The 57,671-nt window shown below is 71.3% G+C and carries 52 protein-coding genes and 1 tRNA gene (1 of these 53 running past the window's edge); 19 read left to right on the forward strand and 34 right to left on the reverse strand.

Annotation, left to right across the window (positions count from 1 at the left end; genetic code table 11):
- Positions 1-467 precede the first annotated feature (467 nt).
- The 5 genes from DEI98_RS08190 to DEI98_RS08210 form a co-directional block, all read right to left on the reverse strand.
- Positions 468-1,439: a YafY family protein gene (locus DEI98_RS08190; protein WP_071244904.1), complete on the reverse strand. Its 972-nt coding sequence runs from the start codon at positions 1,437-1,439 to the stop codon at positions 468-470.
- On the reverse strand, positions 1,432-2,484 hold the full coding sequence (locus tag DEI98_RS08195; RefSeq protein ID WP_071403785.1) for a YafY family protein: 1,053 nt from the start codon (positions 2,482-2,484) through the stop codon (positions 1,432-1,434). Before DEI98_RS08195 ends, DEI98_RS08190 begins: the two co-directional genes overlap by 8 nt.
- Positions 2,485-2,555: 71 nt before the next feature.
- Positions 2,556-3,476, reverse strand: a complete 921-nt coding sequence (locus tag DEI98_RS08200; protein WP_111100475.1) for a peptidylprolyl isomerase — start codon at positions 3,474-3,476, stop codon at positions 2,556-2,558.
- Positions 3,477-3,518: 42 nt separating this feature from the next.
- Entirely contained in the window at positions 3,519-4,715 is a 1,197-nt protein-coding gene (locus DEI98_RS08205) for a tRNA (adenine-N1)-methyltransferase (RefSeq protein WP_111100476.1), read from the reverse strand.
- A complete protein-coding gene (locus DEI98_RS08210) occupies positions 4,712-5,530 on the reverse strand; it encodes an HAD family phosphatase (protein ID WP_258370779.1) in 819 nt (272 codons plus the stop codon). The genes DEI98_RS08205 and DEI98_RS08210 overlap by 4 nt, the downstream gene beginning before the upstream one ends.
- A 146-nt stretch (positions 5,531-5,676) precedes the next feature.
- On the opposite strand from DEI98_RS08210, the gene DEI98_RS08215 reads away from it, so the two are divergent.
- Positions 5,677-6,600, forward strand: coding sequence for a proteasome assembly chaperone family protein (locus DEI98_RS08215; RefSeq protein WP_111100478.1), 924 nt, complete (start codon positions 5,677-5,679; stop codon positions 6,598-6,600).
- Between the two features lie 636 nt (positions 6,601-7,236).
- On the opposite strand, the gene mshC is transcribed toward DEI98_RS08215, so the two are convergent.
- The 3 genes from mshC to DEI98_RS08230 form a co-directional block, all read right to left on the reverse strand.
- Positions 7,237-8,481 (reverse strand): cysteine--1-D-myo-inosityl 2-amino-2-deoxy-alpha-D-glucopyranoside ligase, encoded by a 1,245-nt coding sequence (gene mshC, locus DEI98_RS08220; protein WP_111100479.1) that lies wholly within the window; start codon positions 8,479-8,481, stop codon positions 7,237-7,239.
- The gene (locus tag DEI98_RS08225) at positions 8,478-9,308 is read right to left on the reverse strand and encodes an undecaprenyl-diphosphate phosphatase (RefSeq protein WP_027465647.1); all 831 of its coding nucleotides are present in this window, start codon (positions 9,306-9,308) and stop codon (positions 8,478-8,480) included. The genes mshC and DEI98_RS08225 overlap by 4 nt, the downstream gene beginning before the upstream one ends.
- Before the next feature lie 62 nt (positions 9,309-9,370).
- Positions 9,371-10,699 carry a M20/M25/M40 family metallo-hydrolase gene (locus DEI98_RS08230; RefSeq protein ID WP_110864516.1) on the reverse strand — a complete coding sequence of 443 codons (1,329 nt, stop codon included), beginning with the start codon at positions 10,697-10,699 and terminating at the stop codon, positions 9,371-9,373.
- A gap of 161 nt (positions 10,700-10,860) precedes the next feature.
- On the opposite strand from DEI98_RS08230, the gene DEI98_RS08235 reads away from it, so the two are divergent.
- A tRNA-Leu gene (locus tag DEI98_RS08235) sits at positions 10,861-10,946 on the forward strand.
- Positions 10,947-11,317: 371 nt separating this feature from the next.
- Here DEI98_RS08235 and DEI98_RS08240 read toward each other — a convergent pair.
- The 8 genes from DEI98_RS08240 to DEI98_RS08275 form a co-directional block, all read right to left on the reverse strand.
- Complete coding sequence (locus tag DEI98_RS08240; RefSeq protein WP_111100480.1) at positions 11,318-11,902, reverse strand: hypothetical protein; 585 nt, start codon at positions 11,900-11,902, stop codon at positions 11,318-11,320.
- An 11-nt stretch (positions 11,903-11,913) separates the two neighbouring features.
- Positions 11,914-13,053: a zinc-dependent alcohol dehydrogenase gene (locus DEI98_RS08245; protein WP_111100481.1), complete on the reverse strand. Its 1,140-nt coding sequence runs from the start codon at positions 13,051-13,053 to the stop codon at positions 11,914-11,916.
- A 142-nt stretch (positions 13,054-13,195) separates the two neighbouring features.
- On the reverse strand, positions 13,196-14,539 hold the full coding sequence (locus tag DEI98_RS08250) for an HD domain-containing protein (protein WP_146243474.1): 1,344 nt from the start codon (positions 14,537-14,539) through the stop codon (positions 13,196-13,198).
- A 285-nt stretch (positions 14,540-14,824) separates the two neighbouring features.
- A complete protein-coding gene (locus tag DEI98_RS08255; RefSeq protein WP_027465651.1) occupies positions 14,825-16,153 on the reverse strand; it encodes an NAD(P)/FAD-dependent oxidoreductase in 1,329 nt (442 codons plus the stop codon).
- Positions 16,154-16,185: 32 nt separating this feature from the next.
- A complete protein-coding gene (locus DEI98_RS08260) occupies positions 16,186-16,395 on the reverse strand; it encodes a hypothetical protein (protein ID WP_017887301.1) in 210 nt (69 codons plus the stop codon).
- A 7-nt stretch (positions 16,396-16,402) separates the two neighbouring features.
- On the reverse strand, positions 16,403-18,193 hold the full coding sequence (locus DEI98_RS08265) for a DEAD/DEAH box helicase (RefSeq protein ID WP_071403990.1): 1,791 nt from the start codon (positions 18,191-18,193) through the stop codon (positions 16,403-16,405).
- Between the two features lie 191 nt (positions 18,194-18,384).
- Positions 18,385-19,629, reverse strand: a complete 1,245-nt coding sequence (dinB, locus tag DEI98_RS08270) for a DNA polymerase IV (protein ID WP_111096011.1) — start codon at positions 19,627-19,629, stop codon at positions 18,385-18,387.
- 301 nt (positions 19,630-19,930) lie between these two features.
- Entirely contained in the window at positions 19,931-21,094 is a 1,164-nt protein-coding gene (locus DEI98_RS08275; RefSeq protein WP_111100483.1) for an acyl-CoA dehydrogenase family protein, read from the reverse strand.
- A gap of 23 nt (positions 21,095-21,117) precedes the next feature.
- On the opposite strand from DEI98_RS08275, the gene DEI98_RS08280 reads away from it, so the two are divergent.
- Positions 21,118-21,912: an SGNH/GDSL hydrolase family protein gene (locus DEI98_RS08280; protein ID WP_071244716.1), complete on the forward strand. Its 795-nt coding sequence runs from the start codon at positions 21,118-21,120 to the stop codon at positions 21,910-21,912.
- 151 nt (positions 21,913-22,063) lie between these two features.
- Here the strand turns inward: DEI98_RS08280 and DEI98_RS08285 are convergent, their stop codons facing one another.
- Genes DEI98_RS08285 through DEI98_RS08300 form a run of 4 tightly spaced genes read right to left on the reverse strand, consistent with a single transcriptional unit; the run spans position 22,064 to position 26,685 of the window.
- Positions 22,064-23,437: a serine hydrolase gene (locus DEI98_RS08285; protein ID WP_181437991.1), complete on the reverse strand. Its 1,374-nt coding sequence runs from the start codon at positions 23,435-23,437 to the stop codon at positions 22,064-22,066.
- Positions 23,438-23,479: 42 nt separating this feature from the next.
- Positions 23,480-24,712: a D-alanyl-D-alanine carboxypeptidase family protein gene (locus DEI98_RS08290; protein WP_146243475.1), complete on the reverse strand. Its 1,233-nt coding sequence runs from the start codon at positions 24,710-24,712 to the stop codon at positions 23,480-23,482.
- Between the two features lie 25 nt (positions 24,713-24,737).
- Complete coding sequence (locus tag DEI98_RS08295) at positions 24,738-25,373, reverse strand: DUF1097 domain-containing protein (protein ID WP_111100485.1); 636 nt, start codon at positions 25,371-25,373, stop codon at positions 24,738-24,740.
- A complete protein-coding gene (locus DEI98_RS08300) occupies positions 25,366-26,685 on the reverse strand; it encodes an amidohydrolase family protein (protein WP_111100486.1) in 1,320 nt (439 codons plus the stop codon). The genes DEI98_RS08295 and DEI98_RS08300 overlap by 8 nt, the downstream gene beginning before the upstream one ends.
- Before the next feature lie 147 nt (positions 26,686-26,832).
- Between DEI98_RS08300 and DEI98_RS08305 the strand changes: the two genes are divergently transcribed.
- From DEI98_RS08305 to DEI98_RS08315, 3 genes are read left to right on the forward strand one after another with little or no spacing between them, the layout of a single operon-like run.
- A complete protein-coding gene (locus DEI98_RS08305; RefSeq protein ID WP_071403772.1) occupies positions 26,833-27,510 on the forward strand; it encodes a FadR/GntR family transcriptional regulator in 678 nt (225 codons plus the stop codon).
- A complete protein-coding gene (locus DEI98_RS08310; RefSeq protein ID WP_111100487.1) occupies positions 27,507-28,616 on the forward strand; it encodes an acetamidase/formamidase family protein in 1,110 nt (369 codons plus the stop codon). Before DEI98_RS08305 ends, DEI98_RS08310 begins: the two co-directional genes overlap by 4 nt.
- Positions 28,616-30,253, forward strand: coding sequence for an AtzH-like domain-containing protein (locus tag DEI98_RS08315; protein WP_111100488.1), 1,638 nt, complete (start codon positions 28,616-28,618; stop codon positions 30,251-30,253). Before DEI98_RS08310 ends, DEI98_RS08315 begins: the two co-directional genes overlap by 1 nt.
- On the opposite strand, the gene DEI98_RS08320 is transcribed toward DEI98_RS08315, so the two are convergent.
- Complete coding sequence (locus DEI98_RS08320) at positions 30,250-31,068, reverse strand: RNA methyltransferase (RefSeq protein ID WP_110864530.1); 819 nt, start codon at positions 31,066-31,068, stop codon at positions 30,250-30,252. The genes DEI98_RS08315 and DEI98_RS08320 overlap by 4 nt on opposite strands.
- A 203-nt stretch (positions 31,069-31,271) precedes the next feature.
- Between DEI98_RS08320 and DEI98_RS08325 the strand changes: the two genes are divergently transcribed.
- The 3 genes from DEI98_RS08325 to DEI98_RS08335 all read left to right on the forward strand — a co-directional run bounded on the left by DEI98_RS08325 (position 31,272) and on the right by DEI98_RS08335 (position 33,632).
- Entirely contained in the window at positions 31,272-32,105 is an 834-nt protein-coding gene (locus DEI98_RS08325; RefSeq protein WP_071403987.1) for a Sir2 family NAD-dependent protein deacetylase, read from the forward strand.
- A gap of 107 nt (positions 32,106-32,212) precedes the next feature.
- The gene (locus DEI98_RS08330; RefSeq protein ID WP_111100489.1) at positions 32,213-32,851 is read left to right on the forward strand and encodes a histidine phosphatase family protein; all 639 of its coding nucleotides are present in this window, start codon (positions 32,213-32,215) and stop codon (positions 32,849-32,851) included.
- 49 nt (positions 32,852-32,900) lie between these two features.
- Positions 32,901-33,632, forward strand: a complete 732-nt coding sequence (locus DEI98_RS08335) for a hypothetical protein (RefSeq protein ID WP_111100490.1) — start codon at positions 32,901-32,903, stop codon at positions 33,630-33,632.
- 141 nt (positions 33,633-33,773) lie between these two features.
- Here the strand turns inward: DEI98_RS08335 and DEI98_RS08340 are convergent, their stop codons facing one another.
- Together DEI98_RS08340 and DEI98_RS08345 are read right to left on the reverse strand one after the other, a co-directional pair.
- The gene (locus tag DEI98_RS08340; RefSeq protein WP_111100534.1) at positions 33,774-34,844 is read right to left on the reverse strand and encodes a glycosyltransferase family 1 protein; all 1,071 of its coding nucleotides are present in this window, start codon (positions 34,842-34,844) and stop codon (positions 33,774-33,776) included.
- A gap of 5 nt (positions 34,845-34,849) precedes the next feature.
- Positions 34,850-35,842, reverse strand: coding sequence for an alpha/beta fold hydrolase (locus DEI98_RS08345; RefSeq protein ID WP_258370781.1), 993 nt, complete (start codon positions 35,840-35,842; stop codon positions 34,850-34,852).
- 113 nt (positions 35,843-35,955) lie between these two features.
- Here DEI98_RS08345 and treS point away from each other — a divergent pair, with 113 nt between their 5' ends.
- A complete protein-coding gene (treS, locus tag DEI98_RS08350; RefSeq protein ID WP_071403984.1) occupies positions 35,956-37,665 on the forward strand; it encodes a maltose alpha-D-glucosyltransferase in 1,710 nt (569 codons plus the stop codon).
- Positions 37,666-37,700: 35 nt separating this feature from the next.
- A complete protein-coding gene (locus tag DEI98_RS08355) occupies positions 37,701-38,447 on the forward strand; it encodes a 3'-5' exonuclease (protein WP_111223637.1) in 747 nt (248 codons plus the stop codon).
- 178 nt (positions 38,448-38,625) lie between these two features.
- On the opposite strand, the gene DEI98_RS08360 is transcribed toward DEI98_RS08355, so the two are convergent.
- From DEI98_RS08360 to glgA, 3 genes are all read right to left on the reverse strand, one after another.
- Positions 38,626-38,874, reverse strand: a complete 249-nt coding sequence (locus DEI98_RS08360; RefSeq protein ID WP_017887280.1) for a type B 50S ribosomal protein L31 — start codon at positions 38,872-38,874, stop codon at positions 38,626-38,628.
- 102 nt (positions 38,875-38,976) lie between these two features.
- Positions 38,977-39,759, reverse strand: coding sequence for an ABC transporter ATP-binding protein (locus tag DEI98_RS08365; RefSeq protein ID WP_111100491.1), 783 nt, complete (start codon positions 39,757-39,759; stop codon positions 38,977-38,979).
- A 9-nt stretch (positions 39,760-39,768) separates the two neighbouring features.
- Positions 39,769-40,968, reverse strand: a complete 1,200-nt coding sequence (glgA, locus tag DEI98_RS08370) for a glycogen synthase (RefSeq protein WP_071403766.1) — start codon at positions 40,966-40,968, stop codon at positions 39,769-39,771.
- Between the two features lie 47 nt (positions 40,969-41,015).
- Between glgA and DEI98_RS08375 the strand changes: the two genes are divergently transcribed.
- Together DEI98_RS08375 and serB are read left to right on the forward strand one after the other, a co-directional pair.
- The gene (locus DEI98_RS08375) at positions 41,016-42,257 is read left to right on the forward strand and encodes a glucose-1-phosphate adenylyltransferase (RefSeq protein WP_111046381.1); all 1,242 of its coding nucleotides are present in this window, start codon (positions 41,016-41,018) and stop codon (positions 42,255-42,257) included.
- 173 nt (positions 42,258-42,430) lie between these two features.
- Positions 42,431-43,069, forward strand: coding sequence for a phosphoserine phosphatase SerB (serB, locus tag DEI98_RS08380; RefSeq protein WP_111039106.1), 639 nt, complete (start codon positions 42,431-42,433; stop codon positions 43,067-43,069).
- A gap of 12 nt (positions 43,070-43,081) precedes the next feature.
- Here the strand turns inward: serB and fabG are convergent, their stop codons facing one another.
- Positions 43,082-43,795 carry a 3-oxoacyl-ACP reductase FabG gene (fabG, locus tag DEI98_RS08385; RefSeq protein WP_027465673.1) on the reverse strand — a complete coding sequence of 238 codons (714 nt, stop codon included), beginning with the start codon at positions 43,793-43,795 and terminating at the stop codon, positions 43,082-43,084.
- 165 nt (positions 43,796-43,960) lie between these two features.
- Here fabG and DEI98_RS08390 point away from each other — a divergent pair, with 165 nt between their 5' ends.
- Genes DEI98_RS08390 through DEI98_RS08400 form a run of 3 tightly spaced genes read left to right on the forward strand, consistent with a single transcriptional unit; the run spans position 43,961 to position 45,671 of the window.
- Positions 43,961-44,383, forward strand: coding sequence for a DUF3099 domain-containing protein (locus DEI98_RS08390; protein ID WP_051596733.1), 423 nt, complete (start codon positions 43,961-43,963; stop codon positions 44,381-44,383).
- Complete coding sequence (locus DEI98_RS08395) at positions 44,383-44,691, forward strand: hypothetical protein (RefSeq protein WP_371830589.1); 309 nt, start codon at positions 44,383-44,385, stop codon at positions 44,689-44,691. Before DEI98_RS08390 ends, DEI98_RS08395 begins: the two co-directional genes overlap by 1 nt.
- Positions 44,688-45,671: an SURF1 family protein gene (locus tag DEI98_RS08400; RefSeq protein WP_111100492.1), complete on the forward strand. Its 984-nt coding sequence runs from the start codon at positions 44,688-44,690 to the stop codon at positions 45,669-45,671. Before DEI98_RS08395 ends, DEI98_RS08400 begins: the two co-directional genes overlap by 4 nt.
- Positions 45,672-46,310: 639 nt before the next feature.
- Here DEI98_RS08400 and DEI98_RS08405 read toward each other — a convergent pair.
- Entirely contained in the window at positions 46,311-47,909 is a 1,599-nt protein-coding gene (locus tag DEI98_RS08405) for an ABC-F family ATP-binding cassette domain-containing protein (RefSeq protein ID WP_071403762.1), read from the reverse strand.
- Positions 47,910-48,024: 115 nt separating this feature from the next.
- On the opposite strand from DEI98_RS08405, the gene DEI98_RS08410 reads away from it, so the two are divergent.
- On the forward strand, positions 48,025-48,624 hold the full coding sequence (locus tag DEI98_RS08410) for a biotin transporter BioY (RefSeq protein ID WP_071403761.1): 600 nt from the start codon (positions 48,025-48,027) through the stop codon (positions 48,622-48,624).
- A 304-nt stretch (positions 48,625-48,928) separates the two neighbouring features.
- Here DEI98_RS08410 and DEI98_RS08415 read toward each other — a convergent pair whose 3' ends face one another.
- From DEI98_RS08415 to sufB, 5 genes are read right to left on the reverse strand one after another with little or no spacing between them, the layout of a single operon-like run.
- Positions 48,929-49,258 carry a metal-sulfur cluster assembly factor gene (locus DEI98_RS08415; protein ID WP_017887270.1) on the reverse strand — a complete coding sequence of 110 codons (330 nt, stop codon included), beginning with the start codon at positions 49,256-49,258 and terminating at the stop codon, positions 48,929-48,931.
- Complete coding sequence (sufC, locus tag DEI98_RS08420) at positions 49,258-50,031, reverse strand: Fe-S cluster assembly ATPase SufC (protein ID WP_071403760.1); 774 nt, start codon at positions 50,029-50,031, stop codon at positions 49,258-49,260. Before sufC ends, DEI98_RS08415 begins: the two co-directional genes overlap by 1 nt.
- Before the next feature lie 57 nt (positions 50,032-50,088).
- A complete protein-coding gene (locus tag DEI98_RS08425; protein ID WP_371830590.1) occupies positions 50,089-50,415 on the reverse strand; it encodes a non-heme iron oxygenase ferredoxin subunit in 327 nt (108 codons plus the stop codon).
- The gene (gene sufD, locus DEI98_RS08430; protein ID WP_111100493.1) at positions 50,415-51,740 is read right to left on the reverse strand and encodes a Fe-S cluster assembly protein SufD; all 1,326 of its coding nucleotides are present in this window, start codon (positions 51,738-51,740) and stop codon (positions 50,415-50,417) included. The genes DEI98_RS08425 and sufD overlap by 1 nt, the downstream gene beginning before the upstream one ends.
- On the reverse strand, positions 51,741-53,159 hold the full coding sequence (sufB, locus tag DEI98_RS08435; protein ID WP_071403757.1) for a Fe-S cluster assembly protein SufB: 1,419 nt from the start codon (positions 53,157-53,159) through the stop codon (positions 51,741-51,743).
- A gap of 251 nt (positions 53,160-53,410) precedes the next feature.
- Here sufB and DEI98_RS08440 point away from each other — a divergent pair, with 251 nt between their 5' ends.
- The gene (locus tag DEI98_RS08440; protein WP_071403756.1) at positions 53,411-54,385 is read left to right on the forward strand and encodes a heme A synthase; all 975 of its coding nucleotides are present in this window, start codon (positions 53,411-53,413) and stop codon (positions 54,383-54,385) included.
- A 496-nt stretch (positions 54,386-54,881) separates the two neighbouring features.
- Here DEI98_RS08440 and DEI98_RS08445 read toward each other — a convergent pair whose 3' ends face one another.
- Positions 54,882-55,808 (reverse strand): heme o synthase, encoded by a 927-nt coding sequence (locus DEI98_RS08445; protein WP_071403755.1) that lies wholly within the window; start codon positions 55,806-55,808, stop codon positions 54,882-54,884.
- Positions 55,809-56,232: 424 nt separating this feature from the next.
- Between DEI98_RS08445 and tkt the strand changes: the two genes are divergently transcribed.
- A protein-coding gene (gene tkt / locus DEI98_RS08450; RefSeq protein ID WP_111029283.1) for a transketolase crosses the window boundary here: on the forward strand, positions 56,233-57,671 show its 5' portion. The gene runs 655 nt beyond the window's last position; the window shows 1,439 of its 2,094 coding nt (coding positions 1-1,439); it begins with the start codon at positions 56,233-56,235; its stop codon lies off the right edge, out of view.

The raw sequence follows: 57,671 nt of genomic DNA on the forward strand, positions 1-57,671 counted from the left end.
GCGTCAGATGTGTATAAGAGACAGGGTGTACCTGGCGAGATCGGGCGTACCGGGTCGGAAGATCGCAGCAGGTACGCCCGGAACGACCAGGTACCCGAGGTCCGCCGTGCGAGATCGGGCGTACCTGCGAGTTCGGGCGCACCGTGCGCCATCGGGCGTACCTGGCGAGATCGGGCATACCTGGTCGGATCAACACGCCAGGAACGCCCGGAACCACCAGCTACCCGAGCTTCACCGTGCGGGATCGGGCGTGCCGTGCGACATCGGGCTTACCTGGCGAGTTCGGGCGTACCTGGCGGGAACGGGCATACCGGGTCGGAAGATCACACCAGGTACGCCCGGAACAACCAGGTACCCGAGGTCCACCGTGCGAGATCGGGCGTACCTGGCGAGATCAGGCATACCCGGCGGGATCAGGCGTACCCGGTCGGAACGTGCAGCGCTCGAACGGGCCGCAGCGGCAGACGTCAGCCGGCGGCGAGGGCCGCGGCCGCGAAGTCGCGCACGGCGTCACGAGCGGCGGGCGGGTCGAGCACCACGGCACGACCAGGCAACCCGGCGACGAGCCGGACCACCCCATCGAACCCGTGCGACGCCGCGAGCCGGATGCGCACACGACCGTCACCGTCGGGCGCGTCGGCGGTGTCGGACAGGAAGTCGGCGACCAGGGGCAGCGACGTCGAGTCGAGTTCCACCGTGACGATGACATCGTCGGCGGCCTGCTGGAACAGCGTGTCCGGGATGACGACCTGGTCGATCGTCTTCTCGGCCGGGCGGTCGTCGACCCGCGCCTCGGACATCCGGTCGAGCCGGAACGTCCGGAGTGCCTGCCGGTCGAGGTCCCACGCGCGCAGGTACCAGTCGGTGTCGATGGACTCGACCCGGAGCGGGTCGACCCGTCGGGTGCCGCCCTGGGTGCGCGGTCCGGCGTACTCGAAGACCAGGCCGCGGCCGTCGGACATCGCCCGCCGGATGGTGGCGAGGGCGACGTCGTGCAGGTCCTGCCCGACGGCGACGGTCGACGCCGCTCCCCCGGCACCGCGGGACAGCTTGGCCATCAGCGCGCGGATGGCGTCACGGTCGGCGGCTTCGGGCAGCGCGGACAGGTACTGCAGGCCCGCGATGAGTGCCGAGGCCTCACGAGCGGACAGCCGCGGTGAGTCGTCGATCGCCACGAGGTTGGTCAGCACGATCATGTCGTTCTGGTCGAAGTCGTCCCAGGCGATGTCGAACAGGTCGCCGTGCTGGTACTGCATCGTCTCGCCGGGAACCCCGGACACCGCGATGAGTTCGACGGCACGCCGGATGCGGGCCTCGGGCACACCAAAGTGCCGAGCGGCCTCGGCCACCGAGACTCGCTCGCGGTCGATCAGGTACGGCACCAGGGCGAGCAGGAACGCGAGCTTGTCCTGCGCCTGCAGGGGTTGGGCGTCAGCCACGAACGGGGTCCTCTCCGGGGGCTGCTGCAGGGTCGTCGTCGGTGTGGTCGCGCACGAGTGCTCGGAGGCGCTCGTCGACCCGCGACCGCAGGTCGTCGGGCTCGAGCACCCGGACCTCGGGCCCGAAGGCGGCGAGTTCCTCGGCGAGGATCTGCGGGTCGACGTGGTGCAGCACGAGCGCGCCGTCGGCGTCGGTCTCGGTGTCGCGGCGACGGGTGAGTCGGCGTTCGGCGTCGGAACCCGGCGTCACGGCGATGCGCGCGGTGCGCTCGGCCCAGATCCGCTCGAGCTCGGCGAGGGTGCGCTCCCCCGCGCCCACGGGAGCGGTGTGCTGCCCGACCTCGTACTGGGTGACGGGTCCGACGATGCGGGCCAGCAGGTAGTTCTTGTCCGAGTCCGTCGCGAACTCGTGGGCGGCGAGCATCCACCGGCCGCCGTGCTGCACCAGGGCGAGTGGAGCCACTTCGCGCCGACGGGCGTCGTGCTGCCCCGGCGTGATGTAGTCGAAGCGAACCGCGGCGCCGCGGTCGAGCGCGGAACGGAGCGGCTCGAAGGACGCATCCCGGGCGCGGAGCCGCGGAGCGTAGGCGTCGACCCCGAGCTGCAGGGCACCGTCGTCGTCCTCGGCGCCAGCCGAGCGGACCTTCAGCAGGCCACGGCGGGAGTCGGCGGACAGTGCGCCTTCGCGCCAGGCCATCGCGGCCAGGGACAGCAGCGCGGATTCGTCCGGGGTGAAGCGGACGTCGACGGGCAGATCGTACTCACCCTTCGGGATCCGGTACCGGAGCGTCTGGTTGTTGCCCGCGGCACCCGGGGTCTCGATGGTCTCGAGGGGGATGCCGAGCTCGCGGACGTCGTCCTTGTCGCGTTCGAACTGGCGCTCGAGCGAGGCGTTGTCGCCACCGGTCGAGAACCGCTGCCGGTACCCCTGCACGTTGGCCAGGATCTCGGCCTTGGTCAGCCCGGACTCCGTCGAGAGCAGCGCGAGCACGAGGCTGAACAGCCGCTCCTCGGCGGGCACACGGGGCACACGGGTCGCTGGCACGAGCCGATCCTACGGCAGCGCGGGTACACCGGAGTGCACCCGCGCCGCGGTCCGTGGACGGTCGGACCGGGTCAGTTCGAGATCGCCCCGAGGACGTCGATCACGTACGCGTACGCGGTCCCCTGCTGGTTGACGATGGCCAGGACCTGGTCGCCGACGTGGTGCCCGACGATGGCGGTCCGGACGCCCTCGTCGACCTGGCCCTTGGTGAGCGGGATGGCCTGCGCGCCGGAACCGTCGGTCCAGCTGGAGCCGGCGACGGACGGGTCGGCACCCCAGGTGACGGCGGTGTACTTGATGACCGCGGTCTCCTTCGCGGTGAGCTCGCGACCGTCGCCCTTGCGGAGCAGGTGCGTCTCGTTCGACTTCGGCGCGCTCCACGACGGGATCGTGATGCCGGGGGCGCCGGAGGGTGCGAGCACCACGGCCGGCATCTTGTCGCCGGCGAGCTGCGGGGTGCCGGTGGCACGGGCGTCGAACGCGCGCTTGACGTCGATGACGGCGATGACGGCGTCCTCGGTCTTCTTCGACGACGAGCTGCCAGCGGTGCCGCCGGTGCTGCTCAGGGCGCTCTTCGGCAGGGCCACCGCCAGGCGGTCGCCGACGCGGGCGCACTGCAGCGAGGCGCCGAGGGCCCCGTAGTTGCTCGCACCGGCGGTGATCGGTGCCGTCTGGCCCGAGTAGCCGCTCGTCTGGGCGACCTGCCCCGTGGAGCCGTCGACCAGGGTGTACTCGACCAGGACGGGGGTGCCGTCGTCGATCGTGCGACCGGAACCCTGCTGCAGCACGGACACCTGGGTGCCCTTGGTGGTCAGGCCCTTCGGCACGTTGACCTTCGGCTCCGAGCCGAACTTGCCGGTGGCGGTCACCGCTTCGGACGCGGCGCCGGGAGCGGCACAGCTCGAGGGCGTGGTGCCGGCACCGTTCGAGGCGCAGGCGGTGAGGGACACCGCGAGACCGATGGTGACCAGGAGTGCGGGGATGGTGCGCACGGACCCTCTTTCCGTTCGATGCAGGACGGGCACGCCGTCAGCCTACCGTTCGTCCTCGACGGCCCCGGACGGAGCCGCAGCGGCATCCGACGGAGCCGCAGTAGCATCCGACGAAGCCACAGCGCCCTCGGACGGCGCCGCAGCACCATCCGCCGACGACGCCTCGGCCGCCGCGACCTTGCGCGCCTGCGCCGCCGACTGCCGGGCGACCTTGCGGAGCTTCTTGTCGCTCGTCGCCCGCTCGCCCACGGCGCCGGGGGTCCAGGCCTCGATGTCCTCGTCCGAGAACTCCGCCTTGCCCGCGCGGCGCTTCAGGTTCGGCAGCACGGTGCCGTCGGCCAGGCGTCGTGCCGTGATGAGGAACCCGGTGTGCCCGACCATGCGGTGGTCCGGGCGGACGGCGAGGCCCTCGACGTGCCAGGTGCGCACCAGGGTCTCGCTCGGCATCGGGTCGGTGAAGCGCCCGGTGTCGCGCAGGGCCTCGGCCGTGCGGGACAGCTGCGTGACGGTCGCGACGTAGCAGACGATGAGTCCGCCGGGCACGAGGGCGTCGGCCGCGGCGTCCACGCACTCCCACGGCGCGAGCATGTCGAGCACGACCCGGTCGATGCTCTGCGGCTCGGTCGCGTCGGGCAGCGACTCGACCAGGTCACCGACGGTGACGGACCAGTTGTCCGGGACTGCGCCGAGGAAGGTGCCGACGTTGCCCTTCGCGATCGCCGCGAACTCCTCGCGGCGCTCGAACGACTGCAGCTGCCCGGTCGGGCCGATCGCGCGGAGCAGGAACAGCGACAGCGCGCCCGAGCCGACGCCGGCCTCGACCACGCGGGCCCCGGGGAAGACGTCCGCGAAGGCCACGATCTGCGCCGCGTCCTTCGGGTAGACGATCGCGGCGCCACGCGGCATCGACATCACGTAGTCGTTGAGCAGCGGACGGAGCGCGAGGTACTCGTCACCGGTGCTCGCCCGGATGACGGAGCCGTCGGGCTGGCCGATGACGTCGTCGTGCCGCAGCACCCCGCGGTGCGTGTGGTACTCACCCGCGGTCTCGAGCGACAGCGTCGTGAGCTTGCCCTTCGGACCGGTCAGCTGGACGCGGTCGCCGGCCCGGAACGGGCCGCGCGGCGGCGTGTGCGGTGCGCCGCCCGCGGTGTGCGGGAGGGCTGCGGTCGGGTCCGCGGTCGGACTGGAGGCGCTGCTCGCGTCCGCCTCGTCGCGTGCGTCGTCGGTGTGGCTCATCGGGTGACCCCTTCGGTGTCCGCAGCGTGCGCCGGGTCCGGCACCGCGCCTCTCCCCACCGGCACGGCCGGCCCGCCGCTGGCGCGTCGGTCCGGAACCGGCGGCGTGGGCCCTGAGTGCGCAGCCCGTGCGGCCAGTGCCGGCGTCGTCAACTCGACCAGACGGTCGACGTCGACCCCAGCCAGGGTGGTCAGGTGCACGTCGCCGCCGGCGATCTCGGACAGCGGGACGATGTGCTCGACGGCCACCGTGACGGCGCCGGAGGCGACGGCAGACGCGACGCCGGTGGCGGAGTCCTCGATCGCGACGCACGCGGTGGGCTCGACGCCGAGCTGCGCCGCGGCGGACAGGTACGCGTCCGGGAACGGCTTCGGACGGTCGACGTCGTCGCCGGCGACGACGACGCGGAAGCCACGCTCGCCCAGGGCCTCGGCGGCGACGAGCGCCATCTTGCGACGGGACATCGTGACCAGGGCGGTCGGGATGCCGCGGGCGTGGAGCTCCTCGACGAGCTCGCGGGCACCCGGACGCCAGGGCAGTTCACCGGTGCGCAGGTGCTCCATGACGTAGTCGGTCATCCACTGGATGATCTCCTCGACCTCCATGTCGACGCCCTTGGCGCGCAGGAGCTCACCGGAGCGCTCGAGGCCGGACCCGACCAGGGACAGGCCGTCCTCGTGGGTCCACTCGGCGCCGTAGCGGTTCGTCAGGTCGACCTGGGACCGCTGCCAGATCGGCTCGGTGTCGATGATCGTGCCGTCCATGTCCCACAGCACGGCTGCGGGCGGGACGAGGGCAGGAGGATGCGCGGTCACGGGCGACGAGTCTACCGGGGCCGTTCCGCTGGGCGCGGACGCGCGCGTGCGCCGACACCCCCTGGGCCTACAGTGGATGCCTGAATCGTGTCCGGCCGGGGCATCGCTCCCGCCCCGCTCCGCTCCACCACCAGGAGGTCCGCTCCGTGCCACAGCACTCCCCCTTCAGCGACGGTCGCTTGCTCGTCGTCGCCTTCGAGGGCTGGAACGACGCCGGCGAGGCCGCGAGCGGTCTGGCGCGTCGCATCGTCGAGTCGCTCGGGCTCGACGAGCTGCGCGAACTCGACGGTGAGCGGTACATCGACTACCAGTTCAACCGGCCCACCGTCGGCACCGACGACAACGGCGACCGCGGCGTGCTGTGGCCCCGGATCGTGCTGCACGGCCCCGGTGCCGAGGGGCGTCCGGTCATCGGTGCCACCGGCTCCCCCACCGACCGTGACGTCTTCGTCCTCGTCGGACCGGAACCCTCGCGCACCTGGCGGGGCTTCTGCTCGGAGATCATCGACCTGGCGGACGTCTACTCGATCGACGCCGTCGTCTTCGTCGGCGCCATGCTCGCCGACGTCCCGCACACCCGGCCGATCTCGGTGTTCGTGTCGAGCGAGAACGCCGGTGTCCGCGCCGCGTTCGACGTCGACAAGTCCTCGTACGAGGGCCCGACGGGCATCCTCGGGGTCCTCGCCGACGCGATGGACAAGGCCGGCCTGACCACGCTGTCCCTGTGGGCCTCGGTGCCGCACTACGTGCACAACTCGCCCTCGCCCAAGGCCACGCTCTCGCTGCTCGACAAGATCGAGGAGCTCACGGACGTCACGGTGCCCCGTGGCTCGCTGCTCGACGACGCCACCGAGTGGGAAGAGGGCATCGACGCCCTCGCTGCCGACGACGAGGACATGGCGTCCTACATCGGGCAGCTCGAGCAGGCGCGCGACACGGTCGACTCCCCAGAGGCCTCGGGAGACGCCATCGCGCAGGAGTTCGAGCAGTACCTCCGTCGCCGTGAGCGCAAGGACGGCAAGGACGGCGGCACCGCCGGTGGCGAGGGGCCGTGGCGGCCCCAGCAGTAGCCGTCACCCGCTGACGGACAGGAGGCACGGTGCCTGCTGGCACCGTGCCTCCTGTCCGTGGTGGGCGTCCGGCGTGCGGCGAGTGGTCACGAACTGTCGGCTGCGGCGCGCCCCGGCGACAGTTCCTGACCCCTCGGCGGCGCACACGCGACGTGTCGCGACCACACGGCGGACGGGAGGCACGGGTCGGCCCCGCCACGGGCCTCCCGTCCGGCGGCCGCGAACGGTCACGACACCCCGCTCACGTCCGGCGAGTGGTCACGAACTGTCGGTTGCGGCCCGCCCGGGCGACAGTTCCTGACCCCTCGGCAGCGCGCACCCGACGTGTCGCGACCACTCACCGCGCGGTCACGACACTCCTGCTCACGTCCGGCGAGTGGTCGCGAACTGTCGGCTGCGGCCCGCCCGGGCGACAGTTCCTGACCCCTCGGCGGCGCGCACGCGACCTGTCGCGACCACACAGCGGACGGGAGGCGCGGGGCAGGGCCGCCACGGGCCTCCCGTCCGGCGGCCGCGAACGGCCACGACACCCCGCTCACGTCCGGCGAGTGGTCACGAACTGTCGGCTGCCGACCGCCCAGGCGACAGTTTCTGACCCCTCGTCGCCGGGCATACGGCGTGTCGCGTCAGCGCAGGTCAGGCCAGGCGGATGCCGAGCAGCGCGTCGATCAGGTCGAGGAGCTCCGGCGTGCACGCCGTGCCGCCCGCGATCGCGGTGTCGACCGCGGCGACGGCACCGGGGGTGTCGAGGTCGTCGGAGACCCGCGCGCGGATGCGTGCCGCGACGTCCGCTGCGTCGTCGGCGTGCCCGGCGGAGGCTCCCGAGGCCCAGGCGTCCCAGCCGGCGAGCCGCATCTGGGCGCTCGTCAGCTCGGTGTCGAACCACTCCCAGTCGTCGGAGTACTTGTGCGACAGCAGTGCGAGCCGGATGGCACGGGGGTCGGCGCCGTCGTCGAGCAGCCCGCGCACGGTGATGAGGTTGCCGAGCGACTTCGAGATCTTCGTGCCCTGGTAGGCGATCATCCCGGTGTGCACGAACGCGTTCGCGAGGGGCTGGTGCGCGAGGGCAGCAGCGTGCCCGGCGCTCATCTCGTGGTGCGGGAAGACGAGGTCGCTCCCGCCGCCCTGCACGCTGATCGGCAGCCCGAGGCGGTCACCGGCGATGACGCTGCACTCGATGTGCCAGCCGGGGCGACCGGGGCCGATCTCGGTGTCCCAGGCCGGCTCGCCGTCACGCGCGGCGCGCCACAGCAGCGGGTCGAGCGGGTCGCGCTTGCCCGGACGATCCGGGTCGCCGCCGCGTTCGGCTGCGAGGGCGAGCATCGTCTCGCGGTCCAGGCCGCTCTCGTCACCGAGGGTCCACGCGTCGGTGGGGCGGTTCACGTCGAAGTACAGGTCGTCGCCCTCGGCGCCGTCGGTCGGGACCTCGTACGCGTAGCCGGACTCCTGCAGGAACGAGACCGCCTCGGCGACGCGCTCGACCTCGTCGGTGACGGCCACGAAGTCGTCCGGCGGCAGGATCCGCAGCGACTCCATGTCGCGACGGAACAGTTCGACCTGTTCAGCCGCCAGGGCACGCCAGTCGACGCCGTCGCGGGCGGCACGCTCGAGCAGCGGGTCGTCAACGTCGGTGACGTTCTGCGCGTACTCGACGTCGAGCCCGGCATCACGCCAGGCGCGGCCGAGCGTGTCGAACGCCAGGTAGGTCGCCGCATGGCCGAGGTGCGTGGCGTCGTACGGCGTGATGCCACAGACGTACAGCGCGGCACGGTCCTCGTCGCGGGCGGGGTCCACCGGCTTGCCCGTTGCGGTGTCGTGGACGACCGGTCGGGGCGCGGCGCCGGGGACGTCGGGGACGGATGGGGCCTGCCAGGCCCTCACGGCTGGATCACTCCGAGCGACAACAACACGATGAGCACGATACCGAGTGCGATCCGGTAAACGACGAAGGGCATGAAGCTGCGCTTGCTGATGTAGTTCATGAACGCCGCGATCACGACGAACCCGACCACGAACGCGACGACGGTGGCGATGAGCGTGTCGGCGAGTCCGAACGGCGAGCCGTGGTCGCCGAGGCTCGTCGCGGCCTCGTAGAACCCGGACAGGAACACCGCCGGGATCGCCAGCAGGAACGCGAACCGGGCTGCCGCCGGGCGGGTGTACCCGAGGGCGAGACCCATCGACACGGTCGCACCGGAGCGAGAGACACCGGGCACCAGGGCGAGCATCTGCGCCAGGCCGATGAGCAGACCACCGCGGAACGTCATCTGCTCGATCCGGCGCTCCTTGCGGCCGACACGGTCGAGCACCCCGAGCACGACACCGAACACGATGAGGACGATCGCGACGATCCAGAGCGACCGGAACGTGGTCTCGATCGAGTCCTTGAGCAGGAGCCCGGCGACCCCGATCGGGATCGTGCCGAGGATCACCAGCCAGCCGAGCCGGACGTCGGGGTCGCCCTTCGGCACGTCACGCTTGACCACCGACCGGAACCACCGCCCGATGATGCGGGTGATGTCCTTCCAGAAGTAGATGAGCACCGCGGTCTCGGTGCCGAGCTGCGTCACGGCGGTGAAGGCCGCACCGGGGTCCTTCGCGTCGGGCAGGAAGAGCCCCACGATGCGCAGGTGCGCGCTGGAGGACACCGGCAGGAACTCGGTGAGCCCCTGGACGAAGCCGAGGAAGATCGCCTCGAGGATGTGCATCGCACGGGCCTTTCAGGGGGAGGTCGGTCAGGGCACCGCCACGACGGCGACCATGAACAATATCAGTACGTGGCGAGCAGGTCGCCCAGCACCCGCCGACCGAACGCCAGCGAGTCGAGCGGCACCCGCTCGTCCACGCCGTGGAACATCGCGGGGAAGTCGACACCGGCCGGCAGCTGCAGCGGCACGAACCCGTACCCCGCGATGCCGAGCGTCGAGAGCGCCTTGTTGTCGGTGCCGCCGGACAGCAGGTACGGCAGGACCGGTGCGCCCGGGTCGTGCCGGCCGAGGACGTCGCGGACGGCATCGACCAGCGGGCCGCCGAAGTCCTGCTCGAGGCCGATGTCGCGGAACGACATGACCACCTCGACGTCGGGTCCGGCGAGCTCCCGCACCCGCTCGAGCACGGACTCCTCGTCACCCGGCAGGCAGCGGATGTCCACCAGGGCCTCGGCGGTGTCCGGGATCACGTTGTGCTTGTAGCCGGCGGTCAGCACCGTCGGGTTCGACGTGGTGTGCAGCGCGGCGTGGATGAACCGCGACGCCGAGCCGGTGGCCAGGGCGACCTCGTCCGGGCCCGTGACCGTCGGGTCGACCCCGAGGAACCGCGCCACCTCGGCCACCATCGCGTCCGTCGTGGCCGAGAGCCGGACGGGCCACTCCTCGCTGCCGATCCGGGCGACCGCCGCCGCGAGCTTCGTGACGGCGTTGTCGCGGATCACGTGCGAGCCGTGGGCAGCGGTGCCGCGCGCGATCAGCTTCACCCACATGAGCGCCTTCTCGCCGGTCTGCAGCAGGTAGGCGCGACGGTCACCGAGCGTGATCGAGTACCCGCCGACCTCGCTGATCGCCGCCGACGCCCCCGCGAAGACCTCCGGGTGCTGGTCGACCACGTGATGGGACCCCAGGACTCCCCCGGCCTCTTCGTCGGCGAAGTACGCGATCACCAGGTCACGCTCCGGCGCACCGTGCTGTTCGATGACGTCCGCCAGCGACGTGAGCATCATCGCGTCCATGTTCTTCATGTCGACGGCGCCCCGCCCCCACAGCGAACCGTCCTTGACCACACCGCCGAACGGGTCGACCGACCAGTTCGCCGGATCCGCCGGCACCACGTCGAGGTGCCCGTGGACCACGAGCGCCGGCTTGTCACGGTTCCGACCCGGCACCCGCGCCACGACGCTCACCCGGTCCGGCTCCGACTCGAACAACTGCGGCTCGAGGCCCAGCGCGCGGAGCTTGTCCTCGACGTAGTGGGCCGCCTCGGTCTCCCCGCGGGACTTCCCCTCGCCCCAGTTCGTCGTGTCGATGCGGATGAGGTCGCGGGCGATCGCCGCGGTGGCCTCGAGCTCGGGCACGGACTGCGGCTCGGAGGGCTCCGGGTTCGTCATGGCTCCACGGTATCGGTCGGCACCGACCCCGTCGCCGGGACAGCGCGCGCAGGACTCGCCCGGGATGCGCGACCGTGTTCATCGCGCGTTCAGACCCGTGCTATTGTCTTCTCTCGGCAGGAACGCCGGGTTCAACCCGGGAAACAGACACCAGACACCCTGTCCGGGTGGCGGAATTGGTAGACGCGCTAGCTTGAGGTGCTAGTGCCCGTATTAGGGCGTAGGGGTTCAAGTCCCCTCTCGGACACAGGAAATGCGTGCCCCCTGACCTTTCGGTCGGGGGGCATTTTCTGTTGTGTCTTCCCGGCGAGTGCCGCCATCGCTGCGCTCAGGGCGTCACCGCTTCTGGGGCGCCACCTCGCTGCGCTCAGGGCGACCACGTGCCACCTCGCTGCGCTCAGGGCGATCCCCGCCCGCGCCGCCTCGCTGCGCTCAGGGCGTTCTCCGTGCAGCGTCCGTACACGCGGCTGACGCGGGACGTGCGGACTGGAGGCGCGGGGCGGGGCCGCAGCGCGCCTCCAGTCCAGGGTGTGCGCGCGTCGCGGGCCGGTGCGACGTTGCGCACTCCGTGTGACGGAACAAGGTCGCACCGAGTGGGCAACGCCGCACCGCGCGCGGTCAGCGCGAGCGGCGCACCCGCCGCACCACCAGCACCACGGCTCCGAGCGCCGCCAGCCAGCCCCAGTTCGCGACCATCGGATCGAGCACCTGGTGCCGCCAGTCCGACCGACTCGACCCCAGCCGCGACGCAACAGGGTGGTTCCCACGCTCCGCCGCGACACCGGTCTCGCTGATCACCCGGTCCGGCCGACCCCGGAGCGCATCGGTCACCCGGTGCGTCGCGACGTCCAGGCGGTCCCCCACGACGAGCAGCATCCAGTGCGCCAGGCGCCCCTCGCTGAACCGCCGGTAGGCGTACCGCCGGACGATCCCGGCGACGCCGTGCAGGGGCTGCGCGGTGCCGAACACCGGCGTCACGTGGGCGTGCTCGATCGAGCGCTCCCGGCCGTGCGCACCGTCCTGCTGCGGCGGGAGGTCCCAGTGGGCTCCGGTGGCCGAACCGGCTTCGCGCGAGAGCTTCGGCACGGACGGCCGGTCCGCCGGGTCGAGGTCGCTCCCCCACCCCGGGATGCGGGCACGGAGTTCCTCGGCCGACGGCACCCGACGGGGCGGATCGGCGATGTACGGGGTGTGGTCGGACATGTCGGGCCTCCTCACGGCACGACGACGGTCTTGATGCAACCGTCGAGCTTGGACGAGAACAGGTGGTAGCCCTCGGCGATGTGCTCGAGGGGGATGCGGTGCGTGATGATGTCGCTCGGCTTGAAGTGACCGGCCTGGATGTGCTCGAGCAACCGCGGCCACTGGCGCTTCACGTGCGCCTGGTTCGTGTGGATCGTGACGCCCTTGTTCATCGCGTCCCCGAACTTCACCGCGCTCGGGATCGGCCCGTACGCGCCGATCGCCGAGACCGTGCCGCCCTTGCGGACACCGTCGATCGCCCAGTTGAGCGCCGTCGGGGACCCGCCCTGCAGCTTCAGCTTCGAGGCGGTGACCTGCTGGGTGGAGTTGCCGTCCGCCTCGGCTCCGACGGCGTCGATCACGCTGTCCGCACCCAGGAAGTCGGTCTGCTTCTTCATCTCGAGCACGACGTCGTCGACCTCGGCGAAGTTGATCGTCTCGGCGTGCGCGAAGCTCCGGGCCTTCTCGAGCCGGTACTCGAGCTGGTCGACGACGATCACCCGACCGGCTCCCATGAACCACGCCGACGCCGCGGAGAACAGTCCGACCGGCCCGGCACCGAGCACCACGACGGTGTCGCCCTCGCGGATCGACGCGAGCTGCGCCCCGAAGTAGCCGGTGCTCAGTGCGTCCGTCATGAGGAGGGCGTCGTCGTCGTCGAGCCAGTCCGGGATCACCTGCGGTCCGACGTCGGCGAACGGCACCCGCACGCGCTCCGCCTGCCCGCCGTCGTACCCGCCGGTGGTGTGCGAGTACCCGTAGATCCCACCGACCGCGGTCGCGTTCGGGTTCACGTTGTGGCAGTTCGCGAAGAGTCCGCGGGCGCAGAACCAGCACGTGCCGCAGAAGATGTTGAACGGGACCATCACGCGGTCGCCGACCGACAGGGTCTCGACGGACGAGCCGATCTGCTCGACCACCCCGATGAACTCGTGGCCGAACGTGTGCCCGACCCGGGTGTCGGGCATCATGCCGTGGTACAGGTGCAGGTCCGACCCGCAGATCGCGGCCCGTTCCACCCGGACGATCGCGTCGTTCGGGTGCTCGATCCGGGGATCCGGTTTCTCTTCGACGCGGATCCGGTAGGGGCCGCGGTACGTCATGGCGCGCATGGACGCTCCTCTCGTTCGTCGCGTCCACGCTGGCGCGCGCCACGTTGGAACGGACCCAGGACCGCAGATGGCGGACAAGCGGTGGGCGTCCGCACCGACGGACGGGAGGCGCGGTGCCAGCTGGCACCGCGCCTCCCGTCCGTCACCGGCGTGCGTCGACCGCTCGGCGCAGCCACGCGCGGGCTCCGGCGACGTCATCGAAGACGCCGTCGTCCTGCGCCGCCGCGGACGCCACGAGGAGTTCGCGGAACACCGGCCCCGGGGTGAGTCCCGCGTCGACGAGGTCGCGGCCGGACAGCAGCCGCACGGGCCGACGCGCGACTTGGTCCCGGAACGCGACGTCGAACCACGACCACGCCGAGGACCGACTCGCCCCCGGACCACGCCCCTGCGAGTCGGCTTCGCACACCCGGGCCCACGACTCCATCGCGGGCAGGGAGGATCCGAGCCGTCGGAACAGCCGCCGAGCAGCAGGAACGGACGGTGGCGCGCCGTTGGACGAGTGCGGGACCATGTGCTCGCGAACGAGCGGGACGACCCGCTCGACGATGTGGCGTGGCGCGCCGAGGCGACCGAGCAGCGCTGCTGCTGCCGCAGCGCCGGACACCTCGTGGCCCAGGCTGCGGATGCGGACCGCACCTGCGTCGTCGGCGAGGACCTGCGTGCCGGAGCCGGCCTTCCCCAGGTCGTGCAGCACGGCGGCGAGCACGACGACGACCCGGTCGTCACCGCGGATCCCGTCCGCGGTACAGGCGCGGGCGGCAGCGTCCCCCGCCGCTCCGAGGTGGACGTGCACGGGACCCTCCGGGTGCCACCGGGGGTCCTGCGGCACGTCTCGGACCGCGGCGAGCTCGGGCAGGTGTCGCTCCCAGCCGCTGTCGTGCAGCGTTCGGAGGGCAGCCGACACGTGGTCGCCGAGTGCCAGCTTGCGGATCTCGGGCCAGATCCGCCCGGTGGCGATCGACTCGAACCGCGCCGCGAGCGACCGCGCCAGACGCAGCGTCGCGGGGTGCACGGCGAAGTCGAACCGGGCGACGAGCTGCACGGCACGCAAGACCCGGAGCGGGTCCTCGCTGCAGCGTTCGGAAGTGTGCCGCAGCACGCCGATGACGGCATCGTCGATCCCACCGACCGCGTCGAGGAACACGTTCGTGCGGGGGTCCCAGGCGACTCCGTTCACCGTGAAGTCCCGACCGAGGGCGGACACCGTGACCGGATCGAGCGCACCGGACTCCGCCGTCACTGCGACGTCAACGCGGGATCCGTCGAGCACCACCTTGAGGACCGGGAACCCCGCACCGGCCTCGACGACGATCGCGCCGGCCGCACGCAACGCTCCGACGACCACATCGGTCCTGTTGCCGTGCACCTCGACGTCGACGTCACCGGTGGTGGTCGGTCCGCGCCCGGCTTCCCGGAGCAGCACGTCGCGGACTGCTCCGCCGACCAGCAAGGGCTGCCCGATCCCGCCCAGGACCTCGAGCACCGTTCGGGCTCCGGCGTCGAGGCCGAAGGCGCGGAGCGGGTCGGCCGGACCGGGGCACCGGTGGACGGTGCTGTCGTGACGCTCGGCGCCGCATCGGAGGCACGATCGGGCGGAGGAGGTGGTGGTGGGGCGCACGTGTCGGTCGACTTCCGGGACCTCGTCGCCGTGGGCGCCGAGGGAGTCAGTATGCCGGAGAGCGGCAGGTGGGTGCGAACGCACGTCACGGACGGACGGGAGGCGCGGTGCCAGCTGGCACCGCGCCTCCCGTCCGATCTGTGGGTGCGTCTAGCTCTTCGACGCCTCGACGAAGTTGCGTCGCGGGTCCGTCTCCTTGATCAGGGAGGTCGCGTCGCGACCGGACACCGCGCCGGTGATCCAGCCGATGATGATGCGGGCCTTCCGGTTCAGGGTCGGCATCGCGTACACGTGGTACGCGCGGTGCGCGAGCCACGCGAGCAGGTTGGTCATCTTGATGCCCTTGATGTTCGCGGCGCCCTTGCCGACACCGTACGACGCGACGGTGCCGATGGAGGGGTGGCGGTACTCCTCGAGCGGCTTGCCGGTGATGGTCGCGACGATGTTGTCGGCGGCGACCACGGCCTGGCGCACGGCGTTCTGCGCGTTCGGCGGGTAGAACGCCGGCTGCTTGTCGGCGGTCAGGTCGGGCACCTGCGCGACGTCACCGAGACCCCAGACGCCCTCGACGACCTGGTGGGTGTCCTCGGCCTCGACCTGGAGCTTCGCGTTCGCCGCGAGGTGGCCCTTCGGCCCGCGCGGCAGGTCGGAGGCGTCGAGGAGCGGGTTCGGCTTGACGCCCGCGGTCCAGACGAGCAGGCCGGTGGCGAACTCGTCGCCGTCGGAGAACTTGACGACACCGCCCTCGGCGCTCGGCATGGTGGTCTTCAGGCGGACGTCGATGCCGCGGGCGCGGAGCGACTCGAGCGTCCACTTGGACAGCTCCGGGCCGACCTCGGGCGCGACGCGGTCGAGGGCGTCGATGAGCACCCAGCGGGGCTGCTCACCGGCGAGCGACGGGTAGGTCTTGATGGCAGCCTGCGACACGTCGAAGAGCTCACCAATCGCCTCGACGCCGGTGTAGCCACCGCCGACGAAGACGCTGGTCAGCAGACGGCGACGCTCGTCCTCGTCACGGGTGGCGGCGGCCTTCGCGATGTTGTCGAGGAGCTTGGCGCGCACGTAGGCGGCCTCTTCGACGCTCTTGAAGCCGACGCCGTACTCCTCGAGCCCGGGGGTCGGGAAGGTGCGGGTGACGGAACCGAGGGCGACGACGAGGTGGTCGTAGCCGAGGGTGCGGTCGTCGCCGCCGGCGGTCGCGATCGAGACGGTCTTGTCCGCCGAGGAGATCGCGGTGACCTTGCCCTGGATCACCCGGGTCTTGCGCAGTGCACGGCGCAGCTCGACGGTGACGTCCTTCGGCGCGATGTGGCCACCGGCGACCTCGGGCAGGAACGGCAGGTACGTGTAGTAGGTGTTCTGGTCCACGAGCGTGATGCGCATGGGCACCGTGGCCGCGTGCTTCTGGAGCTGCTTGACCGTGGTGTAGCCAGCGGAGCCGCCGCCGAGGACGAGGACGTGAGGGATCGAGTCTGCCATTCCTCCGGTCTACCGGACTTTGGCTTGGCGCGTCATGAGTTCCGCGGCCTGTCGCGGAGCCGCCACCACGCGGTCTCGGCCAGTTCGGGCCCCGTGAACACTCCGTGCGGGGTGCGGCGGGACTCGGTGAGCGAGAAGCGGCGCAGTCGGTAGCCCCCGCCGAAGCGGTCGATGATCGCCTCGGGTGACGCCTCGGGGTCGCGCTTGACGTACCAGGTGCGGTCGTCGACCGGCTCGATCACGCCGCGGTCACCGTCGTCCGCCGATGCGGGAGCGCAGGATGTCGATGCGCTTCTGGATCTGCTCGATGCTCGCCTGCGCCACGGCCGGTCCACCGCTGATCCGTCGGAGTTCGGCGTGGATCGATCCGTGCGGTTCGTTCGAGTGGCGGGACCAGATCGACACGAGCCGGGCGAGCTCGGTGCGCTGCTCCTTGATCGTCATGTACATCGGGCGGTCGGGCTCGGGCGGCTTCGGCATGCCGTCCTTGGCCGTGCGGCCCTTGGAGCGCTTGGCCTGGGTCGCCTGCCGGGCGCGCAGGAGGTCGCGCACCTGGTCGGGTTCGAGCAGCCCGGGGATGCCGATGAAGTCGAGCTCCTCGAGGGAACCGACCTCGCCGCCGGTGCCGAACTCACCGCCGTCGTAGAGGACACGGTCGAAGGACGCCTGCGAGTCGAGTGCCTCGAACGGCTGGACCTCGAGCAGGCTCTCGGACGCGCGGTCTTCCTTGTTGGCCTCGGCGACCATCGCGTCTTCGGGGTTGTACATGCCGTCGTCGGCGTCCTTCGGGCGGTCGAGGGCGTGGTCGCGCTCGAGCTCGAGGGTGGCGGCGAGGGCCATCAGGCCGGGGACGCTCGGCAGGAAGACGCTCGCGGTCTCACCGCGGCGGCGGGCACGCACGAAGCGGCCGATCACCTGGGCGAAGAACAGCGGCGTGCTCGCGCTCGTGGCGTAGACGCCGACGCAGAGCCGTGGGACGTCGACACCTTCGGACACCATGCGGACGGCCACCATCCAGCGCGAGGTGTCGTCGGCGAACGCGCTGATGCGGCTCGACCCGGCGGCTTCGTCGGACAGCACCACGGTGGGACGCTCCCCCGTGATCTGCTGCAGGATCCGGGCGTAGGCGCGCGCCGTGGTGGTGTCGGTGGCGATGACCAGGCCGCCGGCGTCGGGCACACCACGACGGACCTCGGTCAGGCGCTTGTCGGCGGCGGAGAGCACGGCCGGCATCCACTCGCCCTCGGGTGACAGCGCGGTCCGCCAGGCCTGGGCCGTGATGTCCTTCGTGACCTGCTCACCCAGGGAGGCCGACATCTCGTCGCCCATCCGGGTCTTCCAGCGCATCTGTCCGGCGTAGGCCATGAACAGCACAGGGCGGACGACGCCGTCCTTCAGGGCTCGGCCGTAGCCGTAGTTGTAGTCGGAGATCGAGGTGCGGATGCCCTGCTCGTCGGGGGCGTACTGCACGAACGGGATCGGTGCGGTGTCGGACCGGAACGGGGTCCCCGACAGCGAGAGCCGGCGGGTGGCGCCGGAGAACGCCTCTCGGATGCCGTCGCCCCACGTCAGGGCGTCGCCACCGTGGTGCACCTCGTCGAGGACGACCAGGGTGCGGCCGCCCTCGGTGATGCGCTTGTGCACCTCGGGGTTCATGCCGACCTGGGCGTAGGTGATCGCGACGCCCTGGTAGTGCCGGCCGAACATGCCGTCGCCGTTCTTGAACATCGGGTCGATCCGGATGCCCACACGGTCGGCGGAGTCGGCCCACTGGCGCTTCAGGTGCTCGGTCGGGGCCACGACGACGATGCGGTCGACGGTGCCGCGGGCGAGGAGCTCGGTCGCCAGCCGCAGCGCGAAGGTGGTCTTGCCGGCGCCGGGGGTCGCGGCCGTGAGGAAGTCGCGGGGTTCCTTCTCGAAGTACTTCGTGAGCGCTTCGATCTGCCAGGCGCGGAGCTTCGAGGCCGTGCCCCAGGCGGCCCGATCCGGGAACGCCGGCGACAGGTGCTGGACGGCGGAGTTGCCGGCCGCTTCGGCCAGGGCCGCGGCATCGGCTTCGGCACGGGCTGCGTCACCGTGCGCCTGGGTGCCGTCGTGCGCTTGGGTGCCGTCTTGCGTCGGCGACGATCCGCCTGCGCCGGACTGGTCGTCACCCGACTCCGCCCACAGCGTGGCGGGCTGCTGGTCTTCGTACTCCGCTGCGCTCACTGAACCCGATTCTACCGCCACCGTCAGTCCTGCCGAGCGTGCGGGACGCCGCCGTCAGGGGTCCGGCGGACCAGGGATGCCGGTCGCAGCACGCCGGCACCGAAGCGTGCGGCGACCGCGTCGACCGTGGTCTCGGTCTCGCGCCACGGCGCGTCGTCGTCCCACAGGGCGTTGCTCGCGGCCGCAGGCACGAGGTTCTCGCCGCGCACCCCGATCAGCCGGATCTGGTTGCCCGGTCGGTGCAGCACGTCGTACAGCTCGACGGCTTCGCGGTGCAGGCGCTTCGCGACGTCGGTGGGCTCCGCCAGCGTGCGCGACCGGGTCAGGGTGGTGAAGTCGGTGTAGCGGACCTTCAGTGCCACGGTCCGGGCCTGCACGTCGGCCTGGCGCAGGCGGACGGCGACCTTGTCGGCCAGGCGCAGGAGTTCGCGGGCGACGTCGTCGCGCTCCGTCAGGTCGCGACCGAACGTGACCTCGTGCCCGATCGACTTCTCACCGACGCCGGTGTCGACCACGCGCGGGTCGCGACCCCACGACAGGTCGTGCAGCCGCTGCCCGCCGGCCGGGCCGAGTGCCGACACCAGTGACCCGAGCGGGGTGTTCGCCAGGTCGCCGACCGTGCGGATGCCCCGACGTTCGAGCGTCTCCTGCGTCTTGCCGCCGACGCCCCAGAGCGCGGACACGGGCTGCGGGTGCAGGAACGCCACGGTGTCGGCGGCGGGCACCACGAGCAGGCCGTCCGGCTTCGACCGGCTGGAGGCGAGCTTCGCGACGAACTTCGTCGATGCCGCACCGACGGAGCAGTGCAGACCGGTCTCGGCGAGGACCGTGCGGCGGATCGCCTGGCCGATCTGCCACGGGGTGCCGTACAGGCGGAGGGCGCCGGCGACGTCGAGGAACGCCTCGTCGATGCCGAGGCGCTCGACCCGCGGGGTGAACCGGTCGAAGATCGCCATCACCGCGGCCGACTGCGCCCGGTACTTCTCGAAGTGCGGTTCGACGATGACGGCGTTCGGGCAGCGGCGCTTGGCGACGGCCATCGGCATCGCGGAGTTGACCCCGTAGCGACGGGCTTCGTAGGTGGCGGCGGTGACGACGGAGCGGTCGGAGTCGTGCCCGACGATGACCGGCAGCCCCACCAGGTCGGGGCGGTCGAGCAGTTCGACGGAAGCGAAGAAGGCGTCCATGTCGACGTGCAGCACGGTCGCCGAGACGTCGTCCACCGGTGCGTCGGAGACGAGGCGGTTCCGTCCGTCCTGCTTGCTCACACCGAGATGATGCCAGGCACCGCCGACATCGCCGTGCCCGGGCGTGCTCACGGCCGCTCGGTGCGAGGTTCGTCCCGTCGTGCGGGGTTGCTCGCCCGCCGTCGCACCGTGCGCCCTTCGCGACTCGGTGCCGGGTTGGTTGCACGGTGCGGCGCCACAGGGCAGCACCGAGCGACCAAGCTCGCACCGGCCGACGGACTCCGCACCGTGCGCCGCCACGCCATCGCCGCCGTCGCGCCCATCGCACCGTGCGCGGCCACGCCAACCTCGCACCAGGCGCAGGCAGCCCCGCGCGCAGCGCTCAGCCGAGCGGGCCGAGCACCGACGCCGCGATCGTCCGCGCCGCGGAGTCCCGCGACGACGGGTGGTACTGCCCCGCCCGGACGTCCCGCGCCAGCCGCGCCAGCTCGTTCGACGACCGGAACGCCGAGCCGCCGACGACGCGCATGGCCTCGTCCACGACGTGCTGCGCGGTGTCCACGGCCCGGGCCTTGGTGCCGACGAGCAGCGGGAACCAGCGGGCTCCGAGGTCGTCGAGCTCGTCGACCGACCGCGCCAGCGAGTCGACCTGCAGCGTGATCGCGTCGACCGAACCGCGCAGGTCGGCGATCGCCCGGCGCACGTCGGGGTCCTGCGACCGCCGGGTGCCGTCGGCCGCGGTCCGCCCCGCCACGGCGGCCGCCGCGAGCGTGATCGCCCGCTCCGCGATCCCGGCGTACACCGAGGCGATGAGGAGCTCGAACGACGCGAAGATGCCGAACACGAGCGGGTCCTGGTTCGGCCCGACCGGCAGCCACCGGACGATGCGGTCGTCGGGGACGTGCACGCCGTGCAGCTTCGTCGTGCGGCTCTGCGTCGCGCGCATCCCGAGCGTGTCCCAGTCGTCCAGGTGCTCGACGTCGCCGTCCGACCGCAGGACGAACCCGTGCACGAGCCGTGGCTCCGACCCCGAGGTGTCCTTGCCGAAGACGCTCATGACGTCCCACGCCGGTGCGAGGGAGGTGAAGACCTTCGTGCCGGTGAACCGGTATCCGCCGTCGCCGTCCGGCTCCGCCGTCGTCGACGAGTCGAACAGCACGGCGTCGTTGCCGGGTTCGCTCACCCCGAATGCGAGCAGGTGGTCGTCTGCAGCGTGGTCGGTGACGGCCTGGAGGAACGACTCGCCTCGCGTACGGACGGCGCGGGCCGCCTGCACCCACACCTGGTGCATGCCGAGGCCGAGTGCCGTCGCCGGTGCGGCCTGGGCGAGGGCGCGCTGCACCCGCGCGGTGGCGCGGAGGCCGAGGCCCGCCCCGCCCTGCTCGACGGGGACGCCGATCCGCAGGTAGCCGGCGGCGCGGAGCTCGTCGAGGTCCTCGGTGCAGAACGCGTTCGCGGCGTCGTAGCCGGGGGCGCGCTCGGCGATGCGGCTGAGCAGCTCGTCCGGCACCGACCAGCCGACGGCGTCCGTGTTGGCCTTCGTCATGCCACGAGACTAGGGTCCGGGACGTGTCAGATCGTCATCCTTGGACCAGGTACGTCGCGATCGGTGACTCGTTCACCGAGGGCATCGGGGACCCCGACCCCACCGTCCCGGGCGGCAACCGCGGCTGGGCGGACCGCGTCGCCGAGGTGCTCGCGCACCAGACCGACGACTTCGCCTACGCGAACCTCGCGATCCGCGGGCGGTTGCTGCAGCAGATCATCGACGAGCAGGCCGAGGCCGCCGTCGCCCTGCACCCGGACCTCATCACGGTGTCCGCCGGCGGCAACGACATCATCCGCCCCGGCTCGGACCCGGACGAGCTCGCCGAGCGCGTGGACCGGCTCGTCGCCGACCTGCGCCGCGACGGAGCCACCGTCGTCCTGTTCACCGGCCCGGACGTCGGGATGACCCCGGTGCTCGGCATGGTCCGTGGCAAGACGGCGATCTACAACGAGAACCTGCACGCCATCGCCCTGAAGCACGGCGCCCTGGTGGCGAACATGTGGGCACTGCGCGTGCTCCGGGACCCGCGGATGTGGGCTCCGGACCGGCTGCACCACTCCCCGATGGGCCACTCGACGATCGCCGCGGCGGTGCTCGACACCCTCGGCGTGCCGCACGGGCTCGAACCGTTCAACCCGGACCCGCTCGAGGCACGCCCGTGGCGCGAGGCCCGCGCCGAGGACCTCGGGTGGGCCCGGGAGTACCTGGTGCCGTGGGTGGTCCGGCGCATCAAGCACACCTCGTCCGGCGACGGGGTGTCGGCGAAGCGGCCCGAGCTGCAGATCGTCACCGAGCACCCCTCCGACACCCCGTAGCCAGACGCCCGTCCGAGTCCGCACGCCTCCCCGACCGCGCCCCACCAGGGTCATCGCGCCCCGACTCCCCAGGGCGCGATGACGACACGGGGGCGCGAACCGCGTCGTGCGCGCCGCGAACGGGTCGTGCGCGCGGTGTGGTCGGCGCAGGTCAGTCCGCCGGGCGACGGAGCGTCATCGGACCGTCGTGCAGCGGCTCGGTCTTCCACTTCGCCCCGACCGTGCCCGCGTCGAGGTCGACGCGCAGGTGCAGCAGGTGCGGGGTCTCCAGGAAGCGGACCGCGACGAGCACGCTGCCCTCGGGCTCGGTGGCCGCGCTCGCCGCGAGGGCGCCCTCGACGGCCCACCGCCCTTCGCCGAGCGGCACGGACTCCGACCGGCCGTCGTCGGTGATCGTCAGGCGGATCCCGTCCGCACCTCGGGCGAACGTGACGGCATCGAGGATCCCGCGGGGACGCAACCGGAGCTCGACGTCGGCGAGGTGCTCCGGAAGGCGACCACCCTGGACCGGAGGCAGTCCCAGGGAGGTGAGCCGGGCCTCCAGGGCGGATGCCGAGGACGCGTCGGACGCGCGGTCGACGGCGGGCAGCAGGTGCTGCCAGACCGCGTCGAGGACGGCCTGCATGTCGAGGCTCTGACCGGTCATCGCGAGGACGACGTCCTGCTCCGGCAGGACGACGCAGAACTGGCCGTAGGCACCGTCGCCGCGGAAGCCGTGGCGGGCCATCCAGAACTGGAAGCCGTAGCCCTGGGACCAGTCGGGGTTGGCCTCGTCCGGGTTGGCGACCTGCGTGCTGGTCGCCTGCTCGACCCAGTCGGCGTCGAGGATCCGCTCGCCGTCCCAGACGCCGCCCTGCAGGTACAGCTGGCCGAGCTTGGCGACCGCGTCGGTCGGCGCGTAGCACCCGCTGTAGCCGAGCTCCGCGCCGGTGTCGTCGCGGCGCCAGGCGAGGTCGTCGATGCCGAGCGGATCGAGCAGGTGCGGGCGGAGCCACGCGACGAGGGACCCGCCCGTCACCCGCCGGACGATCTCGGCGAGGGTGTACGTGCACGGCTGGTTGTAGGCGAAGACCGTGCCGGGCTCCTCGTCCGGCGGGAGCAGCAGGAACCCGCGCACCGTGTTCGTCGGATCGAGGGCCTGGGCGCGGTCGATCGTCTCCTCGCGGTGGCCGCTCGCCATCGCGAGCAGGTGCCGGACGCGGATGCGGCGGCTGCGTTCGTCGGTGACGTCGGCGTCGAGCTCCGGGAAGTACGACAGCACGGTCGCGTCGAGGTCGATCAGGCCCGCCCGGACGGCGATGCCGACCCCGGCGGCGGTGAAGCTCTTGCTCAGCGAGTAGAGCAGGTGCACGCGGTCCGCGGCGTAGGGCTGCCACCAGCCCTCGGCTGCGACCTGGCCGTGCCGCAGCAGCATGATGCTGTGCGGCTCCACGCCGGGCGTGGACTCGAGGGCGTCGAGCAGGGCGGTCACACCACCGGGATCGATGCCGAGGGCGGCGGGGGTGGTCCGGGGGAACGTCGTCATCGTCGTCACCCGACCGACTCTACGGTCGGCGGCCGACGGGCGTCACGCCCCCTGGAACGGGTTCGTCCAGCGCCACCAGACGCCGGGGTCGTCGATCGTGCGTTCGAGCACGAGCGGCACCGTGACCGGGTCGTGGTCGGAGATGCGGAACCGCACCTGCCCGACCCGCTCACCCTTCGTGCCGAAGGTCACCTGCTCGAGCTTCGCCTTCGCGGTGACGGTGGTCTTGCCCCACACGAGCACCTCGGCAGCCTTCGTCGTGACCGCGTCAGCCTCGTCCTGCCACGGGGTCGAGAAGGTGCCGAAGGTCTGCCCCTGGTGCGTGAGCGTCACCACCTGGAAGTTGTCCGCCACGGACCGCAACAACCGCTGCACGTCGACGTCGAGGGAGTCGTGGTCGACACCGCCGAGCATCACGCCGACGACGGTGACGTCCTTGCCACCGCGCTCGTACGTCGCCGCGAACAGCAGACAGGCGCCGGCTTCGTCGAGGGTGCCGGTCTTGATCCCCTCGATGCCGTCGAGCCCCAGGAGCTTGTTCGAGTTCTCGATCTCGCCGACCGTCGGGATCGTGACGTCCTTGGTGCCGACGATGTCCTTCACCACCGGGTTCGCCAGCGCGAGCTGCCCGAGCTCGACCAGGTCCGTGGCGGTCGAGGTGTTGTCCGGGTCGAGGCCGGTGGGCTCGTGGATCGTGGTGTCGTCCAGGCCGTGTTCGTCGAGCCAGTCGTTCGCCGCGTGCTCGTAGGCGGCGATCGACCCGAAGGCCCAGATGGCGAGTGCGCCGGCGTAGTTGTTCGCCGACTTCATGAGCATCACCTGGAACGTCTGGTGCTCGGTGAGCTTCAGGCCGGCGGGCATCGGGGCGACCTCGCCGTTCTGCGCCGCGTACTTGGCGTACAGGCCCTCCATCTGCTTCGTGAAGCGGATGGACGGACCGGACTCCCCCGCGGCCATCGGCTTCTCGTCGAGCACCACGAGCGCCGTGACGACCTTCGTGATGCTCGCGATCGACCGGGGCTTCGTGTCGCCGCTGGTGCGCAGGCTCTCCGGGAAGTCCGTCGCTTCGACCGCCGTCGCGCCGTACCCCGGGAAGCTCAGCGCCGGGACGGTCGTCTTCGGTGCCGAGTACGTGGTGGTGCTGGCGCTCGCCGGGCCGAACGGTACGACGGCCGCGGCCACGAGGTACCCGGCCACCAGGAGCAGGACGGCGACCACCGAGATCGTGACCGGCCTCCGGACGGCGGAGCGGGGGCGGCGGACGACTCGTGACACGGGACCCGAGCGTACCGGTCCGCTCCTAGGCCGAGGCTGCGACGGGCTGGTCGGGCTGGCGTTCCGGAGCGGGCGCCGCTGCGCCGCCGGCGTCGGTCGCGACGACCGGGTCGGCCGAGCCGGCCGAGCCGGCCGAACCGGCCGAGCCCGTCGTCTCGGCCCGGGCGAAGGTCAGGCGGCGGGACAGGTAGGCGAACACCGGCCCGAGCGCGTTCATCAGCACGACCGACACCCAGGCGGCCCAGGCGTTCCCCGGGTCGAACCCGAAGCCGCCGAAGCAGGTCGCGAAGAACGAGGCGAACCCGAGGAACATGCCGGGGACGAGCCCGAACAGCTTCGTGCGACCGGTGTACATCAGGGCGCAGTTCACGACGAGGATGAGCAGCGCCAGGACGGTGTTCTGCGCAGCCTGCCCCTCGCCGAACAGCGTGCCGAACCGCTGGTCGAGCAGGACGATGACCAGGCCGAACGCCGAGCCGATCGGCATCGCGGCCCACAGGCGCGTGGCGTTCCGCAGCGTCGGCTTGCTGCCGAGCAGGAACATCCCCGCCCAGCTGATGAAGATCGCCCAGGTCGGCAGGTGCAGGGCGTTGCCCCCGATGAACGCCGTGGCACCGGCCAGGACGGAGGCGACGATCTCGTGCGGGATCCGTTCACGCATGGCTGAGTTCCTTCGATCGGTTCGTGGTGCGGCTGGTGGTGAGGCGGGTGGTCCGGGTGGTCTCGGCGACGACCCGGCCGCGCTTGACGACGAGGGCGCGGTCCGGCCGGTCGAGCAGGACGCCGTCCGGGTCGGTGGTGGAGAGCACCACGAGGTCGGCGGCGGCACCGGGCCGGATGCCGTGGGTGTCCGCGACGCCGACGACCTCGGCCGCCCCGGTCGTCGCCATGGCGAGCACCCGTCGCAGGTCGTCCGGGCCGGACAGGTGCCCGGTCTGCGCCAGGAGCAGCCCGACGTCGAGCAGGTCGGCGTTGCCGAACGGGGTGAAGGCGTTCCGGACGTTGTTCGACGCGTACGCGCTCGTGACCCCGGCGTCCCAGAGTTCGCGGACCGGCACGACCCCGCGCCGCACGTCGTGGTCGTCGGACCGTCCCCCGAGGTGCAGGTCGGTCGCGGGCAGCGGCACGACGGCGACCCCGGCGGCCGCCAGGCGATCGAACAGCACCCGGCGCTCGCCGCGGGGCAGGCTCGCGACCGAGGTCACGTGCCCGAGCGCCACCCGCCCCTGCAGCCCGCGGGCGGTCACGCGGTCGGCGATGTGCCCGGCGAGGGCGTACCGCGGGTCGGAGGTGTCGTCGGCGAAGTCGGCGTGCAGGTCGGCCGGCACCCCGAACTCCTCGGCGAGGTCGAGGACGGTCTCGACGTGCTCGTGGCACGCGGCCAGGGTGTGCTCGTTGTACGTGCAGCCCCCGATGACGTCCGCCCCCGCGGCGAGCGCCTGACGGAGCAGCGCGAGGGTGCCCGGTGCCTTGGCGATGCCCTCCTGGGGGAACGCGACGATCTGCAGATCGAGGGCGTCCCGGTACTCGTCGCGCAGGTCGAGCAGCACCTCGACGCCGGTGAGCCCGACGATCGGGTCGACGTCGGGGTGTGCGCGGACGAACGTCGTGCCGTTCGTGATGGCCTGGTCGAGCAGGGTGCGGGCGCGGTCGCGGACGGTGGCGTGGGTGAAGCCGCGCTTGAGCTCCCCCGTGACGGCGATGGCGCCGGCGAGGGTGCCGTCGGGGTTCGGACGTTCCCGGTCGAGCAGGGCCTTGTCGACGTGCAGGTGCGCCTCGATGAGCCCGGGGATGAGCAGACGTCCTGCGCAGTCGACCACGCGGGCGGGAGCAGCACCGGTGCCGGTGTCGGTGCCGTGCGCCGAACCCGGACCGGGCAGCACGTCGGCCACGGTGACGATCACGCCGTCGGCGATGGTGACGTCGACGGATCGACCGTCGGTCAGCCGTGCGTTGGTGAGGACCAGGTCCACGTCGAACCCCTCTTCCGGTCGGTGCGGGTGGGACGTGCTCCACCATTCGCCCGCCGTGTTTCGGCTTCCGACGCCGCGTGTGACGGCCGTGTAAAAGATGGTCGTACCAATGAACCAAGCAGACCAACCGGCCCTACGGTCGAGGGCATGCACCGTGGACGGACCCTGAGCGCGGCGACCGCCGCCCACCTCGGCACGCTCGTGCTCGACGACCTGCAGCCCGGCGACAAGCTGCCGCCGGAACGCACCCTCGCCGAGGACCTCGCCGTGTCCCGCACGACCATCCGCGAGGCGCTGCAGGAGCTCGAGCGCCGTCGCCTGGTCTCCCGGACCCCTGGTCGTGGCACCGTCGTGCTGCCGCGGCCGGAGGAAGCGTCCGCGCTGCTCGACCACCACCGCGACGACCTGGACCACCGGGCCGAGCACGTCGCCGAGTTCCGGACCGTGGTGGAGCCGCAGGTCGCCGGACTCGCGGCGGCGCGGGCGGGCGAGGCCGACCTGCTCACCCTGGAACGCATCCTCGCCGCCACCCACGCGGGGCTCAGCCCGGAGGAGTCGCTCGCCCAGGACGTCGCCTTCCACGTGCAGGTCGCCCGGACCTCGGGGAACCCCCTGCTCGTGTCCCTGTGCGAGCTCAGCAGCGGCTGGGTGCAGGACGTCCGCGCCCGCTCGCACAGCACCAGCGAGGGGCGCCGGTCGTCGTTCGAGTGGCACGAGCGGATCCTCGAGCGGATCCGGGAGCACGACGTCGCGGGCGCGACGCGGGCGATGGCCGACCACCTCGCCGACGTGGCCCACCTGGTCGAACGGAGGACGGACCGATGACCACCGCACACGAGACCACCGCCCCGGCGGTCCCGACCCTGCAGCCCGGCACCGGACCCGCCCGCGGTGACCACGCCCTGCCCGTCGACCCGGAGACCGTCCTCTGGGGCCGGCTGCCGAGCGACGGTGACACCCCGGCCCTGACGATCGGCCCCGGGGAGTCGGTCACGATCGACACCGTCAGCCACGAGGGGATCCTGCCCGACCAGGGCAGCGACCCCGTCGGTTGGTTCGGCGACCACGGCGTCGCTCCGGAGCACGTCCTCGCCGACGCCGTCGCGATCGTCCGCTCCGGTCACCGCGACCCCGCGGCGGACGGACCGCACGTGGTGTCCGGGCCGATCGCGGTCCGTGGTGCCCGTCCCGGTGACGTGCTGACGATGACGGTCCTCGAGACCCTGCCCCGCGTGCACTACGGCGTCGTGTCGAACCGGCACGGACGCGGTGCCCTGCACGGTGAGTTCCCGGTCGACGGCACGACGGTGAGCGTCTTCGCCGACGTCGTCGACACCGACCGGGGCCGACGGGGGCGCATCCCGCTCACCGCCGCCCGCGACCGCTTCGCGCACTTCCCCCTCGCCCCGTTCCTCGGGATCATGGGCGTCGCCACCCCCGGGGAGCGGCTGCACTCCGTCCCGCCCGGTCGCCACGGCGGCAACATCGACGTCAACCTGCTGCAGGCCGGGTCGCAGCTGCACCTGCCGGTGCTCGTCCCGGGCGCGCTCGCCCACGTCGGTGACCCGCACTTCGCCCAGGGCGACGGCGAGGTTGCGCTCACCGCGATGGAGGCCTCGCTCCGCGCGACGATCCGCTTCGACCTGACCCCGGCAGCCGAGGCCGCGGCGCGCTTCGGGGACCTGGTCTGGCCCGTCGCCGAGACGCAGGAGTTCCTCGTGCCCACCGGCATGGACCCCGACCTCGACGAGGCCGTCCGGGAGTGCGTCCGGCACGCCGTCGCGATCCTCGGCGCGCGCTGGGGAATGGAACGCCACCTGGCGTACGCGTACCTGTCCGCGGCGACCGACTTCAACATCTCGCAGGTGGTGGACCTGGTGACCGGTGTCCACGCCCGCATCCGCAAGGCCGACTTCGAGGAGCCCGCCTGATGACCACGCCCCGAGGTGCGTCCGCGCCCGACGCGCCCGAAGGCCTGCTCGAGGCCCTCGACGCCTACGAGACCGCCCTGCTGGCGAACGACCTCGACGCCCTCGACGCCGCCTTCGTCGACTCCCCCGACACGATGCGCGGCGACGACCGCGGCCTGCTCGTCGGGCACGACGCGATCAGCGCGTTCCGCGGAGCACGGGGTTGGGTCGCGACCCGGTCGCTGACGCACGTCGAGGTCCGCCCCCTGACCGAGGACCGCGCCCTCGTCGTGTCGGTGTCCCGGTTCGCCGCGGGTGGGCAGGGCCTCCAGACCCAGCTCTGGCGCCGCGACGGTGGCGCCGGCGAACGCGAGACCAACGACGGCGACACCGGCGCCGGCCCCCGCTGGCGCATCGAAGCAGCCCACGTCACCGGCCGCCCCAAGGCCGTCGACACCACCGTCTGGCGGGCCGTCGGCGACCCACTCGTCGCCCCCACCGCCTCCGGACCACTCGACGGCCTGACCGTCGCCGTCAAGGACCTCTACGCCGTCCCCGGCCAGCCGGTCGGCGCCGGCAACCCGACGTACCTGCGCGAGGCCCCCGTCGAGACCGCGCCCGCCGCAGCGGTCGCCGCGCTCCTCGCCGCCGGCGCCTCGATCCGCGGCATCGCACGCACCGACGAGTTCGCCTACAACCTGACGGGCCGGAACGCGCACCACGGCACGCCGCCGAACAGCGCGGCTCCCACCCGACTGCCTGGAGGCTCGTCCAGCGGATCCGCATCGGCCGTCGGCCTCGGGACGGCCGAGATCGGGATCGGCACGGACACCGCGGGATCGGTGCGGGTCCCCGCCTCGTACCAGGGACTCTGGGGCCTCCGGACGACCCACGGCACGGTGTCCCGCGACGGGCTGCTCCCGCTCGCGCCGTCGTTCGACACCGTCGGGTGGCTCACGCGGAGCCCCGGCGTGCTGCTCGCCGCCCTCGACGCCACCGTCCCGCCGCCCGCGACGGCAGGGGCACCCGACGCGACCGTGCTCGTCGTCCCCGAGGAACTCGTCGCACTCGTCGAACCGGCCGTCGCCCGGTCCTTCACCGCCTTCGTCGAGGCACTCGACGAACCCGTCGCGACCGTCCGGCTGCGGGACCTCGGCATCCCGGACCCCGCAGCACTGCAGGAGCAGATGCGGCTCGTCCAGGCCGCCGAGGCGCTCGCCGCCCACGGCCCCTGGATCGACGCGCACTCCGGCGCACTGAGCCCCGTCGTCGGTGACCGGTTCCGGGCGGCACGCGCGAACGACCCCGACGCGACCGCCGACGCCGTCGCACGCCTCGACGAGGTCCGTGCGACGATCCGCCGTGCCCTCGCCGGTCGGACCCTGCTGTTCCCGACCGTGCCCGGACCCGCTCCGCTGCTCGACGCGGACACCGCTGCGCTCGAGCGCACCCGGACCGCCACGACGGCGATGACCGCGCTCGCGAGCGTCGGCGGCCTGCCCGCGGTGAGCGCACCGGCGCTGACCGTGGACGGCGCGCCCGTCGGCGTCTGCCTGGTCGGTGAGCCGGCCACCGACCGTGCCCTGGTGATCCGTGCCGGGCGCATGCTGCCGGACCAGGCCGCCCCGGGCCTCCCGACGGTCTCGGTGGTGCGCTAGGAGGCGAGCCGCCGGGCGTGGGTGACCGCCCACAGACCGACGGCGCTCGCCGCGGCCACGTTGAGCGAGTCGACGCCGTGCGCCATCGGGATCCGGACGGTCGTGTCGGCCGACGCGATCGCGGCCGGCGTCAGTCCCTGCCCCTCGGTGCCCATCACGAGCGCGACCTTCTCGGGCAGGTCCGCCACGAAGGCGTCGAGGTCGATCGACTCGTCGGTCAGCGCCATCGCGGCCAGGTGGAAGCCCTGCGCGCGGAGTTCCTCGCCCGCCGCGGGCCAGTCGCCGATGCGGGTCCACGGCACCTGCAGGACCGTGCCCATGCTCACCCGGACGCTCCGGCGGTACAGCGGGTCGGCACACCGCGGGCTGACGAGCACCGCGTCGGCGCCGAGGCCGGCGACGCTGCGGAACACCGCGCCGACGTTCGTGTGGTCGACGATGTCCTCGAGCACGACGACGACCTTCGCGTCCCGCACCACGTCGGCGACACTCGGCAGCTCGGGACGCTGCATCGCGGCGATCGCACCGCGGTGCATCCGGAAGCCGGTGAGCTCCTCGAGCAGGGCGTCGGCGCCGACGAAGACCGGCCCGTCGTGCTCCGCGACCAGGGGCAGGACGCTGTCGAGCCACTTCTCCTGCACCAGGATGCTCCGCGGCACGTGCCCGGCGCGGACCGCGCGCTCGATGACCGTGTTCGACTCGGCGATGTACAGGCCGCCCTCGGGCTCCGAGACCCGGCGGAGTGCCACGTCGGTCAGACGGGCGAAGTCGTCGAGGCGGGGATCGTCGAGGGAGTCGATGCGGACGGGGTGCACGGGGCTCGTTTCGGTGTGGTGCGGAGGCGGCGCGGGTCCGGGCTGCCGCCGGGCTGCTCCGGGCTGCCGCCGGACGGGTCCGCCGAGGATGCGCTCCGCCTGGGAAGCGACCGGGACGGTCGGGTGTTGAGGGTACCGTGAACAGGGTGCTGGATGATGCTGCGTCGACGACCGGACCGACCACCGGGGCGGCCGCCGGGTCGGTGACCGCGGACGACCTGGACCGCGTCGTCGAGGTGCTCGGCGGCAAGCGGATCGCCGTGCTCTCCGGTGCCGGCCTGAGCACCGACTCCGGCATCCCCGACTACCGCGGTGCCGGGCGGGTGGTGCGCAAGCCGATGACGTTCCAGGAGTTCCTGGCCGACCCCGCGAAGCGCCAGCGCTACTGGGCCGGATCGCACCTGGGCTGGCGGAGCTTCGCGGCCGCCGTGCCGAACGACGGACACCGGGCGCTCGCCGCACTCGAGGACGCCGGGATCGTCGCCGGGGTCATCACGCAGAACGTCGACGGCCTGCACCTGCGCGCCGGCTCCCGCCGCGTCGTCGAGATCCACGGCTCGATGGACCGCGCCGTGTGCCTGCGCTGCGGGCAGGTGTTCTCCCGCTCCGACCTCGCCGCCACCATCGACCGCGAGAACCCCTGGATCGACGAGCCCGGGTCCGTGCAGCTGCAGCCGGACGGCGACGTCGAGATCACCGACGTCGAACGGTTCGTCGTGCCCGCGTGCACCGTGTGCGGCGGCGACCTGAAGCCCGACGTCGTCTTCTTCGGCGAGTTCGTGCCGGCCGAGAAGTTCCGCGAGGCCGTGTCGATCGTCGCCGATGCCGACGCGCTGCTCGTCGTCGGTTCGTCCCTCACCGTGAACTCGGGCGTGCGGCTGGTCGACCACGCTGCGCGCCGCAAGAACCCGGTGGTCATCGTGAACCGCGGCGAGACCCGCAGCGACCGTCGTGCGGCCGTGAAGCTCGACGCCGGCACCACCGAGACGCTCGTGCACCTGGCGGAGCGGCTCAGCGCGGCGGCGTCGACCGACTAGCGCGGTCGCGGTCGCCGGACGAGCCTGCGCGGTCGCGGTCCTCGGACGGGGCCGCGCGAGCGCTGCCGCCGGACGGGCTTGCCGGGTACGTCTGCGAAGATCGACGGGTGACGACCCTCCTGTACCTCGTCCGGCACGGCGAGACCGACTGGAACGCGCAACGCCGCATCCAGGGCTCGACCGACATCCCGCTCAACGACACCGGACGACGGCAGGCCGCCGACGCCGCCGAACTCCTGACCCGCCGGCCGTTCGACGCGGTCGTCGCGTCCCCGTTGTCCCGTGCGGCCGAGACGGGCGCGATCATCGCCGACCGCCTGGGCCTCGACGTACCGACGACGTACCCGGGCCTGGCCGAGCGCTCGTACGGCGAAGCCGAGGGGCTGACCGACGACGAGGTGTCGGCACGGTACCCGCACGACGACATCCCCGGTCGCGAGTCCCGCTCCGCGCTGCTCGCCCGCGTCACCGAGACGCTCGGTGAGATCGCGGTCCGGTTCGATGCCGGCGTCGTCGTGGTCGCGACCCACGGCGCGGTGATCCGCAGTGTCGTGAACGCCGCCGCCCCCGGCACCGCCGACCGCCGCAACACCCCGATCCGCAACGGGTCCATCCACTCGTTCCGGTGGGACCCCGAGCGCTTCCACGCCGAACTCGTCCGGTTCGACGACCCGATCGACGACGTTTCCGACGCCACCGGAGGGTCCGCGTTCGAGTACCAGAACCCCTTGGAGCGCCGGGGCTGACCGGGGACTAGGCTCCGACGCACCCGCACACCGGGGTGAGGGGAGCCACATGTCCGACGACGGAACCAGCCGACACGGCCAGCATGCCCTCGACCAGCAGGCCGACGACCTCGACCGGGTGTTCGGTCCCGAGACGGCGAGCGTCCCCACCCGCACCCGGGCCCGCACGTGGTTCATCATCGGCGGCAGCACCCTCGCGGTGGTCGCGGTCATCGCCGTGGTGCTCGGGTCGATCATCGGGAGCGTCCAGAACGGCATCGGCGGGGTCTTCCCACGGCCGGACCTGGCGCTCGACCGGTTCGACACGCGCGTGCGTGCGCTGCCCGGCGTCACCGACGTGCGGCTCCATGCCCCGTCGAAGACGGCGTTCGCGAGCTACGACGCCATCGCCTCGGTCCGGGCGGACCCGGCGCTCGACCCCGCTGCCCGGCGTGACCTGGTCGCCGCCATCAGCCGCGCAGCCGACGAGTCCGGTGGCAACGGTGTCCGCGTCGTCGTGGTCGCCGACCTCGGCAACCTGGAGATCGGCGTCACCGGTGCCGGCGAGGTCGCGGCGAAGCGCCTGGCACTGGCGAACACGCTCGACCACATCGGCGGTGTGACGGAGGTCCGTTGCTCGTGGGAGCGCGGCGGGGACCCGTCCGACGCCGCACGCGACCAGTCGATCGTCGTGCGGACCCCGGGTCGGGGCGCCGCGGTGCCGCCGATCGTGTCGCGGGTCACCGAGGAGACGCAGAAGGTGTTCCCCGGGGCGGACGTGCAGGTCATCGCGCCGGAGTGAGGGCGCTGTGGTCGCGGAGTCGTCGCGCGTCCGACGTGGAACGACACGGTCGACGTCGTACGACATCGACATCGACATCGACATCGACGTTCCGCATCGCCACGAACCGCAGGCGCCCGCGCCCCGCGCCTGCACCCGCCCTCAGCCCCGCCGGTCCCCCACCGCCCGCTCGACGGCCCGGACGACCTGCTCCGCCGAGTCCTGCCACCGGAACCGACCGGCACGCTCGATCGACTGCCGCGAGGCCTCGTCCCACCGTTCCTCGACCCGCCGGACGGCCGCGGCGAGGGCGGACGGCGACGCCGGGTCGAAGTACTCCGCAGCCGAGCCGCCGATCTCCCGGAAGATCCGGATGTCGCTGACGACGACCGGGGTCCCGACGCCCATCGCCTCGACGAGCGGGATGCCGAACCCCTCGTCGTACGACGCGGTCGCCAGCGCGGTGGCCGAACGGAGCACGGACAGGTACTCCTCGTCCGTGGCGCCGTCGTGGAACACGATCGTCCCCGTGGGAGCCAGCGCCTCGAGCCGTGCACGGTCGGCGTCGGACACCCGCGACATGCAGTGCAGCGTCCAGTCCGCCCCCAGGAGCGGCAGCGCCGCCGCCAGGGTCTCGACGTTCTTGTACGGCATGAACGAGCCCATGTAGACGAGCGAGCGTCCACGTGGCGCTCCGGCCACCCGCGGTGTCGCCGGGTCGGCCGCGTTGTAGGCGACCGTCACGGGTCGCTTCGTCAGCCGGTGCTCGGCGATCAGCCCGGCGGTCGTCTCGGACACCGTCACCACCCCGTCGGCGCCGTTCAGCAGGAACCGCTGCGGCGCCCAGGACAGGTGGAACGCCCGCCAGCCGAGCCGCAGCGGCCACGAGAACTCCCGCGGGGGCGTGCGGTTGCGGTAGTAGATCAGGTCGTGCAGCGTCAGGACGAGCGCGTACCGGCGCCCCCGTGACCCCATCGTCTGCATGGGCGAGAACACCGCGTCGAGCCCGAGCCGGTTGACGCGCCGGGCGACGAGCGGCTCCCCCGCGTCCGTCGGCGCGGGCAGCAGCTCCCACGGCAGGTCCCTCGGCAGCGACTCGAGCTGGCGCTCGTCGCTGACGAGCAGCACGTAGTCGTGCCGGTCCGGCAGGTGCGCGACGACCCCGGCGGTGAACCGGCTGATGCCGTCGTGCCGACCGATCCGCACGTACCGGCAGTCGATGCCGATGCGCAGGCGCGTCACGACGCGTCCGCCGTCCGGGAGGCCCGCCCCGCCCCCGACGGTCGGCTGTCCGTCGCGGCCGCGCCGCGTCCAGTGCGTCCATGGCGTCCCGCACGCCCGGTCGTGGCCGCCATCCGGCGGAGCACGGCCGCCGCGGCCGGAGCCGGCGTCTCGTAGTGCACCAGGTGGCCGACCCCCGGGATCACGACGAGCTCGGCGTCACGCAGCCGCTCGGCGAGTGCGCGCTGTTCGGGGACGGCGGTGATGTCGTCGTGCTCGGCCGCGACGAGCAGCACGGGCACGTGGATGCGGTCGGCGTACTCGGAGACGTCGTGGGTGACCGAGGTGCGGAACGCCTCGAGCACGCTCGTGCGGTTCGCGAAGGCCGAGAAGTACCGGTCGTGCTGGTCGTGCACCCATCGGCGGACGGCGGGGTCGTGCGACTTCAGCATCGCGATGCTCATCGCCCGGACGATCGCGCCGTTCCGCAGGATCCCGAGCCCGATCGGCTTCGGCAGGACCGCGCCGGCGCGGTAGTACCCGATCGCGATCGCGGTCCCGACGGCACGCGGTCCCTGCAGTGCCGGGGCCGCGATGGGGTTGACGAGGACGAGCAGCCGGGTGTCGAGCCCGGCGGCGACGGTGGCCGACACCACGATCGACCCGAACGAGTGCCCGAGCACGACCGTGTCGCGGCCGAGCCCGAGCGCGGCGTGGAACCCCGTCAGCCAAGCCACGTAGGCGTCGATGTCCGACACCGGCAGCGGGTCGGACACGCCGAAGCCGGGCAGGTCAGGCACGATCACACGGACACCTTCGAGGTGCGCGGCGATGGTCTCGAGCCCGTGGTGGTCCCCGCGGAACCCGTGCACGGCGAGCACGGTGCGATCCGAGTCCTCGGGCCCGTAGACCCAGTAGTGCGTGGTCCGGCCGTCGACCTGGACGGCCCGGTGCACGACCGGGGTGGCGGCCATCAACGACTGGTACGGGGAGAGCACGGGCGGTTGCATCCGCGCCAGTCTAGGGAGCGAACCGCACGAAACCCCGGACACCCGCAGCATCTCGCGCCTATCGTGTCCGGGGCGGGCCGTCGACCGGTCCGTCGATGACGACGAGGAGCACGGTGACCTTCACAGCCCCGATCCAGCTGCCCGGCCTGACGCTCGACCCGCAGTGGTACAAGCGCTCGGTCTTCTACGAGTGCATGATCCGGTCGTTCGTCGACTCCAACGGAGACGGCATCGGCGACATCCAGGGCGTGATCGGCAAGCTCGACTACCTGCAGTGGCTCGGCGTGGACGCCCTGTGGCTGCCGCCGTTCTTCCAGTCGCCGATGCGCGACGGCGGGTACGACATCGCCGACTACCGGGCGATCCTGCCGGAGTTCGGCACGCTCGACGACTTCCGCGAGCTCGTGACGAAGTCGCACGAGCGGAACATGCGCATCGTGATCGACATGGTGATCAACCACACCAGCGACCAGCACGAGTGGTTCCAGCAGTCCCGCGAGGACCCGGACGGCCCCTACGGCGACTTCTACGTCTGGCGGGACACGGACGAGGACTACTCCAACATCCGCATCATCTTCGTCGACACCGAGGAGTCCAACTGGACCTTCGACCCGGTCCGACGCCAGTTCTTCTTCCACCGCTTCTTCTCGCACCAGCCGGACCTGAACTTCGAGAACCCCGCGGTCATCGAGGCGATCTACGACGTCGTCCGGCACTGGCTCGACATGGGCGTCGACGGGCTCCGGCTCGACGCGATCCCGTACCTGTTCGAGTCGGAGGAGGGCAACGGCGAGGGCGAGCCGGAGACCCACGAGTTCATCAAGAAGCTCCGCGCGATGGTCGACGACGAGTACCCCGGCCGTGTGCTCCTGGCCGAGGCCAACCAGTGGCCGCGCGAGACGGCGGCGTTCTTCGGCACCGACGAGGAGCCCGAGTGCCACATGGCGTTCGACTTCCCGGTGATGCCGCGCATCTTCTACTCGCTCCGCGCCCAGCACGCCGCCGAGCTCAAGGCGATCCTGTCCGAGACCCTCGACGTGCCGGCCAGCGCCGCGTGGGGCGTCTTCCTCCGCAACCACGACGAGCTCACGCTCGAGATGGTCAGCGAGGAGTACCGGCAGGCGATGTACGGCTGGTACGGCTACGACCCGCGGATGCGCTCGAACATCGGTATCCGCCGACGTCTCGCTCCCCTGCTCGACAACTCGCGCGCCGAGCTCGAGCTCATCCACGCGCTGCTGTTCTCGCTGCCCGGTTCGCCGTTCCTGTACTACGGCGACGAGATCGGGATGGGCGACAACATCTGGCTGCCGGACCGCGACTCGTCGCGCACGCCGATGCAGTGGACGCCGGACCGCAACGCCGGCTTCTCCACCGCCGACCCGGGCAAGCTCTACCTGCCCGTCGTGCAGTCGCTCGTGTACAACTACGCGCAGGTGAACGTCGAGGCGCAGCTCGCCCAGTCGCGCTCGCTGCTGCACTGGGTCCGGAACGTCATCCACACGCGCAAGGCCCACCCGGTGTTCGGCCTCGGGTCCCTGCACGTGCAGGAGACCTCGAACGACTCGGTGCTCGCCTTCGTCCGCTCGTGGGAGGGCTCCGGCCAGCAGTTCGGCCCCTCCGCCGAGGACGTCCTGTGCGTGTTCTCGTTCGCGACGAACCCGACCTCGGTCACGATCTCCGCTCCGGAGTTCGCGGGGCGCCCGCTCTACGACCTGTTCGGCGGCAGCTCGTTCCCGTCGTTCGACGAGGACGGCACCGTCACGCTCACCATGGGCACGCAGTCGTTCTACTGGCTGCACGTCGGCGCGCCGACCCGGTAGTCGGGGGTGTCGGTGCGTCCCGTTAGCCTGACCGCGTGACGTTCCCCACAGCACAGCTCGACGCGCCCGCTCCGTCCCAGGACCTCACGGGTCGGCCCTGGTGGCACGCGCTGGGCGTCTTCGACCTCGAGACCACCGGGGTCGACGTCGAGACGGCCCGCATCGTCACCGCCCACGTCGGGCTCATCGACATGACCGGGGCCTCCATCGTCGAGGGTGCCTGGATCGCGGACCCCGGCGTCCCGATCCCGGAGGGCGCCGCCGCCGTGCACGGCTACACCACTGAGCGTGCCCAGGCCGAGGGACGCCCTGCGGCCGAGGTCGTCGCCGAGATCATCGCCGCGATCGAGGCCGTGTTCGCCCGGGGCATCCCCCTGGTGATCTACAACGCCCCGTACGACCTCACCGTCCTCGACCGCGAAGCGAAGCGGCACGGGTTCGCCTCCCCCGTCATCGGCAACGTCGTCGACCCGCTGGTGATCGACAAGGCGCTCGACACCTTCCGCAAGGGCAAGCGCACGCTCGAGGCCGCGTCCGAGCTCTACGGCGTCACGCTCGACGACGCCCACGACGCCGGAGCCGACGCGATCGCTGCCGGGCGTGTCGCCCAGGCCATCGCGGGCAAGTACCCGGACGAGCTCGGCATCTCCGCCGAGGAACTCCACCGCAAGCAGGTCGGCTGGTGCGCCGAGCAGGCCACCTCGTTCCAGGACTACATGCGCAAGAAGCGCGACCCGACGTTCACCGCCGACGGCCGCTGGCCCCACCGCAACGGCGCTTGACCTCGCCCTGCCCCTCGCACAGCACCGGTGTCCGCGCGCCGAACACCCGCAGACCGCGGTGTGACGCGTGAACACCGGTGTCTTGTGTCCGAGTACAGCGCCGGCCGGAAACGCCGCACAACGCGAACGGGCGGCCCTCCCGGAGGAGGACCGCCCGTGGGCGTTGCGTGGGGGCTGCTTACTTGCTGAATCCCTTGAAGCGCTGGTTGAACTTCTCGACGCGACCGGCCGAGTCGAGGATGCGCTGCTTGCCCGTGTAGAACGGGTGCGAAGCGGACGAGATCTCGACGTCGATGACCGGGTAGGTCGCACCGTCGAGCTCGATGGTCTTGTCGCTGTTCGCGGTCGAACGCGTCAGGAACGTCTCACCGGAGGCCAGGTCGCGGAAGACGATGGCGCGGTACTCGGGGTGGGTGTCGGTCTTCATGGAGATTCCTCGATAGCGGTGATGGGATTGCGCGAACTGCGCGGGAAGTCGTCGGCTTGCGCCAGCCGTCCACGATACCAGAGAGACGGCGGGATCGCAGCGCTACGCGGCGCGTGCCGTGTAGCGACCGGCGTCCTTGGTGACGGAGAGGTCGATGCCGAACGCCTCGGTCAGGGTGTGGTCCGTCAGGACCTCGTCGATGGGGCCTGCGGCCTGCACGTGGCCGTCGGCGAGGACGAGCGCGTGGGTGAACCCGGCCGGGATCTCCTCGACGTGGTGGGTCACGATGACGATGGCCGGCGAGTCCGCGCTCTGGGCGTAGCCGCCGAGAGTGCGGACGAGGCTCTCACGGGCACCGAGGTCGAGCGACGCGGCCGGTTCGTCGAGGAACAGGATCTCCGGGTCGGTCATCACGGCACGGGCGATCTGCACGCGCTTCTGCTCGCCGTCGCTCAGGTCGCCGAACGTGCGGTCGGTGAAGGACCCCAGGCCCCACTCCTCGAGCACGCGCTGCGCACGGCGGACGTCGAGCTCCTCGTACTCCTCGTTCCAGCGGCCCGTGACCGAGTACGCCGCGGTGAGCACGACGTCGATGACCTTCTCGGTCACCGGGATGCGACGGGCCAGCGCGGTCGACGCGAAGCCGATGCGCGGGCGGAGCTCGAACAGGTCGGCACCGCCGAGTTCGGTCCCGAGCACCTCGACGTCACCCGAGGTCGGGAACGTCTGGGCGCCGGCGACCTGCAGCAGCGTGGTCTTGCCGGCGCCGTTCGCGCCGAGCACGACCCAGCGTTCGTCGTCCTGCACCTCCCACGAGATCGCGTCGAGGATGGTGGCCCCGTTGCGGACCACGGAGACGTCTGACAAGCGCACGACCGAGGGCATGCGACCAGCCTACGGGTTCTGGCCGAGCACCCGGTCGTAGACCTGCCGTGTCCTGGTGGCGATCGCGTCCCAGGTGAACTCGGTCTCGACACGGAGCCGTCCGGCGCGTCCCATGAGCTTCGCCAGCCCCTCGTCGGCGAGCACCTCGGTCAGGGTCGCGGCGAGGTCGGCCACGAAGCGGTCGGGGTCGGTCGGGGTGCCGGTGCCGTCCTGCACCTGGTCGATCGGGACGATGCGACCGGTGAGCCCGTCGGCGACGACCTCGGGGATGCCCCCGGTGCCGGTGCCGACGACCGGGATGCCGCACGCCATGGCCTCGAGGTTCACGATGCCGAGCGGCTCGTAGACCGACGGGCACACGAACACGGTGCCCGAGGACAGCACGTTCACGATCTCCTCGTGCGCGAGCATCCGGTCGATCCAGACGACGCCTTCACGTTCCGCGCGGAGGCCCTCGACGAGCTCGGTGACCTCGGCCAGGATCTCGGGGGTGTCCGGCGCGCCGGCGCACAGCACGATCTGCACGTCCGACGGCAGCGACGCCACGGCGCGGAGCAGGTACGGCAGGCCCTTCTGGCGGGTGATGCGTCCGACGAACACGACGCTCGGGCGCGTCGGGTCGATGCCGAGGGCGCGCACGGCGTCCTCGTCGACGGTCGGCTTCCACGCGTCGATGTCGATGCCGTTGTAGACGACGTGGACCTTCGCGGGGTCGATCGACGGGTACGAACGCAGGATGTCCGCACGCATGGCCTTCGAGACCGCGATGACGCCGTCGGCGTGTTCGAACGCCTCGCGCTCCATCCAGCTGGACAGGCGGTAGCCGCCGCCGAGCTGCTCGGCCTTCCACGGGCGGAGGGGCTCGAGGCTGTGGGCGGTCACGATGTGGGGGATGCCGTAGGTCAGCTGCGCGATCCGGCCCGCGGAGTTCGCGTACCAGGTGTGCGAGTGCACGAGGTCGGCACCCTCGACGTCGGCCGCGATGGCCACGTCGGTGCCGAGGGCCTGCAGCGCGCCGTTCGCCTGGCCGAGGCCGTCCGGGGTCCGGTAGCCCCACACGTCGGGTTCGTCACGGAAGGCCCCGAAGGCCCGGACACGGACTTCCGTGTCCGTCCCCGACCGCAACGCGGCGGTGAGTTCGGACACGTGGACACCCGCTCCGCCGTAGACCTCCGGCGGATACTCCCTGGTCAGCAGATCGACTCGCACTGGTTCAACGTAACCGGTTCCCAGTGCTGACGCCTACTGTGAGCGGCATGGCACCAAAGAAGGTCTTCGGCATCGTGCTCGCCGGCGGCGAGGGCAAACGACTCATGCCGCTCACGGCCGATCGCGCGAAGCCCGCCGTCCCGTTCGGCGGCAACTTCCGTCTCATCGACTTCGCACTGTCGAACCTGGTCAACTCCGGTCTGCAGAAGATCGTCGTCCTGACCCAGTACAAGTCGCACAGTCTCGACCGGCACGTCGCGGAGACGTGGCGCATGGAGGGGCTGCTCGGCTCCTACGTCGCGTCCGTCCCCGCGCAGCAGCGGCTCGGCAAGCGCTGGTTCGCCGGCTCGGCCGACGCGATCCTGCAGTCGCTCAACCTGCTGCGCGACGAACGCCCCGACATCGTGGTCGTCGTCGGTGCGGACCACGTGTACCGGATGGACTTCCACCAGATGGTCGAGGCGCACATCGCCTCCGGCCGCAGTGCCACGGTGGCGGCGATCCGTCAGCCGATCGGGCTCGCCGACCAGTTCGGCGTGATCCAGGTGGCCGACGACGACCCCACGAAGATCGAGGCGTTCCTCGAGAAGCCGAAGGACGCCGTCGGCCTGGCCGACTCCCCCGGCGAGATCCTGGCCTCGATGGGCAACTACGTGTTCAACGCGGACGCCCTCGTCGACGCGGTCCTGCGGGACGGCCAGCTCGAGACGTCCGCGCACGACATGGGCGGCGACATCGTCCCCGACTTCGTCAACCGCGGCGACGCCGGCGTGTACGACCTGCAGCGCAACGAGGTCCCCGGTTCCACCGACCGCGACAAGTACTACTGGCGCGACGTGGGCACGATCGACTCGTTCTTCGACGCCCACATGGACCTCATCGCCCCGGTCCCGGTCTTCAACCTGTACAACCAGGACTGGCCGATCTTCAACCAGCAGACGAACCTGCCGCCGGCGAAGTTCGTCCGCGACGCGAACGGAAACACCGGGTCCACGGTGGACTCGCTCGTGTCGCTCGGCTGCCTGGTGTCGGGTGCGCAGGTCGAGCGCAGCATGATCGGGCCCTGGTGCTCGATCGACTCCGGCGCAAAGGTCCTCGACTCGATCGTGTTCGAGCGCGCCACCATCGGCGCCGGCGCGGTCGTCAACCGCGCCATCCTCGACAAGGACGTCGTCATCGCACCGGGCGCGCAGGTCGGCGTCGACCGCGAGGCCGACGAGGCACGCGGCTTCACCGTCACCGAGTCGGGGATCACCGTGGTCGGCAAGGGCGTCCGCGTCGACGCCTGATCCGTCACCGAGTCCGGGCTCCGCCCATGGGTCGGCAAGGGCGTCCGCGTCGACGCATAGGCACGCCGCGTAAGGAAGCAGACACCCGGGGCGCAGCCCCGGACGGACGGCCTGGAGGCACGGCTCGCGTCACGGACGCGGCCGTGCCTTTCGTCAGTCGGTACCGTTGGTGCGTGCCCCGCTTCCTCGTCGTCCTCGATGCCGATTCCACGCTCCTCGAGGACGAGGTGATCGAACTGCTCGCCGACAGCGCCGGGACCCGGCCACAGGTGGCGGCGATCACGGAGCGCGCCATGCGCGGGGAACTCGACTTCGCCGAGAGCCTCCGGGAGCGTGTCGCGACGCTTGCGGGCCTCCAGGCAGACGTCTTCGTCCGCGCACAGCAGGCGGTCCGTGTGACGCGGGGCGCCGACCAGCTCGTCCGTGGGGTGCACGCCGCAGGCGGCACCGTCGGCGTGGTGTCGGGCGGGTTCCACGAGGTGCTCGACCCGTTCGCCGAGCAGCTCGGCCTCGACCACTGCCGGGCGAACCGCCTCGAGGTCACCGACGGCGTGCTCACCGGCCGCGTGCTCGGCGACGTGGTCGACGCGCACGCCAAGGCCGTCGCGCTCCGCGAGTGGGCGGACGCCGACGGGGTCGACCCGGCACGGACGATCGCGATCGGTGACGGCGCGAACGACCTCGAGATGATGCGCGTCGCCGCGCTGTCGGTGGCGTTCGACGCGAAGCCGCGCGTGCGGGAGCAGGCGGACGTCGCGGTCGTCGACCGTGACCTGTCCGCCGTGCTCGCGACGCTCGGCCTGCGCGGCTGATCAGTCCGAGGGCTAGTGGCCCATCCCGAGGCCGCCGTCGACCGGGATGATCGCACCGGAGACGTACCCGGCGCCGTCGCTCGCCAGGAACAGCGTGGCGTCGGCGACGTCGTCGACCGTGCCGTAGCGGGCGGCCGGGATCGCCTTCTTGAACTCGGCCTGCAGCTCGTCGGAGAGCGCGGCGGTCATGTCCGTCTGGATGAAGCCGGGCGCGACGACGTTGGCGGTGATGCCGCGCGAGCCGAGCTCGCGCGTGATCGACCGGGCCATGCCGACCAGGGCGGCCTTCGAGGACGCGTAGTTGACCTGGCCGATCTGGCCGTAGGCGCCCACGACGCTCGACATCAGCACGATGCGGCCGAACTTGGCCTTCATCATGCCCTTCGTGGCGCGCTTGACGACGCGGAAGGTGCCCGTGAGGTTCGTGTCGACCACGCTGGTGAAGTCGTCCTCGGACATGCGGAGGAGCAGCTGGTCGTTCGTGATGCCGGCGTTCGCGACGAGGACCTCGATCGGACCGAGCTCGGCCTCGACCTGCGTGAACGCGGCGTCGACGGAAGCCGTGTCGGTGATGTCGGCCTGCACCGTCAGCGCGCCCTCGGGACCACCCTGACCGCTGCGCGACGTCACGGCGACCCGGTGGCCGGCGGCGACGAACCGCTCGGCCAGTGCGTGGCCGATGCCGCGGTTGCCGCCGGTGATGAGGACGGTACGGGGGGTGCTCATGGTCGCTCCGTTCGGTGGGATCTGCTCGGCACGCGGTGCCGGGGACCCGGCGGACACGCCCGGACGAGCGTACCGGAGCGGACCACCCCGCCGGTTCGCGCGCGGCGCACCCACGATCGGTCCGGCGGGATTAGGCTTGACCACGGGTAGACGGAGACCATCTGTATGAAGAGCACGCACACGAGCATCACGTCGCTGCCGGACACACCGGAGCAGGACCGGGCGCACCGCCTGTCCCGCTACGTCTGGCAGATGGCCATCCGAGTGGTCCTCTTCATCTCCGCCGTGCTCGTGTACTCGATCTGGCACTCGTGGCTCGCGGTCATCCCGATCGTCCTGGCCGCGGTGATCCCCTGGGTGGCCGTCGTCATCGCGAACGCCGGCAGCCGGACCGAGAGCGACATGATCTCCCCCGCCGGATCCATCGAGCTCTACGACGCCGTCGACCCGCGTCTCCGCGAACAGCAGGAGGACGCCCGGGCCCAGGCCTACCGCGACGAGCAGGACCGCCTCCGCCAGCAGGCGCAGCACGCGCAGGACGAGTGGCAGCGCAACGGCGACCGATCGAAGATGTGGGGACCCCGCTGATGGGTGCGACGTTCGACCTGCAGACCGAACCCGGATCCACCCCGGTGTGCTCGCGTGCCGGCTGCGTTTCGACGGCCGGGTGGCGTGTGAACTGGCGCAATCCCCGGATCCACGCGATCGACCGCGTGAAGATCTGGGCCGCGTGCGAGGAACACCGCGACTTCCTGGCCGACTACCTGCGGTCCCGCTCCTTCCCGGTGCGCGTCACCGGCATGCACGAGGACGTCGACCACCTCGACGACGAGCGCGAGTCGACCGCGGCGCCGAAGAACGACGTCGGGGTGCGCTCCACCGGCACCTCGCGATGACCGACGGCTTCGACCCGCAGTCCCGGTACGGCCGCAAGCACGCCGCCAAGCTGCAGCGCGCCGCCGCGGAGTCCCGCTCGACCGACGACACCAGGTCGGCCTCGTCCGGTCGGGACCCCGACGAACCGTTCGTGGGCTGGCGCTTCGTCCGGAGCCGCCGCTGGCTCGGCTACTTCGCGATCGCGGTCGCCTTCGCCATCGTGTGCGCACTGTTCGGCATGTGGCAGTGGGACCGCCGCAACGAGGCCGTCCGGCAGAACGAGCAGGTCGCGCAGAACTACGACCACACCCCCGTCCCCCTCGACCGGGCGCTGCCGAAGGCCTCGAGCTGGCAGGACGAGCAGGAGTGGCTCCGGGTCGCCGTGACCGGCCGCTACGACGTCGACTCGCAGCTGCTCGTGCGCAACCGCGTGCACAACGGGCAGCCCGGGTTCGAGGTCCTGACGCCCCTGGTCACGTCCGAAGGCCGCGCCTTCATCGTCGACCGCGGGTGGGTGCCGACCGGCAACGCCCAGGACGCCCCCGACCACGTGCCCGCTCCCCCGTCCGGCGAGGTCACCGCGATCGTCCGCCTGCAGCAGAGCGAACCGCGCATCCCCGGCCGATCCGACCCGAAGGACACCGACCAGGTGCAGTCGGTGACCCTGGCTGACGTGGCGAACAAGGTCGACGACCCGATCTGGACCGGTGCGTACGGGCAACTCGCCTCGGAGTCCCCCGCCCCGACCGAAGCCCGCCCGCTCGGCTGGGAGCGTCCGAACGCCGACACCGGGCTGCACCTCAGCTACTTCATCCAGTGGTTCCTGTTCGCCGCCGGCGGCTTCGGGTTCCTGGCGTACGTGATGGTGCAGGAGTACCGGAACCTCAACCAGGACGACCCCGAGGAGCGCGAGCGCGCCCTCGAGCGCGAACGCCGCAAGAACGCGAAGCCGAAGACGGACGCCGAGATCGAGGACGAGCTCATCGCGTCACGTCGCTGACGCGCGGCTGAGGCGCGGCTGAGGCGCGGCCGTGGGTGCGCGTCAGCGCACCGTGCGCACCTCGCAACCCCGTGCGCGCTTCCGCGCACCGTGCAGCGCCACAAGCGGACACCCAGCACGCAACGCCGCACCGGATGGCGAAACGGGCACCGTGCGGACGGGAGGGGCGACGCACGACCGGCACCGCGCCTCCAGACCGCACCGTGCGCACCCCGCAACCCCATGCGCGATTCCACGCACCGTGCAGCGCCACAAACGGCCACCCAGCACGCAACCCCGCACCGGATGGCGAACGCGGCACCGTGCGGACGGGAGGCGCGACGCACGACCGGCACCGCGCCTCCCGGCCGCACCGTGCGCACCCCGCAACCCCGTGCGCGCTTCCCCGCACCGTGCAGCGCCACAAACGGGCACCCAGCACGCAACGCCGCACCGGATGGCGAACGCGGCACCGTGCGGACGGGAGGCGCGACGCACGACCGGCACCGCGCCTCCCGGCCGCACCGTGCGCACCTCGCAACCCCGTGCGCGCTTCCGCGCACCGTGCAGCGCCACAAACGGCCACCCAGCACGCAACGCCGCACCAGACCGCGAACACCCACCGTGCGGACGGGCCTCGCCCGACCACACGCGCGGCGGCTACGCGAGCTCGATGAGCTCCGCGTAGTCCTTGTTCCAGTGGTCCTCGGTGCCGTCCGGCAGCAGCAGGACGCGCTCGGGGTTGAGCGCCTCGACCGCGCCGGCGTCGTGGGACACCAGGACGACCGCCCCCTCGAAGCCGGCCAGGGCGTTGAGGATCTCCTCGCGCGAAGCCGGGTCCAGGTTGTTCGTCGGCTCGTCGAGCAGCAGGACGTTCGCGCCGGACACCACGATCATCGCGAGCGACAGACGCGTCTTCTCACCACCGGACAGGACGCCCGCCTTCTTGTAGCCGTCGTCGCCCGTGAACAGGAACGAACCGAGCACCCGCCGGGCCTCGGTCTCGTTGAGGTCCGTCGACGCCGACACCATGTTCTCGATCACGGTGCGGTTGATGTCGATGTTCTCGTGCTCCTGCGCGTAGTACCCGATGCGCAGACCGTGACCGGGCTGGATCTCGCCCGTGTCGGGCTGGTCGGCTCCCGCCAGGATGCGCAGCAGCGTCGTCTTGCCCGCACCGTTGAAGCCGAGGATGACCACGCGCGAACCGCGGTCGATCGCCAGGTCGACACCCGCGAAGATCTCGAGCGACCCGTAGGACTTCGACAGCCCCTCGGCCATCAGCGGAGTGCGGCCGCACGGGGCCGGGGTGGGGAAGCGGATCTTCGCGACCCGGTCGGCGACGCGCTCGTCCTCGAGGCCGGCGAGGAGCTTGTCGGCACGCGCGACCATCTGGTGGGCTGCTGCGGCCTTGGACGCCTTCGCACCGAAGCGGGCGGCCTGGTCCTTGAGCGTGGCGGCCTTCTTCTCGGCGCCCGCGCGCTCCTTGCGGCGGCGCTCCTCGTCGGCGACGCGCTGCCGCTGGTACAGCTTCCAGCCCATGTTGTAGATGTCGATGGTCTGGCGGTTGGCGTCCAGGTAGAAGACGCGGTTCACGACCTCGTCGACGAGCTCGACGTCGTGGGAGATGATGATGACGCCACCGGGGTAGGTCTTCAGGTGTTCGCGGAGCCACACGACGGAGTCGGCGTCAAGGTGGTTGGTCGGCTCGTCGAGGATCATCGTCTCGGCGTCCGAGAACAGGATCCGGGCGAGTTCGATGCGGCGGCGCTGACCACCGGAGAGCGTCTTGAGCTGCTGGTCGAGGATGCGGTCGGGCAGCTTCAGGTTCGAGGCGATCGACGCCGCCTCGGCCTCGGCCGCGTAGCCACCGAGCGCATTGAACTGGTCGTCGAGGCGGCTGTAGCGCCGCATCGCCTTCTCGGCCACGGCCGCGTCGTCGCTCGCCATGTCGAGGGTCGCGAGGCGGATGCCCTCCACGAGCTCCCCGAGCCCACGGGCGTCGAGGATGCGCTTCCGCGCGGTCTCCTCCGGGTCGCCGGAGCGGGGGTCCTGCGGCAGGTAGCCGATCTCCCCGCCGCGGTCGATCGTGCCGCCGTTCGGCTGCGTCTCGCCCGCGAGGGCCTTGGTCATCGTCGTCTTCCCCGCGCCGTTGCGGCCGACGAGTCCGATCTTGTCGCCCTTCTCGACACGGAAGGACACGTCTTCCATGAGGAGACGAGCTCCGACGCGGATCTCGAGTTCGTGCACGGCAAGCACAGTGGACGTCCAATCAGTTGGTGGGTTTGCACAACGGTGTGTGCGTGAGGTGCACCGCTACGCTGACGGGACCGATGGTTCCGAACGGAACCAGCAGTCCATTCTAGGAGAATCCATGACGAACGCCACCGGGTTCGCTCCCCGCGCAGTCCTCGCCGACCGTCTGCGCACGCACGGGCTGGCCACCGACGCCGCCCTCGTCGCCGGCGGAGCCCTGTTCACCGCCGCGATGGCGCAGCTCGAGGTCCCGATGTGGCCGGTCCCGATCACCGGGCAGACGCTGGCCGTCGTGCTCGTCGGCGCGACCCTCGGCGCACGCCGCGGCATGCTCTCGCTGCTCGTCTACGCAGTCGCCGGACTCGCGGGTGCCCCGTTCTTCGCCGACATGCAGGGCGGCCTGCAGGCCCTGGCCCTGCCGAGCTTCGGGTACGTCATCGGCTTCATCCCCGCCGCCGGGCTCGTCGGCTGGCTCGCCCGTCGCAACTGGGACCGCAACGTCGGCCGCGCCGCGGTCGCGATGCTGCTCGCGAGCGCGATCCCGTTCGTGACCGGCCTTCCGTACCTGGCTGTGGCGCTCGGCCAGCTCGGCGCCCCGAACGACGTCCAGTCGGTGCTCGCCGCCGGCCTGTACCCGTTCATCGTCGGTGGCATCGCCAAGGCCCTCATCGCCGCCGGCATCCTGCCGCTCGCGTGGAAGGCCGTCGGCCGCCGCTGAGGCCCCGCACGAGGACGGCCCCGCACCGATCGGTGCGGGGCCGTTCTGTATCCGGTGCGTGGATGAAGAGTCCGTGCGGAGCCGGGCTGGGGCGTCGGTCGGTCACGACTCCCCGCCGCCCGGACGCCGAGTGGTCGCGTTCTGTCGTCTGGCGCGCGGTCAGCCGACGGAACGTGACCACGCGGCGAACGTGAGCGGGCGGTCACAACCGATCGGCGGCGCGCCCCGCGCGTGGCGTGCGCACAGACGGACGGGAGGCGCGGTGCCAGCTGGCACCGCGCCTCCCGTCCGTGGTGGGTCGCGACTAGATCGCGAACCCGAGGGCGCGCATCATCTCGCGTCCGTCGTCGGTGATCCGTTCCGGACCCCACGGCGGCATCCAGACCCAGTTGATCCGGAAGGCGTCCACGATGCCGTCGAGGGCGTTCGCGGTGTCACCCTCGATGACGTCGGTCAGGGGGCAGCCGGCGCTGGTGAGCGTCATGCTGATGACGAGCGCGTTGGCGTCGTCGTCCCAGGCGAGGTCGTAGATCAGGCCGAGGTCGACGATGTTCACGCCGAGCTCCGGGTCCTGGACCTCCTTCAGGCCCTCGACGACCTCGTCGAACTTGTCGGGAGCGAGTGCGGCGATCATCAGGCCTGCGCCTCGGCGGCGGCGACCTGAACGTAGCGGTCGTAGCCCTCGTTCTCGAGGCGGTCGGCGAGCTCGGGGCCGCCCTGCTCCGCGATCTTGCCGGCGACGAACACGTGCACGAAGTCCGGCTTGATGTAGCGGAGGATGCGCGTGTAGTGCGTGATGAGCAGTACACCGAGGCCGGTTGCGGCCTTGGCGCGGTTGACGCCCTCGGAGACGATCTTCAGCGCGTCGACGTCGAGACCGGAGTCGGTCTCGTCGAGGACGGCGAACTTCGGCTTGAGGAGCTCGAGCTGCATGATCTCGTGGCGCTTCTTCTCGCCACCGGAGAAGCCCTCGTTGACGTTGCGCTCGGCGAACGACGAGTCCATCTTCAGGTCGGCCATCGACTGGCGGAGTTCCTTGATCCAGCCACGGAGCGCCGGAGCCTCGCCGTCGATCGCCGTCTTGGCGGTGCGGAGGAAGTTCGACACCGTGACGCCGGGGATCTCGACCGGGTACTGCATCGCCAGGAACATGCCGGCACGGGCACGCTCGTCGACGCTCATCGCGAGGACGTCCTCGCCGTCGAGGGTGATCGTGCCACCGACGACGTTGTACCGCGGGTGACCGGCGATCGTGTACGCCAGGGTGGACTTGCCGGAGCCGTTCGGCCCCATGATCGCGTGGATCTCGCCCTCGTTGATGGTGAGGTCGACACCCTTCAGGATCTCCTTGGTGCCCTGATCGGTGTCGATCGAGACCTTGAGGTCACGGATTTCCAGAGTGGACATTGCGTTCCTTCGGTTGCAGCTGTGTGCGGCGTCAGCCGCGGGAAGTGTTGGGGGTGCTCAGTCGACCGGGACGACGTCCTGCACGTCGACGTAGACGTCGCCGTCGCGGACCTCGACCCGGAAGACCGGGACTGGCTCGTAGGCCGGGAAGTTCTGCGGCTTGCCGGTGGTCAGCGAGAAGCGGGACCCGTGGGCCCAGCACTCCAGCGAGTCACCCTCGACGAAGCCTTCGGCCAGCGAGATGTCGCCGTGCGTGCAGGTGTCACCGATGGCGTGGACCGTGCCGGACGAGTCCTTCACGATCGCGACCGCCGTGCCGTCGACGACCACCCGCATCGGGCTGTCCACCGCGATGTCGGCTTCGGCGCAGACCTTCTCGGCCATCAGGCGGTGGCCTGCGGAGCGGCGGTCTGCGGGGCGGAAGCCTGCGCGGTGGCGGCCTGTGCGTCGCCCGCCTCGACCGGTGCGGCGATGACCGAACGGCCCTCGGCCAGCTCCTGCTCGACCGCGGCGATGAGGCGTTCCTCGAGCTCGGGCGCACCGATCTTCTGGATGACCTCGACCAGGAAGCCGAGCACGACGAGGCGCCGCGCTTCTTCTTCCGGGACGCCGCGGGACTGCAGGTAGAACAGCTGCTCGTCGTCGAAGCGACCGGTCGCACTCGCGTGGCCGGCGCCCTCGATGTTGCCCGTCTCGATCTCGAGGTTCGGGATGCTGTCGGCGCGGGTGCCGTCCGTCAGCACGAGGTTGCGGTTCTGCTCGTACGAGTCGGTGCCGTCACCGGCGCGGCCGATCAGCACGTCGCCGATCCAGACGGTGTGCGCGCCCTGACCCTGCAGCGCGCCCTTGTAGTTGACCCGACCGCGCGTGTTCGGCGCGTCGTGGTTCACGTAGACCTGCTGCTCGATGTACTGGCCGGCGTCGGCGAAGTACACGCCGTACATCTCCGTGTCGGCACCCTGCGCACCGAGGTGCGTCGAGGGGTTGACGCGGATGACGTCGCCGCCGAGCGAGACCACGACGTGCTTGAGGAAGGCGTCGCGGCCGACCTCGGCGAAGTGGGTCGAGACGTGCACCGCGTCGTCGTCCCAGTCCTGCAGGCTGACGACGGTCAGTCGTGCGTTCTGCTGCGCGACGATCTCGACGTTCTCGCTCAGCAGGGCGCTGCCGCGGTTGTCGAGCACGACGATGCCCTGGGAGTTCGGCTCGGCCGTGATCACCGTGTGCGCAGCGCGGGGCTGCGACCCGAAGTCGGAACGGGTCACGGTGATGAACTCGTGCGCCTCGGTGGCCTTGATCGTGATCGCCAGGACCGCGTCACGGGCGGTCCAGGCTGCGGCCGAGGCGCGGTCCTCGGGCAGGCCGGCGGAGCCGACGCGGGGGTCGTCGCTGCGACCCCACTCGACGTCGGCGCCCTCGGACTGGCGGGCGAGGTACGGGTAGGCGGATCCGTCGAGCGCGCCGTCCAGCAGCGGCTGGAGCTTGGCGAGCGGCGCGAACTTCCAGTTGACCTCTCGGCCGGTGACCTTCGGGAACGCCTCGACGTCGCCGGACTGGAACCGCTCGGAGCGGGTCTGGACCGGCACCTTCTTGTCGGGGGCGTCCCAGCCGCCGTCGGAGTGGGCTCCGGCGCCGTGCTGGGTGCCGCCCTGCGCTGCGGCAGCGGGCTCGATCGGCTGGTCGATGTGGGGAGGGGTGGTGCTGGACATCTAGCCGACGGATCCTTCCATGCTCATCTCGATGAGCTTGTTGAGTTCGAGTGCGTACTCCATCGGGAGCTCGCGGGCGATCGGCTCGATGAAGCCACGGACGATCATCGCCATCGCCTCGTCCTCGGCCATGCCGCGGGACATGAGGTAGAAGAGCTGCTCCTCGCTGACACGCGAGACCGTGGCCTCGTGTCCCAGCTGCACGTCGTCGACACGGATGTCGATCGCGGGGTAGGTGTCGCTCCGGCTGATCGTGTCGACCAGCAGGGCGTCGCAGCGCACGGTGTTGGCGGCGTGGTGCGCGGCCGGGTCGACCCGGACCTCACCGCGGTAGCCCGCACGACCGCCACCACGGGCGATCGACTTCGAGACGATCGACGACGTCGTGTACGGCGCCATGTGGATCATCTTCGCGCCGGCGTCCTGGTGCTGACCGGGGCCCGCGAAGGCGACGGAGAGCGTCTCGCCCTTGGCGTGCTCGCCAGCGAGGTAGATCGACGGGTACTTCATCGTGACCTTGGACCCGATGTTGCCGTCGATCCACTCCATCGTCGCGCCCTCGTGTGCGATCGCACGCTTGGTGACGAGGTTGTAGACGTTGTTCGACCAGTTCTGGATCGTCGTGTACCGAACGCGGGCGTTCTTCTTCACGATGATCTCGACGACGGCCGAGTGCAGCGAGTCGGACTTGTAGATCGGGGCGGTGCAGCCCTCGATGTAGTGGACGTACGAGTCCTCGTCCGCGATGATCAGCGTCCGCTCGAACTGGCCCATGTTCTCGGTGTTGATCCGGAAGTAGGCCTGCAGCGGGATCTCGACGTGGACGCCCTTCGGGACGTAGACGAACGAGCCACCGGACCAGACGGCCGTGTTCAGCGCGGCGAACTTGTTGTCGCCGGCCGGGATCACGGTGCCGAAGTACTCCTCGAACAGCTCCGGGTGCTCACGGAGCGCCGTGTCGGTGTCCATGAAGATGACGCCCTGCTGCTCCAGGTCCTCGCGGATCTGGTGGTAGACGACCTCGGACTCGTACTGCGCGGCGACGCCGGCGACGAGGCGCTGCCGCTCGGCCTCGGGGATGCCGAGCTTCTCGTAGGTCGCACGGATGTCCTCGGGGAGGTCCTCCCACGACTGCGCCTGCTTCTCCGTGGAGCGCACGAAGTACTTGATGTTGTCGAAGTCGATGCCCGTCAGGTCGGCACCCCACGTCGGCATCGGCTTGCGGCCGAAGAGCGACAGCCCCTTGAGGCGGTTCTTCAGCATCCACTCGGGCTCGTCCTTGAGGTTCGAGATGTCGGTGACGACCTCTTCCGAGATCCCACGACGGGCGGAGGACCCTGCCGAGTCGGAGTCGGACCAGCCGAACTCGTATTGGCCGAGCCCTTCGAGCTCGGGACGGTCGATGAGCACGTCGGACATGGTCTCCTCGTTTCCTTCTCGCGGGACAGCGTTACAGGTGTGAACCCGTGGCGTCTGGACGCCATTCCACCGCGGACCGCTGACATGCGGACCCGGTGCTGCTCCCTCGCAACGACAATGGTTCCACGCAGTCCGTGGGTTGATCGGCGATCTCGGCCCATTCGGAGCCGGCGCCTGCCTAGACTTGACTGCTGCTGAACCCTCGAATCCTACAGGTTCACTGCACGGAACAACAGGAAGGCACCACCCTCGTGACACGCGTCGGATCCCCCGTCGAGCAGGATCTCCGGACCGGACGGTGGTGGTCGCTCCCCCGCGTGGTCGACCGTCGTGTGGTCGCACTGGCCTGGGCGTCCTTCGTGGTCGAGGTCGTGCTGATCGGTACCGGAGGCCTCGTGCGCCTCACCGCGTCGGGCCTCGGATGCCCCACCTGGCCCAAGTGCACGGCGGATTCGCTGGTCTCCACGCCGGAGATGGGCATCCACGGCATCATCGAGTTCGGCAACCGTCTGCTCACCTTCGTGCTCGTGATCGTGGCCGTCGCGATGTTCCTCGCGGTCGTCCGGATGCTCCGCACGCGCCCCGAACTCTTCTGGCTCGCGTTCGCTCAGGGCGTCGCGATCCCGGTCCAGGCCGTCATCGGAGGCATGAGCGTCTGGACGAACCTGAACCCCTTCGTGGTCGGGCTGCACTTCGTCGTCTCCGCCGCCCTCACCTCGGTGACCGCTGCGCTGGTCTACCGCACGACGCACGGCCCGCGGACCGCCCAGCGGCTCGTCCCGCGCTGGTACACGGGTGTCGTCCGCGGCACCGTCGCCGCGGTCGTCGTGACCGTGCTCGTCGGCATCCTGACCACCGGCAGCGGCCCGCACGCCGGGGCCGACGCCGCGGTTGACGGTGGACGTCTGCACCGCACCGGGTTCGACCCCGCGGTGATGGAGCACGTGCACGCCTGGCCCGCGTACGCCCTCTTCGCGCTGACCCTGGTGCTCGTGATCGGAGCCGTCCGTCTGGGTCGCCCGAGCAAGTGGCCGCTGCTGCTGCTCGTCGTCGAGTTCCTGCAGATCGCGGTCGGACTCACGCAGGCACGCACGGGTCTGCCCGTCGGGCTCGTCGGCACGCACATGGTGCTCGCCGGGTTGCTCGTCGGTGCGGTGACCGCCGTGGTGCTGTCGACGCGGGCCTCGGCCGGCCGAGACGCCGTCCGGGAACCCATCGACGCCTGACGTCCGGGCGCGTCGTGCGCTCGACACCCGTTCTCCGACACCCCACGAGTCGTTCGACTCGTGGGGTGTCGCGTTTGTGGCGGACGTGGACGGGCGAGCGCCACGTTGCTGACGCGGAACGACACCGCCGATGTCGCACGACATCGACTTCGTCGCTCGATATCCGCACCACGCGCGGTTCGCAGCGACTCGCGTCCGCCCCGCGGCCGACGGCCGTCACGCCGGACGGGAGGCCCGTGGCGGGCCCGCACCGCGCCTCCAGGCCGCCTCGTGGCCGACGCAGGACGCCGGTGTCCTGCCGCTACGCCGCCGAACGCACGAGACGCCGCCGGGTTCGGCGGCGTCTCGGCGTGGTGGCGGCGTCGTGCCGACACGACGGCGTCAACAGGACACGACGGTGTCAACCGGACATGACGGCGTCAGCAGGACACGACGGCGTCGAATCGACACGACGGCGTCGTGCGGACCGAGCGCGCGCGGGCGCCCGCTCGACCGCCTAGAAGGTGAAGACCTGCGGCAGCAGCGGGTCGATGCCCACGGCGATGAAGAGCAGCGTCAGGTACGTGATCGAGCTGTGGAAGACCCGCATCGGCTGCACGTGCTCGACGTGCTGGATGGCCCGCGAGTACAGGCGGTGCGACTCGACGACGAACCAGATGCCGCCCGCCAGCGCGACCACCGTGTAGAGCGGCCCCATGTGTCCGACCGGGATGAGCAGGAGCGAGCAGACGAGCGTCGCCCACGCGTAGAGCACGACCTGCAGGCCGACGACGGTGCGGCCACGGACCACGGCGAGCATGGGCACGTCGGCCGCGTCGTAGTCGTCGCGGTACTTCATCGACAGCGGCCAGTAGTGCGGCGGCGTCCACAGGAAGATCACCATGAACAGGATGACCGGGGTCCAGGTCAGCGACCCGGTGACGCCCGCCCAGCCGATGAGCACGGGCATGCAGCCGGCCGAGCCGCCCCACACGATGTTCTGCGGGGTGCGGCGCTTGAGCCACAGCGTGTAGACGAACACGTAGATGAGGATCGCGATGACGCTCAGCGCGGCGGCGAGCCAGTTCACCAGGAAGCCGAGCACCGCGGTCGACAGGATGCCGAGCACCCACGAGAACACGAGGGCCTCGCGGTCGGACAGCTCGCCGGTGACGAGCGGGCGGGTGCTGGTCCGCTTCATCAGGCGGTCGATGTCGCGGTCGATGTAGCAGTTGAAGGCCGACGCCGAACCGGCCGACATCGCTCCGCCGAGCATCGTCCAGAAGACGAGCCACAGGTCGGGGACGCCGCGTTCGGCGAGGAACATCGTCGGCGCCGTGGTGACGAGCAGCAGCTCCATCACGCGCGGCTTCGTCAACGAGACGTACGCACGGACCTTGCGGGACAGCGGCGATCGGGGTCGATCGGTGTCGGGCCGGGTCACGGTGGCAGTCGGCAAGAGAACCTCAGTCTGTTCGCATCAGCTCGCACACTCGGTGGACGACTGCGACGGCGTCCGGGCATGCGCTGACCCGGAATGTCCACGGGTCCCGATCAGTTTACGGGATGGAAGCGCCGCGACGGTGCCCCGCTCCGACATCCCGGCGTGATCCGGACGCGCTCGACACGCCCGGATCGACCGTCGACGGCCACCCCGGTGTGAACATCGGGGGTCACCTGAACCCCTTCTGAGTACCGGGTCACTATGCTGGACACGCCCTCCCGCAGTGCGCGCCCCGATGACGTCGGCCGCGATGAGCCGGTCGGCCGCCGCTAGACGGCGACACGACTCGGCCCCGGGATGGCCACATGTCCGTGCGATGGCACGAGCCCTCGCACATGTCGCATCAAGAAGGGTCAACATCCAAGTGGCTGAATTCACCTGGGACGCCATCGACCGGAAGGCCGTCGACACGGCCCGCGTTCTCGCCGCCGACTCGGTCGAGGCCGCCGGCAACGGTCACCCCGGCACCGCGATGAGCCTCGCTCCGCTCGCCCACCTGCTCTTCCAGAAGGTGATGCGTCGCGACCCGAGCGACTCCACCTGGATCGGCCGCGACCGCTTCATCCTCTCCGCCGGTCACGCCTCGATCCTCCAGTACGTGCAGTTCTACCTGCACGGCTACGGGCTCGAGATCGACGACCTGCAGCACCTGCGCAAGTGGGGCTCGAAGACCCCGGGTCACCCGGAGTACGGCCACACCGACGGTGTCGAGATCACCACGGGCCCGCTCGGCCAGGGCCTCGCGTCCTCGGTCGGCTTCGCCTACGCCCAGCGCTTCGAGCGCGGCCTGTTCGACCCGGAGACCCCGGCCGGCCAGTCGCCGTTCGACCACTACACCTACGTGATCGCCGGCGACGGTGACATGCAGGAAGGCGTGACGAACGAGTCCGGCTCGCTCGCCGGCCGTCAGCAGCTCGGCAACCTCATCGCGTTCTACGACTCGAACCAGATCTCGATCGAGGACAACACCGACATCGCGTTCTCGGAGAGCGTCGCCGACCGCTACGAGGCGCTCGGCTGGCACGTCCAGATCGTCGACTGGAAGAAGACCGGCGAGTACTCCGAGGACGTCGAGGAGCTCCACGCCGCGATCGAGGCCGCCAAGCAGGTCACCGACAAGCCGTCGCTCATCGTCCTCAAGACGATCATCGGCTGGCCGTCGCCGACCAAGCAGAACTCGGGCAAGATCCACGGCTCGGCGCTCGGCGCCGACGAGATCAAGGGTCTCAAGGAGATCCTCGGCTTCGACACCGACAAGACCTTCGAGGTCGCCCCCGAGGTCCTCGAGTACACCCGCGGCGCCGTCGCCAAGGGCCAGGCCGAGCACGCCGAGTGGCAGAAGTCCTTCGACGCGTGGGCCGCCGCCAACGCCGACAAGAAGGCGCTGTTCGACCGTGTCCAGTCGAAGGAGCTCCCGGAGGGCCTCGAAGCAGCGCTCCCGGTCTTCCCGACCGACAAGGCCGTCTCGACCCGTGCCGCTTCCGGCAAGGTGATCAACGCCATCGCGCCGCTGATGCCCGAGTTCTGGGGCGGTTCGGCCGACCTCGCCGAGTCGAACCTCACCACGATCGAGGGCGCCAAGTCCTTCGGTCCGGCCGAGGCCTCGACGTCGACGTGGAGCACCGACCCGTACGGCCGCGTGCTGCACTTCGGCATCCGCGAGCACGCCATGGGCTCGATCCTCAACGGCATCGTCCTGCACGGGAACACCCGCCCCTTCGGTGGCACGTTCCTCATCTTCAGCGACTACATGCGTCCGGCGGTCCGTCTCGCCGCGCTCATGCAGGCGCCGGCGATCTACGT

The sequence above is a fragment of the Curtobacterium sp. MCLR17_034 genome (assembly GCF_003234485.1).
Classification (GTDB): domain Bacteria; phylum Actinomycetota; class Actinomycetes; order Actinomycetales; family Microbacteriaceae; genus Curtobacterium; species Curtobacterium flaccumfaciens.

What these genes read in the sequence shown, in the direction of transcription:
- DEI98_RS08240 (WP_111100480.1), bottom strand. Translation starts at nt 11,902, where the DNA reads ATGTCCGACCACACCCCGTACATCGCCGATCCGCCCCGTCGGGTGCCG.
- sufD (WP_111100493.1), bottom strand. Translation starts at nt 51,740, where the DNA reads ATGTCCAGCACCACCCCTCCCCACATCGACCAGCCGATCGAGCCCGCT.
- DEI98_RS08360 (WP_017887280.1), bottom strand. Translation starts at nt 38,874, where the DNA reads ATGAAGACCGACACCCACCCCGAGTACCGCGCCATCGTCTTCCGCGAC.
- DEI98_RS08400 (WP_111100492.1), top strand. Translation starts at nt 44,688, where the DNA reads ATGACCGACGGCTTCGACCCGCAGTCCCGGTACGGCCGCAAGCACGCC.
- sufC (WP_071403760.1), bottom strand. Translation starts at nt 50,031, where the DNA reads ATGTCCACTCTGGAAATCCGTGACCTCAAGGTCTCGATCGACACCGAT.
- DEI98_RS08365 (WP_111100491.1), bottom strand. Translation starts at nt 39,759, where the DNA reads ATGCCCTCGGTCGTGCGCTTGTCAGACGTCTCCGTGGTCCGCAACGGG.
- DEI98_RS08390 (WP_051596733.1), top strand. Translation starts at nt 43,961, where the DNA reads ATGAAGAGCACGCACACGAGCATCACGTCGCTGCCGGACACACCGGAG.
- DEI98_RS08395 (WP_371830589.1), top strand. Translation starts at nt 44,383, where the DNA reads ATGGGTGCGACGTTCGACCTGCAGACCGAACCCGGATCCACCCCGGTG.
- DEI98_RS08295 (WP_111100485.1), bottom strand. Translation starts at nt 25,373, where the DNA reads ATGCGTGAACGGATCCCGCACGAGATCGTCGCCTCCGTCCTGGCCGGT.
- DEI98_RS08345 (WP_258370781.1), bottom strand. Translation starts at nt 35,842, where the DNA reads ATGCAACCGCCCGTGCTCTCCCCGTACCAGTCGTTGATGGCCGCCACC.
- DEI98_RS08375 (WP_111046381.1), top strand. Translation starts at nt 41,016, where the DNA reads ATGGCACCAAAGAAGGTCTTCGGCATCGTGCTCGCCGGCGGCGAGGGC.
- DEI98_RS08410 (WP_071403761.1), top strand. Translation starts at nt 48,025, where the DNA reads ATGACGAACGCCACCGGGTTCGCTCCCCGCGCAGTCCTCGCCGACCGT.
- DEI98_RS08245 (WP_111100481.1), bottom strand. Translation starts at nt 13,053, where the DNA reads ATGCGCGCCATGACGTACCGCGGCCCCTACCGGATCCGCGTCGAAGAG.
- DEI98_RS08285 (WP_181437991.1), bottom strand. Translation starts at nt 23,437, where the DNA reads ATGACGACGTTCCCCCGGACCACCCCCGCCGCCCTCGGCATCGATCCC.
- DEI98_RS08255 (WP_027465651.1), bottom strand. Translation starts at nt 16,153, where the DNA reads ATGGCAGACTCGATCCCTCACGTCCTCGTCCTCGGCGGCGGCTCCGCT.
- DEI98_RS08275 (WP_111100483.1), bottom strand. Translation starts at nt 21,094, where the DNA reads ATGACGAAGGCCAACACGGACGCCGTCGGCTGGTCGGTGCCGGACGAG.
- fabG (WP_027465673.1), bottom strand. Translation starts at nt 43,795, where the DNA reads ATGAGCACCCCCCGTACCGTCCTCATCACCGGCGGCAACCGCGGCATC.
- sufB (WP_071403757.1), bottom strand. Translation starts at nt 53,159, where the DNA reads ATGTCCGACGTGCTCATCGACCGTCCCGAGCTCGAAGGGCTCGGCCAA.
- DEI98_RS08305 (WP_071403772.1), top strand. Translation starts at nt 26,833, where the DNA reads ATGCACCGTGGACGGACCCTGAGCGCGGCGACCGCCGCCCACCTCGGC.
- DEI98_RS08225 (WP_027465647.1), bottom strand. Translation starts at nt 9,308, where the DNA reads ATGCACATCCTCGAGGCGATCTTCCTCGGCTTCGTCCAGGGGCTCACC.
- DEI98_RS08335 (WP_111100490.1), top strand. Translation starts at nt 32,901, where the DNA reads ATGTCCGACGACGGAACCAGCCGACACGGCCAGCATGCCCTCGACCAG.
- DEI98_RS08425 (WP_371830590.1), bottom strand. Translation starts at nt 50,415, where the DNA reads ATGGCCGAGAAGGTCTGCGCCGAAGCCGACATCGCGGTGGACAGCCCG.
- DEI98_RS08315 (WP_111100488.1), top strand. Translation starts at nt 28,616, where the DNA reads ATGACCACGCCCCGAGGTGCGTCCGCGCCCGACGCGCCCGAAGGCCTG.
- DEI98_RS08230 (WP_110864516.1), bottom strand. Translation starts at nt 10,699, where the DNA reads ATGACGAACCCGGAGCCCTCCGAGCCGCAGTCCGTGCCCGAGCTCGAG.
- DEI98_RS08415 (WP_017887270.1), bottom strand. Translation starts at nt 49,258, where the DNA reads ATGATCGCCGCACTCGCTCCCGACAAGTTCGACGAGGTCGTCGAGGGC.
- DEI98_RS08310 (WP_111100487.1), top strand. Translation starts at nt 27,507, where the DNA reads ATGACCACCGCACACGAGACCACCGCCCCGGCGGTCCCGACCCTGCAG.
- DEI98_RS08205 (WP_111100476.1), bottom strand. Translation starts at nt 4,715, where the DNA reads ATGAGCCACACCGACGACGCACGCGACGAGGCGGACGCGAGCAGCGCC.